Source organism: Adlercreutzia caecimuris B7, assembly GCF_000403355.2.
GTDB lineage: Bacteria > Actinomycetota > Coriobacteriia > Coriobacteriales > Eggerthellaceae > Adlercreutzia > Adlercreutzia caecimuris.
In genome coordinates, this window is the sequence record NZ_KE159646.1 from 438,057 (window position 1) to 494,654 (window position 56,598).

At 65.7% G+C, this 56,598-nt stretch carries 48 protein-coding genes, 2 tRNA genes and 2 rRNA genes (2 of these 52 running past the window's edge); 46 read left to right on the forward strand and 6 right to left on the reverse strand.

What is annotated here, in order from left to right; genetic code table 11:
* The 11 genes from C811_RS05990 to C811_RS06040 form a co-directional block, all read left to right on the forward strand.
* Positions 1-1,513, forward strand: a 23S ribosomal RNA gene (locus C811_RS05990); it begins 1,450 nt to the left of the window's first position.
* A gap of 129 nt (positions 1,514-1,642) precedes the next feature.
* Positions 1,643-1,757: ribosomal RNA gene (gene rrf, locus C811_RS05995) — 5S ribosomal RNA — on the forward strand.
* A gap of 171 nt (positions 1,758-1,928) precedes the next feature.
* The gene (gene mreB / locus C811_RS06000) at positions 1,929-2,984 is read left to right on the forward strand and encodes a rod shape-determining protein (RefSeq protein ID WP_016308611.1); all 1,056 of its coding nucleotides are present in this window, start codon (positions 1,929-1,931) and stop codon (positions 2,982-2,984) included.
* A gap of 16 nt (positions 2,985-3,000) precedes the next feature.
* Positions 3,001-4,035, forward strand: a complete 1,035-nt coding sequence (mreC, locus tag C811_RS06005; RefSeq protein WP_016308612.1) for a rod shape-determining protein MreC — start codon at positions 3,001-3,003, stop codon at positions 4,033-4,035.
* Positions 4,035-4,559, forward strand: coding sequence for a rod shape-determining protein MreD (gene mreD, locus C811_RS06010; protein WP_016308613.1), 525 nt, complete (start codon positions 4,035-4,037; stop codon positions 4,557-4,559). The genes mreC and mreD overlap by 1 nt, the downstream gene beginning before the upstream one ends.
* 16 nt (positions 4,560-4,575) lie before the next feature.
* Entirely contained in the window at positions 4,576-6,750 is a 2,175-nt protein-coding gene (mrdA, locus tag C811_RS06015; protein ID WP_016308614.1) for a penicillin-binding protein 2, read from the forward strand.
* A gap of 13 nt (positions 6,751-6,763) precedes the next feature.
* Entirely contained in the window at positions 6,764-8,005 is a 1,242-nt protein-coding gene (gene rodA / locus C811_RS06020) for a rod shape-determining protein RodA (protein ID WP_016308615.1), read from the forward strand.
* Positions 8,005-9,177 (forward strand): YcjF family protein, encoded by a 1,173-nt coding sequence (locus C811_RS06025; protein ID WP_016308616.1) that lies wholly within the window; start codon positions 8,005-8,007, stop codon positions 9,175-9,177. The genes rodA and C811_RS06025 overlap by 1 nt, the downstream gene beginning before the upstream one ends.
* On the forward strand, positions 9,164-11,149 hold the full coding sequence (locus tag C811_RS06030) for a TIGR03960 family B12-binding radical SAM protein (RefSeq protein ID WP_016308617.1): 1,986 nt from the start codon (positions 9,164-9,166) through the stop codon (positions 11,147-11,149). The genes C811_RS06025 and C811_RS06030 overlap by 14 nt, the downstream gene beginning before the upstream one ends.
* Positions 11,149-11,787, forward strand: a complete 639-nt coding sequence (locus C811_RS06035) for a TIGR03936 family radical SAM-associated protein (RefSeq protein ID WP_016308618.1) — start codon at positions 11,149-11,151, stop codon at positions 11,785-11,787. Before C811_RS06030 ends, C811_RS06035 begins: the two co-directional genes overlap by 1 nt.
* A gap of 40 nt (positions 11,788-11,827) precedes the next feature.
* Positions 11,828-12,187, forward strand: coding sequence for a histidine triad nucleotide-binding protein (locus C811_RS06040; protein ID WP_016308619.1), 360 nt, complete (start codon positions 11,828-11,830; stop codon positions 12,185-12,187).
* Positions 12,188-12,382: 195 nt separating this feature from the next.
* On the opposite strand, the gene C811_RS06045 is transcribed toward C811_RS06040, so the two are convergent.
* Both C811_RS06045 and C811_RS06050 read right to left on the reverse strand, forming a co-directional pair.
* Positions 12,383-13,375 (reverse strand): aminopeptidase, encoded by a 993-nt coding sequence (locus C811_RS06045; protein ID WP_016308620.1) that lies wholly within the window; start codon positions 13,373-13,375, stop codon positions 12,383-12,385.
* On the reverse strand, positions 13,368-14,351 hold the full coding sequence (locus C811_RS06050; protein WP_016308621.1) for a DUF1177 domain-containing protein: 984 nt from the start codon (positions 14,349-14,351) through the stop codon (positions 13,368-13,370). The genes C811_RS06045 and C811_RS06050 overlap by 8 nt, the downstream gene beginning before the upstream one ends.
* 128 nt (positions 14,352-14,479) lie before the next feature.
* On the opposite strand from C811_RS06050, the gene C811_RS06055 reads away from it, so the two are divergent.
* The 3 genes from C811_RS06055 to C811_RS06065 are packed head-to-tail and all read left to right on the forward strand — an operon-like array spanning position 14,480 to position 18,000.
* Positions 14,480-15,577, forward strand: a complete 1,098-nt coding sequence (locus C811_RS06055; protein WP_016308622.1) for an S-methyl thiohydantoin desulfurase family protein — start codon at positions 14,480-14,482, stop codon at positions 15,575-15,577.
* Entirely contained in the window at positions 15,577-17,157 is a 1,581-nt protein-coding gene (locus C811_RS06060; RefSeq protein ID WP_016308623.1) for a hydantoinase/oxoprolinase N-terminal domain-containing protein, read from the forward strand. The genes C811_RS06055 and C811_RS06060 overlap by 1 nt, the downstream gene beginning before the upstream one ends.
* A gap of 9 nt (positions 17,158-17,166) precedes the next feature.
* Positions 17,167-18,000: a nitrilase-related carbon-nitrogen hydrolase gene (locus C811_RS06065; RefSeq protein WP_016308624.1), complete on the forward strand. Its 834-nt coding sequence runs from the start codon at positions 17,167-17,169 to the stop codon at positions 17,998-18,000.
* A gap of 90 nt (positions 18,001-18,090) precedes the next feature.
* Here C811_RS06065 and C811_RS06070 read toward each other — a convergent pair whose 3' ends face one another.
* Positions 18,091-19,494 carry a purine-cytosine permease family protein gene (locus C811_RS06070; protein ID WP_016308625.1) on the reverse strand — a complete coding sequence of 468 codons (1,404 nt, stop codon included), beginning with the start codon at positions 19,492-19,494 and terminating at the stop codon, positions 18,091-18,093.
* Between the two features lie 265 nt (positions 19,495-19,759).
* Between C811_RS06070 and C811_RS06075 the strand changes: the two genes are divergently transcribed.
* From C811_RS06075 to C811_RS06095, 5 genes are all read left to right on the forward strand, one after another.
* Positions 19,760-21,175: a cytosine permease gene (locus C811_RS06075; RefSeq protein WP_016308626.1), complete on the forward strand. Its 1,416-nt coding sequence runs from the start codon at positions 19,760-19,762 to the stop codon at positions 21,173-21,175.
* Positions 21,172-22,275, forward strand: coding sequence for an S-methyl thiohydantoin desulfurase family protein (locus C811_RS06080; RefSeq protein ID WP_016308627.1), 1,104 nt, complete (start codon positions 21,172-21,174; stop codon positions 22,273-22,275). Before C811_RS06075 ends, C811_RS06080 begins: the two co-directional genes overlap by 4 nt.
* Positions 22,276-22,279: 4 nt before the next feature.
* Positions 22,280-23,842 (forward strand): hydantoinase/oxoprolinase N-terminal domain-containing protein, encoded by a 1,563-nt coding sequence (locus tag C811_RS06085; RefSeq protein ID WP_016308628.1) that lies wholly within the window; start codon positions 22,280-22,282, stop codon positions 23,840-23,842.
* A gap of 127 nt (positions 23,843-23,969) precedes the next feature.
* Positions 23,970-24,046, forward strand: a tRNA-Asp gene (locus C811_RS06090).
* Between the two features lie 22 nt (positions 24,047-24,068).
* Positions 24,069-24,145 (forward strand) — tRNA-Asp (locus C811_RS06095).
* Between the two features lie 140 nt (positions 24,146-24,285).
* Here the strand turns inward: C811_RS06095 and C811_RS17015 are convergent.
* Entirely contained in the window at positions 24,286-25,593 is a 1,308-nt protein-coding gene (locus C811_RS17015; protein ID WP_016308629.1) for an isochorismatase family protein, read from the reverse strand.
* Between the two features lie 210 nt (positions 25,594-25,803).
* On the opposite strand from C811_RS17015, the gene C811_RS06100 reads away from it, so the two are divergent.
* The 8 genes from C811_RS06100 to C811_RS06135 all read left to right on the forward strand — a co-directional run bounded on the left by C811_RS06100 (position 25,804) and on the right by C811_RS06135 (position 33,952).
* Positions 25,804-26,742 carry an SPFH domain-containing protein gene (locus C811_RS06100; RefSeq protein ID WP_016308630.1) on the forward strand — a complete coding sequence of 313 codons (939 nt, stop codon included), beginning with the start codon at positions 25,804-25,806 and terminating at the stop codon, positions 26,740-26,742.
* 186 nt (positions 26,743-26,928) lie between these two features.
* Positions 26,929-27,276: a 50S ribosomal protein L19 gene (gene rplS, locus C811_RS06105; RefSeq protein ID WP_016308631.1), complete on the forward strand. Its 348-nt coding sequence runs from the start codon at positions 26,929-26,931 to the stop codon at positions 27,274-27,276.
* 115 nt (positions 27,277-27,391) lie between these two features.
* Complete coding sequence (locus C811_RS06110) at positions 27,392-28,180, forward strand: ribonuclease HII (protein WP_031324791.1); 789 nt, start codon at positions 27,392-27,394, stop codon at positions 28,178-28,180.
* A gap of 278 nt (positions 28,181-28,458) precedes the next feature.
* Entirely contained in the window at positions 28,459-29,022 is a 564-nt protein-coding gene (locus C811_RS06115) for a YraN family protein (protein ID WP_016308633.1), read from the forward strand.
* 4 nt (positions 29,023-29,026) lie between these two features.
* Entirely contained in the window at positions 29,027-30,529 is a 1,503-nt protein-coding gene (locus C811_RS06120) for a YifB family Mg chelatase-like AAA ATPase (protein WP_016308634.1), read from the forward strand.
* Between the two features lies 1 nt (position 30,530).
* Positions 30,531-31,490 carry a DNA-processing protein DprA gene (dprA, locus tag C811_RS06125; RefSeq protein ID WP_016308635.1) on the forward strand — a complete coding sequence of 320 codons (960 nt, stop codon included), beginning with the start codon at positions 30,531-30,533 and terminating at the stop codon, positions 31,488-31,490.
* 81 nt (positions 31,491-31,571) lie between these two features.
* A complete protein-coding gene (gene trmFO / locus C811_RS06130) occupies positions 31,572-32,936 on the forward strand; it encodes a methylenetetrahydrofolate--tRNA-(uracil(54)-C(5))-methyltransferase (FADH(2)-oxidizing) TrmFO (RefSeq protein WP_016308636.1) in 1,365 nt (454 codons plus the stop codon).
* Positions 32,936-33,952: a tyrosine recombinase gene (locus C811_RS06135; protein ID WP_016308637.1), complete on the forward strand. Its 1,017-nt coding sequence runs from the start codon at positions 32,936-32,938 to the stop codon at positions 33,950-33,952. The genes trmFO and C811_RS06135 overlap by 1 nt, the downstream gene beginning before the upstream one ends.
* Before the next feature lie 487 nt (positions 33,953-34,439).
* On the opposite strand, the gene C811_RS17250 is transcribed toward C811_RS06135, so the two are convergent.
* A complete protein-coding gene (locus C811_RS17250) occupies positions 34,440-34,832 on the reverse strand; it encodes a helix-turn-helix domain-containing protein (RefSeq protein ID WP_425304017.1) in 393 nt (130 codons plus the stop codon).
* A 127-nt stretch (positions 34,833-34,959) separates the two neighbouring features.
* On the opposite strand from C811_RS17250, the gene C811_RS06140 reads away from it, so the two are divergent.
* From C811_RS06140 to C811_RS06200, 16 genes are all read left to right on the forward strand, one after another.
* Positions 34,960-35,349 carry a hypothetical protein gene (locus C811_RS06140; RefSeq protein ID WP_016308639.1) on the forward strand — a complete coding sequence of 130 codons (390 nt, stop codon included), beginning with the start codon at positions 34,960-34,962 and terminating at the stop codon, positions 35,347-35,349.
* A 9-nt stretch (positions 35,350-35,358) separates the two neighbouring features.
* Complete coding sequence (locus C811_RS0102840; protein ID WP_016308640.1) at positions 35,359-37,248, forward strand: YARHG domain-containing protein; 1,890 nt, start codon at positions 35,359-35,361, stop codon at positions 37,246-37,248.
* Complete coding sequence (locus tag C811_RS0102845; RefSeq protein ID WP_016308641.1) at positions 37,223-38,140, forward strand: N-acetylmuramoyl-L-alanine amidase; 918 nt, start codon at positions 37,223-37,225, stop codon at positions 38,138-38,140. Before C811_RS0102840 ends, C811_RS0102845 begins: the two co-directional genes overlap by 26 nt.
* A gap of 206 nt (positions 38,141-38,346) precedes the next feature.
* Complete coding sequence (locus tag C811_RS06145) at positions 38,347-39,654, forward strand: MFS transporter (protein ID WP_016308642.1); 1,308 nt, start codon at positions 38,347-38,349, stop codon at positions 39,652-39,654.
* Between the two features lie 214 nt (positions 39,655-39,868).
* Positions 39,869-42,784: an excinuclease ABC subunit UvrA gene (gene uvrA, locus C811_RS06150; RefSeq protein ID WP_016308643.1), complete on the forward strand. Its 2,916-nt coding sequence runs from the start codon at positions 39,869-39,871 to the stop codon at positions 42,782-42,784.
* Between the two features lie 181 nt (positions 42,785-42,965).
* A complete protein-coding gene (locus C811_RS06155; protein ID WP_016308644.1) occupies positions 42,966-43,691 on the forward strand; it encodes a hypothetical protein in 726 nt (241 codons plus the stop codon).
* Between the two features lie 200 nt (positions 43,692-43,891).
* Positions 43,892-45,223 (forward strand): NADP-specific glutamate dehydrogenase, encoded by a 1,332-nt coding sequence (gdhA, locus tag C811_RS06160; protein WP_016308645.1) that lies wholly within the window; start codon positions 43,892-43,894, stop codon positions 45,221-45,223.
* A gap of 138 nt (positions 45,224-45,361) precedes the next feature.
* On the forward strand, positions 45,362-45,790 hold the full coding sequence (locus C811_RS06165; RefSeq protein WP_016308646.1) for a 4Fe-4S binding protein: 429 nt from the start codon (positions 45,362-45,364) through the stop codon (positions 45,788-45,790).
* A gap of 94 nt (positions 45,791-45,884) precedes the next feature.
* Positions 45,885-46,172 (forward strand): nucleotidyltransferase family protein, encoded by a 288-nt coding sequence (locus tag C811_RS06170; protein WP_016308647.1) that lies wholly within the window; start codon positions 45,885-45,887, stop codon positions 46,170-46,172.
* Positions 46,162-46,530 (forward strand): HepT-like ribonuclease domain-containing protein, encoded by a 369-nt coding sequence (locus C811_RS06175; protein ID WP_016308648.1) that lies wholly within the window; start codon positions 46,162-46,164, stop codon positions 46,528-46,530. The genes C811_RS06170 and C811_RS06175 overlap by 11 nt, the downstream gene beginning before the upstream one ends.
* On the forward strand, positions 46,527-47,222 hold the full coding sequence (locus C811_RS06180; protein WP_016308649.1) for a DNA alkylation repair protein: 696 nt from the start codon (positions 46,527-46,529) through the stop codon (positions 47,220-47,222). The genes C811_RS06175 and C811_RS06180 overlap by 4 nt, the downstream gene beginning before the upstream one ends.
* A gap of 81 nt (positions 47,223-47,303) precedes the next feature.
* Positions 47,304-48,635, forward strand: coding sequence for a Y-family DNA polymerase (locus tag C811_RS06185; protein ID WP_016308650.1), 1,332 nt, complete (start codon positions 47,304-47,306; stop codon positions 48,633-48,635).
* Positions 48,628-49,089: a hypothetical protein gene (locus tag C811_RS0102850; protein ID WP_016308651.1), complete on the forward strand. Its 462-nt coding sequence runs from the start codon at positions 48,628-48,630 to the stop codon at positions 49,087-49,089. Before C811_RS06185 ends, C811_RS0102850 begins: the two co-directional genes overlap by 8 nt.
* Positions 49,090-49,099: 10 nt before the next feature.
* Entirely contained in the window at positions 49,100-50,701 is a 1,602-nt protein-coding gene (locus C811_RS06190) for a DUF2130 domain-containing protein (RefSeq protein ID WP_016308652.1), read from the forward strand.
* Between the two features lie 90 nt (positions 50,702-50,791).
* Positions 50,792-51,328, forward strand: coding sequence for a type IV toxin-antitoxin system AbiEi family antitoxin (abiEi, locus tag C811_RS06195; RefSeq protein WP_016308653.1), 537 nt, complete (start codon positions 50,792-50,794; stop codon positions 51,326-51,328).
* The gene (locus C811_RS06200; RefSeq protein WP_016308654.1) at positions 51,318-52,202 is read left to right on the forward strand and encodes a nucleotidyl transferase AbiEii/AbiGii toxin family protein; all 885 of its coding nucleotides are present in this window, start codon (positions 51,318-51,320) and stop codon (positions 52,200-52,202) included. The genes abiEi and C811_RS06200 overlap by 11 nt, the downstream gene beginning before the upstream one ends.
* A 78-nt stretch (positions 52,203-52,280) precedes the next feature.
* Here C811_RS06200 and C811_RS06205 read toward each other — a convergent pair whose 3' ends face one another.
* Complete coding sequence (locus C811_RS06205) at positions 52,281-52,535, reverse strand: hypothetical protein (RefSeq protein WP_016308655.1); 255 nt, start codon at positions 52,533-52,535, stop codon at positions 52,281-52,283.
* A gap of 202 nt (positions 52,536-52,737) precedes the next feature.
* Between C811_RS06205 and C811_RS06210 the strand changes: the two genes are divergently transcribed.
* From C811_RS06210 to C811_RS06215, 3 genes are all read left to right on the forward strand, one after another.
* Positions 52,738-53,064, forward strand: coding sequence for an HIRAN domain-containing protein (locus C811_RS06210; protein ID WP_016308656.1), 327 nt, complete (start codon positions 52,738-52,740; stop codon positions 53,062-53,064).
* On the forward strand, positions 53,057-54,007 hold the full coding sequence (locus C811_RS16825) for a tetratricopeptide repeat protein (RefSeq protein WP_016308657.1): 951 nt from the start codon (positions 53,057-53,059) through the stop codon (positions 54,005-54,007). Before C811_RS06210 ends, C811_RS16825 begins: the two co-directional genes overlap by 8 nt.
* Positions 54,008-54,171: 164 nt before the next feature.
* A protein-coding gene (locus C811_RS06215; protein ID WP_016308658.1) for a PD-(D/E)XK nuclease family protein crosses the window boundary here: on the forward strand, positions 54,172-56,598 show its 5' portion. Its footprint extends 303 nt past the window's final position; the window shows 2,427 of its 2,730 coding nt (coding positions 1-2,427); it begins with the start codon at positions 54,172-54,174; the stop codon falls past the right edge of the window.

Sequence of the window (56,598 nt, forward strand, 5' to 3'; positions counted from 1 at the left end):
TGCGCAGCGGGCAGAGATTCCCGCACCGCCGACGGCGCGGCACTACCGATGGGGCGACGGAGAAGGGTAGCCGGGCGGGGTTCTGGACGTCCCCGTGAAAGCGCGTAGGGCGAGGAGCGTGGAAATCAGCTCCTCACGTAGGCCTGAGACGCGAGACGAAGCGACTTGGCGAAGCCGGTGAGCCCATGCTTCCGAGAAAAACCTCTAGGGAGTGCCGTCGGCGCCCGTACCAAAACCGACACAGGTGGGCGGGTAGAACATACCGAGGCGATCGGGAGAACCACGGTTAAGGAACTCGGCATACTGGCCCCGTAACTTCGGGAGAAGGGGCGCCCCCGCCGGTGAAGGACCTCGCGTCCGGAGCTAGTGGGGGCCGCAGCGAAACGGCCCAAGCGACTGTTTATCAAAAACACAGGACTCTGCAAAGCCGCAAGGCGACGTATAGGGTCTGACGCCTGCCCGGTGCCGGAAGGTTACGCGGATGGGTTAGCGCAAGCGAAGCCCTGAAGCCAAGCCCCGGTAAACGGCGGCCGTAACTATAACGGTCCTAAGGTAGCGAAATTCCTTGTCGGGTAAGTTCCGACCTGCACGAATGGCGTAACGATTTGGGCGCTGTCTCAACCGTGGACCCGGTGAAATTGTACTGTTCGTGAAGATGCGAACTACCCGCGGAAGGACGGAAAGACCCCGTGAACCTTTACTGCAGCTTGGCATTGGCATCTGGTACGGCGCGTAGAGGATAGGCGGGAGCCATCGAAGCGGGGGCGCAAGCCCCCGTGGAGGCGACCTTGGAATACCGCCCTCGTCGTGCCGGCTGCCTAACGCGCGGCCGTGATCCGGCGCGCGGACCGTGCCAGGCGGGTAGTTTGACTGGGGCGGTCGCCTCCCAAAACGTAACGGAGGCGCGCGTAAGGTCCGCTCAGGACGGTCGGCAACCGTCCCGAGAGCGCAAGAGTGCAAGCGGGCTTGACTGCGAGACTGACAAGTCGGGCAGGTGCGAAAGCAGGTTCTAGTGATCCGGCGGCCCAGAGTGGAATGGCCGTCGCTCAACGGATAAAAGGTACTCCGGGGATAACAGGCTGATCTTGCCCAAGAGTCCACATCGACGGCAAGGTTTGGCACCTCGATGTCGGCTCATCGCATCCTGGGGCTGAAGTCGGTCCCAAGGGTACGGCTGTTCGCCGTTTAAAGCGGTACGCGAGCTGGGTTCAGAACGTCGTGAGACAGTTCGGTCCCTATCCTCCGCGGGCGCAAGGGAGTTGAGGAGATCTGCCCCTAGTACGAGAGGACCGGGGTGGACGGACCTCTGGTGACGCGGTTGTCGGCCAACGGCACCGCCGCCTAGCTACGTCCGGCACGGATAACCGCTGAAGGCATCTAAGTGGGAAGCCGCCTCCGAGATGAGCTCCCTTTCCGGTAAGGGCCCTGGTAGAACACCAGGTCGATAGGATGCAGCTGCAAGCGCGGCGACGCGCTCAGGCGAGCATTACTAATAGCCCGAGCTCTTCGCTTACTTACACTCAGAGAGACGTACGTCTCGCGATCGTGACGGCATGGCGCGCGCATGCGGCCGCCAGGGCGCCGGGGACGCACCCGGGCCCCGGACGGGCGACATACAGTTGCCCGCGGGAGCGCCTCCCGCGAGCGGAACCACAGAGCGGGGGATCACCCGATCCCATTCCGAACTCGGCAGTTAAGCCCCGCCTCGCCGAAAGTACTGCGGCGCCAGGCCGCGGGAGGACAGGTCGTTCCGCTCGCAGGGGGCGCTTTTCATTTATAATTAAAGACACCTATAGGGTGTCTTTTTTTGTTGCCCCTCTTGAGCTATCATACCGTCCTCTCCCTATGGAGTTTCTACGCCTTGACGGGGCGTGTGCTAAAATCTAAGGCTGACTGTAACCTATACGTACTACGAAGGGTTTGCCTGTATGTCATTCCTTGATATGTTCTCCAGCCTGACCGGTCAAATGTCGGCGGACATGGCCATTGACCTGGGGACTGCCAATACCCTTGTTGCCATTACCGGCGAGGGGATCGTCATCAACGAGCCCTCGGTTGTCGCCATAGAGAAGTCTACCCATCGCGTGCTGGCCGTCGGTCATGAGGCGAAGAACATGATCAACCACACGCCCGACGCATTTTCGGCTGAGCATCCGCTGAAAGACGGTGTGATCGCCGACTACGATGTGACCGAGGCGATGCTGTCGGCCTTCATCAACAAGGCCTCCGAGCGGAAGTATCCCTGGCAGCCGAAGCCCCGCATCGTCATCTGCATTCCCTGCGGCGCCACCTCGGTGGAGAAACGCGCCGTATTCGAGGCCGCCATCCAGGCCGGCGCCCGCCAGGCCTACCTCATCGAGGAGCCCATGGCCGCGGCCATGGGTGCTGACTTGCCCGTGACCGAGCCCACCGGCTCCATGGTGGTGGACATCGGCGGCGGTACCACGGAGGTGGCCGTCATCTCGCTCGGCGGCATCGTGACCTCCAGCTCGCTGCGTCTGGCCGGCAATCGTCTCGACGAGGCCATTGCCATGCATCTGCGCGACCTTCTGGGCATTAAGATCGGCGAGCGCACGGCCGAGGTCATCAAGATCAAGATCGGCTCCATCCTTCCCTTCGAGGACGGCCGCGAGCGCGACATGATCATCTCCGGCCAGGACGTGTACACCGAGCAGCCCAAGGAAGTGACCATCCAGTCCGAGGATGTGCGTGCGGCGCTGCAGGCGCCCATCGAGGAGATGGTGCTGCACATCAAGGACACCTTCAAGAAGACCAACCCCGACCTGGCCAGCGATATCATCCAGAACGGTATTCTGCTGACGGGCGGCGGCGGCCTCCTGTCGGGCCTCGATCGCTATCTCACTGACAAGCTGGAGATTCCCGTGTGGGTGTCCGAGACGGCGCTTACCAACGTGGTGTCCGGCTGCCTGAAGGTGCTCGAGACGCCGACGGCCCTGAAGCAGACGCTCATGCGCTCCAAGTAGGGCAGACGCGACCTATATGGCTCTCAATTTTCAGAACAACGAGACATCCTCGGGGAGGGTGTCGCTCATCATCGCCCTGGCGGTATCCTTGGCCTGCCTCGGAATCTACGCTGCCGAGGGCGCACAGGGACCGCTTCACAAGGTGCAGAGCCTCTTCGAGGGTGCTGCGGCTCCGCTGCAGCAGGCGAGCGCCCCTTTGGGTGCCGCAGTCGACGAGGCGGAGCAGGGCAACGCCGACAACGGCGCCGACGAGGATACGATGGCGGCCCTGCGCGAGCAGAACGAGCAGTTGACCCAGCAGCTTACCACCGCCGAGGAGCAGCGCTTGGAGAACGAGCGTCTGCGCAGCCTGCTGAACCTGCGGGATACCTACGAGATCGAGGGTGTGGCGGCTCGGGTGATCGGCCGCTCTACCGATGCGTGGAACCAGGACATCACGCTCGATGCGGGCTCGAACCAGGGTGTCGAGTCCGGCCTGACCGTGATGGGTCCCACCGGTGTTATCGGCCAGGTCATCTCGGTATCGGGCAACAGCTGCCGTGTGCGCCTTCTGACCGACCCCCAGTCGGGGGCGGCGGCCATGGTACAGTCAAGCCGTGCCGAAGGCATTGTGCGCGGATCGCTTGACGGGCTTCTGTACCTCGAGAACATCAGCGCCGATGTGAATATCCAGGTCGGCGATGTGGTGCTGACGAGCGGTCTGGGCGGGAGCTATACCCGCGGCCTGCTCATCGGCACCGTGGCCCGCGTGGAAGGCAGCGCCGGCAACGACAGCCGTCGTATCGTGGTGGCCCCCAACGGATCGGTGGATCTGCTGCAGGAGGCCCTCGTCGTGTTCAGCGCCGCATCCGATGCGGCCGATCGCACGGTGCGCTTCTCGTCCGATGACGCCCAGGGGGCTGAGGGCGGAAGCGATCAGGCCGGCGCGGGCGATTCCCCTGACGATGATGGCGGAGAGGATGGCGCCGCACCGGACGCCTCGGGAGACGGCAAGGCGGCTGACGAGGACGGCTCTGCCGATAATGCCGACGGGGGAGAGGAGGGCCGCTGATGGAACTCACTCGCGAGAACGTGGCTGCGCTGATCGGCGCCGTGGTCGCTGTGCTGCTTCAGATTATGGTGGCGCCGGCCATCGCGTTGTTCTCGGCAATTCCGAACTTCATCGTCGCCTTTTGCGTCGTGCGAGCGGTGGCCGCCCCTTATCAGGCGGGATCGCTCATCCCGCTCGCGCTCGGCCTCGTCTTCGACTTGGTAGGCGGTGGCCCGGTGGGCGGTATGGCCTTTGTGCTCGTGCTGGTAACGTTTTTCGCATCGCGGCTCTTTGCGGCCCTGAACAACGATACCCTGTTTATGCCCGTGACCATCATTCTTGTGTCCACCATGCTCGTGGAAGTGCTTTACGGCCTGGTGGTGGTGGCATGCGGTGCGGGTGTTTCCTTTGGAGAGGCGCTCCTGTACCGGGTGCTGCCCTGCATGCTCTATGATTGCGTCATCGGCCTGCTGCTGTATCCGATTGCGATTCGCGTGCTCGTGGAGAAGCCCTTGGGGCAGCCGGGAACTCCGGTCCTGCGCTAGGGAGGAGGTCTGACCGATGCTGGTCGCCATTATCGCCGCCCTTGCCGCGGCCCTTATCGCTGTGGCCGCCGTGGCGGTTGTGCTTGTCGTCCGATCCCGCCGCTCGTCTCCTTCCGTAGGGCAGACTAAAGGCGTGAGCCAGCTCGACACCGTCGGGGTGGGCTCGTCGCCCTTCGAGCGCCGCAGCGCCGCGAAGGGCGCGCGCGAGGGGGACGTGACCGTGTCCTCCTCGGAGGGCGGGAGCGCTTCGGCCAAGCCCTCCGACGGGCTTTCCGGGCGCTTTGCCGCGTTGGGCGTCGTTGCGGCCGGCATCTTCGGGGTGCTGACCTCGAAGTTGTGGACTATGCAGATTCTCGGCAATTCCGAATACGCCGATGCCGCCGAGCAGAACCTGTACACGACGGTGAAGACGCCGGCCCCGCGCGGGTGCATCTACGATGCCACCGGGGTGGCGCTGGTTACGAATCGGCCCGCCCAGGCGGTGCTCGCCGACCCCGAGGTTGCCGACAACCGGGATGTGGTGCGCCGGCTCTCCACGGTGCTCGGGCTGCCGGCCAATGTGGTCGTGCAGCGCATCAACGACACGAAGGCCGGTGCCCAGAGCCTGCGTATGGTGGGGGAGGACGTGCGTCTGCGCGACGTGGCCTTCATCGCCGAGCATGCCGATGCGTTCCCTGGCATCTCGGTGGAGGAGCGCTCTCAGCGCGAGTACCCCTATGGAGCCCTTGCGGCCCACGTGCTCGGCTACACGAGCAACGTGGACGCCGAGAGTTTGGAAAATCAGCCCGAGGGTCGCGAGATCCTCTCCATCGACACCGTGGGAACGACAGGGGTCGAGGCCACCTACGACGCCTATCTGGCCGGCGAACACGGCGAGAGCAAGGTGATGGTAGATGCCAGCGGGCGACGGGTGTCGGTGATGAGCGACATTCAGCCCTCCAAGGGCTCCGACATCTACCTGACCATCAACGCCGAGGCCCAGTACGTCGCCGACAAGGCCCTGGCCGAGCTCATCGCGCCTTCCGGCGGTGTCATCGGCACCGGCAAGGGAAGCAAGGGTGCCGTGGTGGCGCTTGACGTGACCGATGGCTCGGTCGTCGTCATGGCGAGTTTTCCCACGTTCGAGCCCGCGAGTTTCACTGGCACGGTTCCCGGAGACCTGTGGATCAAGTATCAGGAGGACGGCGCCTACGCGCCACTCAACAACAATGTCGTATCGGGGCAGTTCATGGCCGCCTCCACGTTCAAGGCGTTTACCTCGCTCGCCGGTCTGGAATACGGGTTCGCCGGCGAGGGCAGCAGCTGGAACTGCACCGGCGAGTGGGACGGCTTCGACACCGGTGTGCCCCAGAAGTGCTGGAACCACGACGGGCACGGCACGCTCGACCTGCACGGCGGCATCGTGAACTCGTGCGACGTGGTCTTCTACGAGATCGGCAAGGCATTCTACGATCACGGGCCGGCCGGCACCGGCGAGCTCTCGGAAACGGCGCTCCAGGAATACCTGGAGAAGTTCGGCTTCGGCCAGCAGACCGGCATCGATCTGGGCGGCGAGGCCGTCGGACGCATTCCCACCCCTGCGTGGAAGGCCGAGGCGTTCCGCAACCGTCCCGCCGAGGCCACGTGGCGCGGCGGCGACTACACCAACATGATCATCGGCCAGGGCGACGTGCTCGTGACGCCTCTGCAGATCGCCTGCGCCTACGCGGGCGTGGCCACGGGCACCATCTACAAGCCCCATGTGCTGAAGGAAGTGCGCAACAGCGAGGGGGAGACGGTGGTCACCTTCGCTCCGGAAGTCACCCACACGATGGATATGACCGAGTCGCACCTGGCCTACGTGCGCGACTCGCTGCACGACATGGTGCGCGAGTCTCATTCCGTGGGCCCGCTCTTTCGAGAGCTGGGCATTGACGCGGCGGGAAAGTCGGGTACCGGCGAGAAGCAGAACGAGAACGATACGGCGTGGTTTGTGGCCTACGCGCCCTTCGACGCGCCCAAGTACGTGGTGGCCTGCGTCGTGGAGCAGGGCGGTGGCGGTTCGGATACGGCGGCCCCGGTGGTAGCCGAGGTGATGGGCGCCCTGATGGACGTCGAAGCGGGGAAGTCGAAGGTGACGCTCGAGCGCATCGCGGGCTCCCCCGGCGAGTCGGTGGCCATTGCCGTCGAATCCGGCGGCCGCGAGGACTAGAGGCGAGGTGGTTATGGCAGAGCTCCCCCAGATTCACTCCGTGCACGCGAGCCAGGGCAGCGCCCGTTCCCGTGCCTCGCATGCCGCTTCGGGTCGTCCCGCGCGCCCTTCGCTGCTATCGTTTTTCAACTGGCCTTTCCTGCTGGTGATCGCCTTGCTGGTCAGCTACGGCCTGCTCGTGTGCTGGTCGGCGGTTCAGGGGATGGAGAAGTACAGTTTCAACCGGCAGCTGGCCGGCGTGGGCGTCGGGTTGGTGATCATGGCGGTGCTGTGGCGCTTCGATTACCGGCGTTTGGCCAACATGACCACGGCGCTGCTCGTCATCAACGTGGTGCTTATCTTGCTGCCGCACATTCCCGGTCTGGGAACCGATGCCGGCATGGGCGCGAAGTCGTGGATCAAGATCGGCATGCAGGTGCAGCCCGGCGAGTTCGCGAAGGTCACCGTCGTGCTGTTCGCCGCGAGCTTGCTCGCACGCTACCAGGGGACCCTCGACGACTGGCGCGAGTACTGCAAGGTGCTGGGGATGCTGCTTATTCCCTTCGTCTGCATCATGACGCAGCCTGACCTGGGAACGGGACTCGTGTACCTGGCCATCTCGGGAGTGATTCTGGTTATGGGCGGCGCGAGGGGGCGCTATCTGGCTATTACCGCCGTGGCGGGCGTTGCCGCCATCGCGGCGGTGTTCGCCGTCGACGAGCTGCTGAAATACGAGACGTCGCCGGGGGTCTACGAGTACCGCTTGCTGAAGAACTACCAGCGCGGGCGCCTGCTCGTGTTCCTGAACCCCGAGGCCGACTTGTCAGGCGATGGCTACAACCTGGCCCAGGCCAAGATCGCCATCGGCAGCGGCGGCCTGTTCGGAAAGGGTCTTTTGAACGCCACCCAGTCGACCCATGGCTTTTTGCCCGAGGCGCCGACGGACTTTATCTTCTGCGTGCTCGCCGAAGAGCTGGGCTTTGTGGGCGTCGTGGGCCTGCTCGCCCTGTACGCGGCCCTCATTGCCATCTGCCTGTCCATCGCCCGGGGTGCCGACAACCTGTTCGGCATGCTCATCGTGATGGGGGTCGTCGGCATGTGGCTGTTCCAGATTCTCGAGAACATCGGCATGGATTGCGGGCTTATGCCCATTACAGGCATTCCGCTGCCGTTCGTGAGCTACGGCTCCTCGTTCATGATCGTCAACTTCGCGCTCATCGGGCTCATCGGCTCGGTGTGGTCGCATCGCTCGATGCAAGGAAGGAAGGCTGCCTAATGAACCTGCCCCTCGACATCCCCGCGCTTCTCCGCGCGGCTACCGACATCGACGCTGCCCGCAACACGCCGCTGGCGGTGTCGGTCTATCTTGACGAAACGGCCCCGGGAGATATGGTGGGCCATGTGCGCAGCGCCTTCGCGAGTGCCGGGGCGCGTACCCGGGTGACGTTGGGCTATCTGGACGACGGCGCGCTGCCCGAGCCCTATGGTGCTGACGACATGGCCGTCATCGTGGCGGGGGAGTCGCCCCGTATCGGCGAGGCGGCGGCCCATGTGAGGGGTGCCGGCATCCCCGTGATGGTGGCCACTGCCTCCCCCCATGCTGTGATCGCCGCTGCCGAGGCGACCGGTTTCCCCATTCCCGAGGGCGATGTGGTCGCCCCCGATATGACGCGACCGACGCCCTGGGGCGATGCGGCTGCGACGGTCGCCCGGCGCATGACGGCCGGCCGGACCGAGGAGGAGGCCGCCGAGGCGCCCGAGGCGCTGGAGGCCGTCGAGCGGGCCGTGCCCGTGGAGGCAAAGCCCGCTGCCGATGAGCCCATCGAGCTGACGGATGAGGCCGCAGCCGATCTGGACCGCCGCATGGGGGAGTGGATCATCGCGGCCTGCCGCGAGAAGAAGCTCGCCTTCGCCCTGGCCTTCCCCTTCGTGCGCCGTCCGCTATCGCTGGATGCGGTGCGGGCCACAGCCATCCAGAACGCCGGTGTGGGCGTGGTGGTGTTCATCCCCGGGGCCGACATGCCCATCATGACCCTGAACCAGGCGAAGATGCTGCTGCAGATCGCCGCGGCCTACGGCCAGCCCCTGTCGGCCGAGCGCATCAAGGAGCTGGCCGCTGTGGTGGGCGGGGCCTTCCTGTTCCGCAACATCGCGCGTACTGCTGTGGGCGTGGTGCCGGTGCTCGGCTGGGCCATCAAGGGCGCTGTGGGATTTGCCGGCACCGAGGCCATGGGTCGGGCCGCCATCGAGTACTTCGAGGCCGGCGGCGACATCGTGGGTGTGGCCAGCGTAGTGCAGAAGGCCCGCGACGAGGCCGTGGAGGCCACGAGCAGGGCGGCGGCCACCCCGGCCGGCCGCAAGGTGGTCGATACCGCCAAAGAGGCGGGGCGCGCTACGTGGCGCGGCCTGCGCGGCAAGAGCGGAAAGGGAGCCCATGCCAAGTACTAACCTCTGGCCGCGGGTGGAGCCGCTGCTCGCCCGCGTCGAGCGGCCGGCCCGCTATCTGAACCACGAATGGGGCTGCGTCGTGAAGGACGACGCCCCCTTCCAATTCTGCATGATCTATCCGGACACCTACGAGCTCGGCCAGGCCAATCAGGCCGTGCGCATTTTGGTGAACGCGGTGAACGCCACCGAGGGCATGGGGGCCGAGCGGGCCTTCTTGCCCGCCGTGGACATGGCCGACCTCATGCGCGATGCGGGCGTGCCGCTGTTCTCCCTGGAGAGCTGCGCCCCGGTGGCCGAGTTCGATGCGGTGGGCATCACCCTGCCCCACGAGCTGGCCGCCACCAACATCCTGGAGACACTGGATCTGGCTGGCATCCCGCTGCACAGCGCCGAGCGGGCCGAGGACGATCCCATCGTGCTGGCGGGAGGTCCCTGCGCCTACAACCCCGAGCCCTACGCTCCCTTCTTCGACGTGATCTTGGTGGGCGAAGGGGAGGAGCAGCTGCCCGAGGCGCTGTCCCTCATTCGGAGGCTGCGCTCCGAGGCTGCCCCGCGGGCTGACATCCTGCGGGCGCTGGCCCGGGAGGTGGGCGGCGCCTACGTGCCGAGCCTGTACCGCTGGCGCGACGAGGCCGAGGCCCAGGCGGCGGGCAGCTGGGTGGAGCCCCTGTTCGACGACGTGCCGCCCGTGGTGGACAAGCGGGTGTTTGAGGGCTTCGCTGCCTCCGACGCCCACGAGCCCATGGTGGTGCCCTACACGGAGGTGGTGCACGACCGCCTGAACATCGAGGTGCTGCGCGGGTGCGCCCGCGGCTGCCGCTTCTGCCAGGCCGGCATGATGTACCGGCCCGTGCGCGAGCGCTCGGCCGACAACATCGTGAACGCCGTGGTGCGCGGCCTGGCCGAGACCGGCTACGACGAGGTGAGCCTCACCTCGCTGTCCTCCACGGACCACTCCCAGATCGCCGAGATCCTCACCCGGGTGAACGACGCCTGCGCCGGCCGCGGCGTGCGGGTGAGCGTGCCCTCCCAGCGCCTTGACGCCTTCGGTGTGGAGATGGCCGAGCTGGTGGCCGGCCAGAAGAAGGGCGGCCTCACCTTCGCGCCCGAGGCCGGCACCCAGCGGCTGCGCGACGTCATCAACAAGAACGTGACCGAGGATGACCTGTTCAGCGCCATCGATGCGGCCTTCGCCGCCGGATGGCGCCGCTGCAAGCTGTACTTCATGGTGGGGCTGCCCACCGAGACCGACGAGGACATCAAGGGCATCGCGAGTTTGGCCCAGCGGGCCTACGACCGAGCCAAGGCCGCCGTGCCGCCCGAGCAGCGGGGCAGCGTGCGCATGAGCGTGTCGTGCGCCGTGTTCGTGCCGAAGGCCCAGACGCCCTTCCAGTGGGACGGGCAGATCTCGCCCGAGGAGACGCTGCGGCGCGTGGGGCTCTTGAAGCGCTCGGTGAAGTACAAGGCGGTGGACGTGCACTACCACGATCCCGCCACCTCGTTCGTGGAGGCGGTCATGAGCCGCGGCGGCCGCGAGGCGGCGGCCTGGGTAGAGAAGGCGTGGCGCCGCGGCGCCCGCTTCGACGCCTGGACCGAGCACTTCAACGAGGAGGCGTGGACCGGGGCCGCCGAGGCGCTCGGGATAGATCCGGCCCGCATCGCCCAGGCCGATTTCCCCACCGACTACGTGCTGCCCTGGGCGCACATCACCGCTGCCGTGAGCCCGAAGTTCCTGGCGCGGGAGCGCGCACGGGCCCAGGAGGGCGTTACCACTCCCGACTGCACGTTCGAGAACTGCTCCGCCTGCGGGGCCTGTCCCACGCTCGGCGCCGATATCGAGCTGATGGAGGAGCGCGTGGGGAAGACGGGTGCGGGGGCCGCCAACCCCTACCGCAGGGTGATAGGCTCTGCCGCGATGGGAGATGCCGATCACGTTGACGGTGGTTCCGCAGACGAGATGGAGGGAAACTGATGGCCGATCCGCGTCTGTTCCGCCTGCGCGTGACCTTTCGGGAGACGGGGCGTCTTGCTATGCTGTCCCATCTGGAGCTGGCCCGTGCCCTCGAGCGCGCCGTGCGCCGTGCCGGGCTTCCCTATGCCGTGAGCCAGGGTTTCTCGCCCCACATGCGCATCGCCTTCGGGGCGGCGCTGCCTGTGGGCGTAGGCGGCACATCCGAGTTCTTCGACCTGTTCCTCACCGACTACGTGCCCCCGGCCAAGGCGCTGGCGGCCCTGCAGGCGGCAAGTCCCGCCGACCTCATGCCGACCGAGGCGTGCTATGTGGAGCCCAAGGCAGCCGCGGCCAGCGTGGCCTGTCCGGTGAGCACCTACGAGGTGCAGCTGTCGGCGGCACCGGCGGCGCTCATCGTGCCCGAGACCATCACCGTGGTGCGCAAGAAGAAGGAGAAGGCGCTGGCCGTGGCCGACTTCCTGGTAGGACCGGTGGAGCTTGACGGCGATGCCGTGCGCTTCACCCTGGAGGCCAAGCCCACGGGCAGTCTGCGCGCCGATGCGTTCGTGCGCGAGCTTCTGGCGGCCACCGTGGCGGAGGGGTATGCTGCCGAGGGACTGCGTCCCGTCAGCTTCCTGCGTGTGGCTCAGCGAGGGTAAGAGCGCTATGATGGCGCTGTGAGAGAGAAAGGAAGTTCCCATGGACGATTGCCTGTTCTGCAAGATCGTGGCCGGCGATATCCCGTCGGCCAAGGTGTACGAGGACGATATCTGCTACGCCTTCGACGACATCGAGCCCGAGGCGCCGGTGCACACCCTCATTGTGCCGAAGGTGCACTACGACAACTTGGCCGCCGATGTGCCGGCCGAGGTCATCGGCCACATGATGAGCGTCGTGCCCGAAGTCGCGCGCTTGAAAGGCATCGGCGAGAGCGGCTACCGCACCGTGGTGAACACCGGTCCCGACTCCGCCGCCACCGTGGGGCACCTGCACGTGCACGTGCTCGGCGGTACCAAGATGGGCCGCTTCACCTTCGAGGGAAGCCTGCGCGAGGCCTAGAAGGGGAGTGGACGCGCCGCGGGGCGGAAGCGGTCTTTGTGTGGCAGCGATAAGAAAAGCGGGGCGCCTGCGGGCGCCCCGCTTGCGGTTCGGGACAGGTTGCACGGCCTCGGCGCGGGCCGAGGCCGTGCAACCTGCACCCTCGGCGCGGGTCGGTGCCGCAGCTCCGCCCGCAGCCCCCCCAGCCCCGTAGCCTCAGGCCACGAAGGTTCCGCGATCGATGACCAGCTCGTCGTCCAGGTACAGCGTGGGGTTCACGATGATGCCGTCCAGGTGGCAGTCGGCCGTGGTGGCGCCCCCGAAGGAGGCGTTGGTGCCGAAGGCGATGTGCACGGTGCCGTAGATCTTCTCGTCCTCGAGGATGTTGCCCGTCAGCAGGGCGCACTCGTTGGTGCCGATGCCCAGCTCGGCGATGGTGCCGTTCTCGGGGCGCTCGAACAGCACGGCCAGGCGCTCGGCGTAGGGACCGGTCTCATCGCCGCCTTCGATGGCCGTAAGGCGGCCGTTCTCCAGGTGCACGATCATCGGGGCGGCCTCGCTCAAGCGCCCGATGCCCACCATGCTGCCGTCGATGACCATGGTGCCGCTTCCTGCGTCCTCCACAGGCGCGATGTAGGCCTCGCCCGACGGGAAGTTCCCGCTGGCCCCCGGTGTGCGGAACACGCCCGGGCTCGGCACGCCGGGGCGCCCGTCCAGGTTCAAGGCCAGGGTGTGGCCGTCCTTCTCGATACGGGCCGTCCGGGCCGCGTCCAGGCGGGCGGTCATCGCGGCGGTGAGCGCTTCCACGCGCTCGTAGTCGGCGCAGCAGGCCCCGGCCTGGAGCATGGAGAGGGTGATGCCCGGCATGGTGACTACGCGGGTGCCCTCCGCGGCGGCGTTGATGCGGGCCCGGGTGTGGGTGAGCGACTTGGCCGTGGCGCACAGGGCCACATCGGCCGACGCCATGGCCGCGGCCACGGCCGAGGGCGGCTCCTCCCCGGCCACACGGCCCTCGGGCATCACCAGCAGGGCCGTGGTGGCGCCCAGCTCGCAGCCGGCGGCGTAGAACAGCTCGCCCACTTCGCGGGTCGCATCATCGGTGACCACGGTCAGGCTCTCCTTCGCGGTCAGGCTGGCGTTGCGGGTCAAGATGGCTCGGGCCCGCTCCCTCAGCTCGTCGCTCGCCCCGAGCGCGCCAGTCCTAGGCATGTTCGTTCTCCGCGGGGAGGTTGCCCATGGTCTGCAGATGGGCCATGGATCCGTAGCGGGCATGGAAGCGCTTAAGCTCGGCCGGATCGTAGAAGGCGCAGCTGCCCGCGCCGAAGGCCTTGGCCACCTCGATCATGAAGCTGCCGGTCTCGTCCAGGTCGGTCAGGTGCGTGGCCCCCGTGGCGCAGCCGGGCACCGGCACCTCGGTGGTGACCGCCACGCCCACCACGGGCGCGGCGGTGGCGGTGGCGGGCTGCAAGATGGAGTTCAGGTGGTACAGCCCGTTGCCGTAGGGCGTGATGTCGTTCATGGACAGGGGGTAGGTGCGCGCGCGGCGGCCCGAGGCCATCTCGGCCAGGGTCACCAAGTCGTCGCTCACGGGCAGGATGCAGCCCTCCTTCACCGTGGGCGAGATCATGAAGCCGCGCTCGTTCATGATGCGGTTGCCCTTGGTGGTGTCCACCGACAGCACGGCGTCCAGGGGCCATGCGCCCGTCTCGGCGGCGCCGTCGCCCACCTCCTCGCGGTTCACCTCGGCCATGGACACTGGCGAGCCCATGAAGGGCACCGGCTCGTGGGGCGCGGTGGGGGCATGGGGGCAGATGTGGGTGGACACGAACACGTCGCCGGGGAGCATATCCCCGCGAACGCGCATGGACAAGAGCTTCGCCGCGCAGGCCAGGGCCACGAGCGCCCCATCGCCGTCGGACACGAACCCGATGCGCTCCGGGCGCGCGCCCAGGCCGCCCAGGCGGCCCAGAAGACCGATGGTGGGGGCATCGCCGCCGACGGCGCGACCGTTCGTGCCGGGGATGCGGATGCGGATCATATCGGTGGAGCCCTTGGCGCCGGTGAGCGGGTAGGTCTCGGCGTCGCAGTCCAGATCGATGGAGCGTAGATAGGCCAGGGCCGCCTCGCCGCTGGCGGCGGGGGAGTCCAGCAGGTCGTACAGCTCGATCAATTGCTTGAGAATCATGGGAAACCCTTTCTGTTATGACCGTGTGCGTCATTTTAACGCTGCGCGGCCGAGAGGGTAACGTCGGGTCAGCGCTTTTCGACTACAATCTCACTCAAGTATGTAACGACCGAAGGGGACATGCCATTATGAGACGCTTTATCGGAGTCGATGAAATCGAGGATATGGCCCTGGGCGCCACGGTGCTGGGCGCCGGCGGCGGGGGAGACCCGTATGTGGGCAAGCTTATGGCCATCGAGGCCATTCGCAAGTACGGCGACGTGGAACTGATCACGCCGGACGAGGTGCCCGACGATGCCGTCGTGGTGGTGTCCCAGATGATGGGCGCCCCCACCATCATGGTGGAGAAGATCTGCAGCGGCCTGGAGCCCATGGCCACTTACGACGAGATGGTGAAGGAGCTGGGCGTGGAACCCTACGCCATCTACGCCGTGGAGGCCGGCGGTGTGAACTCCACCATCCCGTTCATTCTCGGCGCCACCCGCCGCATCCCCGTGGTGGACTGCGATCTGATGGGCCGCGCCTTCCCCGAGCTGCAGATGACCACGCTGGGCATCAACGGCGTGAAGGGCCAGCCGGCGGTGCTTGCCGATGAGAAGGGCAACACCGTCACTGTGCGCGCCATCGACGATCGCTGGCTCGAGCGCATCGCCCGCCAGGCCACCTCGGTCATGGGCGGTTACACCATTCTGGCCTCCTACATGTGCACCGGCCGCCAGCTGAAGGACTTCGCCATTCCCGGCACGCCCACGCTGTGCGAGAAGATCGGCCGCACCCTGCGCGAGGCCCGTGAGATGCACGCCGACCCCATCGCCGCCGTGCTCGAGGTCACCCGCGGGCACCGCCTGTTCAAGGGCAAGGTGGTCGATGTTGAGCGCAACACCGACGGCATGTTCGTGCGCGGGCGGGCCGTGGTGGCCGGCCTGGATGACGACAAGGGCCGCGAGCTGGTCATCGAGTTCCAGAACGAGAACATCATCGCCCGGGCCGACGGCCGGGCCCTGTGCACCTCGCCGGACCTCATCATGTCACTGGATATGGAATCCGGCACGCCGGTGACCACCGAGGGCCTGAAGTACGGCGCCCGCATCGTGGTGGTGGGCATGCCCTGCGACGATCAGTGGCGCACCCCCGAGGGCCTGGCGGTCGTGGGGCCGCGCGCCTTCGGCTACGACTTGGACTACGTGCCCGTCGAGGAACTAGTGGCGACGGAAGGAGGCCGATAATGGCAGAGGAGAAGCGCACCTGGCGCTTGGGCATCGATGTGGGCGGCACCAACACCGACGCCGTGATCATCGACGGCGACCTGAACCTGGTCGCCTCTACCAAGAGCCCCACCACCGAGGACGTCATGGGCGGCATCAAGGCCGCCATGCACGAGGTGGTTTCCCAGATCGGCCTCGAGGCCGCGGCGAACATCGGATTTGCCATGCTGGGCACCACCCACTGCACCAACGCCATCGTGGAGCGCCGCCGCCTGAACAAGGTGGCCGCCCTGCGAATCGGGGCCCCGGCCACTACGGCCATCAGCTGCATGGCCGACTGGCCCGAGGAGCTGAAGAGCGCCATGCGCGTGCGCGACTTTCTGGTGCACGGCGGCCACGAGTTTGATGGCCGCGAGATCAGCGCGCTTATCGAGGACGAAATCCGCGAGGTGGCCCGCGTGGTGCGCGAGGAGGGCTTCGAGTCCGTGGCGGTCACGAGCGTGTTCTCGCCGGTGTCCGATGCCCACGAGCGCCGTGCCGTGGAGGTGCTGCGCGCCGAGCTCGGCGAGGAGTTCCCCATCTCGGTGTCCTCCGAGATCGGCTCGCTCGGCTTTCTGGAGCGCGAGAACGCCTCCATCCTGAACGCCGCGCTGGTGGACGTGGCCCGCACCACGGCCGACAGCTTCGAGGAGGCGCTGGCCGCCGAGGGTATCGTGGATGTGGCCGTGTACCTCGGCCAGAACGACGGCACCCTCATGTCGGTGGACTACGCCAAGCGCTATCCCATCTTCACCATCGCCTGCGGTCCCACCAACTCCATCCGCGGAGCGTCGTTCCTCACCCAGGAGAAGGACGCCATCGTCGTGGACATCGGCGGCACCACCACGGATGTGGGCGTGCTGTCCCACGGTTTTCCCCGCGAGTCCATGGTGGCCGTGGAGATCGGCGATGTGCGCACGAACTTCCGCATGCCCGACCTGGTGAGCGTCGGGCTCGGCGGCGGCTCCATCGTGCGCCGCGCCGAGGACGGCTCGGTCACCGTGGGCCCCGATTCCGTGGGCTTTCGCGTGACCCGCGCCGCGCTCGTGTTCGGGGGTGATGTGGTCACGGCCACCGATATCGTGGCAGCCCGGGGGTTGGCGCCCGAGGTGGGCGACGCGTCGCTCACATCCTCGCTCGACGCCGATCTGGTGGAGCGCGGCTATGCCGAGATCGTCCGCATCATCGAGGATGCCGTGGACGCTATGAAGACCTCGGCCGGCGACGTGAAGGTGGTGCTCGTGGGCGGCGGTTCCATCCTGGCGCCCGAGGCCCTGGAAGGGGCGAGCGCGGTGCTGCGTCCGCCGCACTTCGGCGTGGCCAACGCCATCGGCAGCGCCATCGCCCAGGTGTCGGGCCAGATCGCCAAGGTGTTCTCGCTGTCCGAGACGCCCCGCGCCCAGGCCATCGAGGAGTCGAAGCGCCGCGCTTGCGACGAGGCTATCGCCGCCGGCGCCGATCCGGCCACGGTGGAAGTGATCGAAGTCGAGGATATCCCCATGGCCTACCTCGGCGATGCCCTGTGCATCCGCGTGAAGGCCGTGGGCGATTTGATGCTGTGAGGAGGTCCCATGACTGAATCTCGTCCGGTGCGACTCGCCCTCATCCAGTTCGAGTCCGAGCTGGGCAACCCCGCCAAGAACACCGAGCGCGCCTGCCAGATGATCGCCGAGGCCGCCGAGGCCGGCGCCGATTTGGTGCTGCTGCCCGAGCTGTTCTCCACGGGCTACCAGCTGAACGCCATCGGGCCCATCCTGGGCGACCTGGTGGAGCCGGTGGACGGCCCCACGGTGCGCGCGCTGCAGGAGGCGGCCCGGGCCGGCGGGTGCTACGTGGCCGCCGGCGTGGCCCTCACCCGCGAGCTGACCGCCGTGCCCTACAACAGCTCGGTGTTCATCGATCGGGAGGGCAACCTGCTGGGAACCTACGACAAGCAGCACCTGTGGGCGCTCGAGCGCTTCTACTTCCGCGGCGGCAACGGCGGCGGCGTGTTCGACACCGACTTCGGACGTGTGGGCGTCATGATCTGCTACGACATGGGTTTCCCGGAGACTGCCCGCATGCTGGCTCTGAAAGGGTGCGATCTGGTGCTGTGCCTGGCCGCTTGGTGCAAGGAGGACATGGACGGCTGGTATCTCAACGGCCCCTCCCGTGCTTTGGAGAACACGGTGTATACGGCTTGCGTGAACCGCTACGGTGTAGAGGACGATCTGGTGATGCCGGGCCATTCCTATGTGAGCAATCCGCGCGGTCACATCATCGCTGAGCTGGAGGGGGAGGCCGAGGGCGTCCTTGTCGCCGACATCGACCTGGCGGATGTGGCTGCGGGCCGCATGGACGGCCGCTACCCGCCCTACCTGCGCGACCGTCGCCCCGAGCTCTACGACGACGTGCTGCTGCCCTAGGCGGGCGGCTCGTTTTTCTGCCCCATCCCATAAAGAAAGGGCGCCGGAAATGCTTCCGGCGCCCTTTTTGCGCGTGCGGTGCGCTGCGGCTTACAGCACCTCGTCGGTCTCCTTGAAGGTGATGTTCTGCACGCCCTTGATGCGGGCGGCCACTACCATGACGACCCAGTACAGCAGGCCCGCCAGGATGAGCGAGTTCAGGCCCGGGATACCGATGGCGTAGATGCTGGACACCTCGCCGATGCCGAAGCCCACGAGCCAGCAGATGATGGTGATGGGGTTCCAGTTCTCCACGCGCCGGGGCAGGATGCCTTCCTTGCGGGTCTCCTCCAGGACGGCGCGGCTGCGGCGCAGGAAGAAGTAGTCCACCACCATGATGCCGGCCACGGGCGGGATGGCCACGCCGAGCAGGGTGAGGAAGCTCGTGAAGTAGTTGATGATGCCCACCACCGACAGCACGGTGCCCACGATGCCGAGGGCCCACACCAGGGCGTTGCGGTTGGACACCTTGTTGAACAGGGCGTTGATCATGGTGGCCAGGCCGAGGCTGGACGAGTACAGGTTGATGTCGTTCAGCTTCACGGTGGAGGCGACCACGATGATCACGCCGATGATGCCGGAGGTGCCCATCATGATGTCGACGACGTTCTCGGTGCCCATGGCGTTGGCCAGAAGCACGGCCAAGAGATTCATGCCCAGCTCGCCCAGGAAGGTGCCGATGAGCGTCATCCAGAACACCTGGTTGCCGTTCTTCAGGAAGCGGGCGTAGTCGGGGGTGCAGATGGCACCGGCGATAAATCCACCGGCGACCATGGTCGTGCCAGCGCCGATCGACAAAGCCGGTCCCGGAGGAGCCGCGGCGATGAGCTCGCCGATGGAGTGGCCCTGCAGCACGATGGCGGCGGCCACGATGACCACGATGACGAACAGCGGCACGAAGATGGTGGCGAAGTTAGCGATGGCCTTGATGCCGAACACCACGAGCAGGGTGATGGACAGGCCCGTGATGATGGCCCACAGGATGTACTCGCCGGTCACGCCGGGAATGATCTCCTCGGTGCCGAGGAAGTCGGTGAAGGGCACGATGGAGGCCATGCCCTGGCCGAACACCGAGTTCTGCACGCCGAACCAGCCGACCATGGAGATGGCGACCACGCCGCCGAACAGGGCCGAGCCGCCCTTGCCCAGACCGCACCAGCGGGAAAGAAGGCTGGTGGACAGGCCCTCGTGAGCCGCGGCGGTACCGAGCGCCCAGCTGACGACCTGCAGCAGCACCGAGCCGAGCATAGTGCAGACGAAGGCGTCGAAGAACGTCATGCCGTAGCCGAGGGCGGCGCCCAGCATCAGCTGGGACACGCAGCAGATGGCGCCGATACGGATGAAGAGGATGCGCCAGAACGGCTGCTTGGCGCTGGCGGGAACGCGCGACAGCGAGTAATCGATGTCGCGGTTCTCGGCCTCGGCGGCCTCTTCGAATTGCTTTTCAGTTGTCATAGGCAATCCTTCTCTCTCAAAAGCGGCGGCGCGGCGTCTTTCCCCATCGGACCGGCGCTGCCGATACATGTGCTTCTGCTGAATGCAGAATGGAGAAATAATATCTTGCTTGCTTTTCATTTGTGTTTCCAATGGGAAAGGAATCCGTCTGCCTGGTTCCACCCGTCGCTAAACGGCGGTTTCCGCGCCGCGATGGTATGCTGGCAGAGTTTGATTCGCGCCGTGGGGACGGTGCGCGAGAGATTGGAAAGGGGATGCGCCCGCCATGGAATCGAAGGGACTCGGCGCCGATCTGTATGTCGACGAGGCGGACCGCAAGGATTGGAAGTCCATCGCCGTCATCCGCGCCGGGGGCATGTTCAGCGCCCCGACGCTGATGGTGGGAGCGGCTTTGGGGCTGGGCCTGGGCCTGGGCGGCTCGGCTTTGGTCACCTTGGCGGGCTTCGGCTTCATCGTCATATATATGTGCTTCGTCTCGATGCAGGCGTCGGATACCGGCGCGCCGACGGCGCTGCTGGCGGCCCCGGCCCTCGGTGTTGGCGGGGCGCGCTGGGTCGTGTCGCTCATCGTGGGCGTGGTGACCGTGGGTTGGTTCGGTGTGCAGACGGCCGTGTGCGGCGCGTCGCTGTCGCTTATGCTGGCGGCCACCTTCACTGTCGCGGCTCCCGAATGGGCCTGCGCTTTGGGACTGGGGCTGCTCATGCTGGTCACGGCGGTGATTGGCTTCTCGGGGCTGCGCTGGCTGTCCACCGTGGCGGCGCCCTTCCTCATGACAGTCTGCCTCTACGGGGTGGCCGCATCTTTGGCTGGTGAGGGCGGGGTGGGGCCCCTGGTTGCTTTTGCCCCTGCGCCCGCCGACGCCATCGGCTTTCTGACCGGGGTGAACCTGGCCATCGGGCTGTTCGCCTTCGCGGGGTTCACCGCCGGCGACATCGCGCGCTTCGCGCGCACGCGCCGCGACGCGGTGCTGTCCTGCGTGGTGGGAGTGCTGCCCGCAGCCCTGGTGGCGCTCGCCTGCGCAGCGGCTTTGGCCATCGTGACCGGCGAGGGGGACGTGGCGGTGCTCATGAACTCCATCGGCCTTCCTGCGGTGGGACTTCTGGCCCTGGTACTGTCGGCCTGGACGGTGAACGCGAGCAACGTGTACTCCGCCGGTCTCGGCTTTGCCGTCATGCTCGGCCGCGACGAGAGCGGCAGCAAGGTGACGACGCTCGTGGCGGGCATCGCCGGCATCGCGCTGGCCTTGGGGGGCATCTTGGGGCAGTTCGAGATGTTCCTGTCGTTTCTGTCGGCAACGGCCCCGGCCCTGGCCGGCGCGGTGGTGGCCGACTACTGGATCGTGCGCCGCGCGCGGCCCGAGAACGTGGAGCTCGTCGAAGGCTTCTCGGTGCCCGGTGCGGCGGCCCTCGGGGCGGGTGTGATCGTGGGTCTGGTCACGGGCGGTGCCTTCGCCGAAGTGCCGGGGCTGGCCTTTCTCAGCTTGCCCTTCTTCCTGGGGCCGGTAAACGCGCTTGCAGCCTCGATACTTTCCTATACCCTGGTCTACTACGCCACGGGCCGGCGCCGCTTCACGGGGCCGGTGCGCTGGCGCACCCCCGATACCTCTACGGCCCACGGCGCCGAGCGTGCCGCGGCCTGCGATACCGTTGCGAACTTCGAACCTGAGAGAGGGGCTTTATGAGAGAGATCGGCCTGAACGACATCGAGGACATCGCCCTGGGCGCCACGCTGCTGGGCGCCGGCGGGGGCGGCGACCCCTACATCGGCAAGCTGACGGCCATGGCCGCCGTGCGCGAGTGCGGACCGGTGCGGCTTATCGGCGCCGACGAGCTGCCCGACGACGCCTTCGTGGTGCCGAGCGCGTCCATGGGCGCGCCCACCATCCTCACCGAGAAGGGCGTGGGGGCCCACGAGTTCCATCGTCTCTTCGACATGGTGGGCATGTTCTTCAACCGCCCGGTCTACGCCACCATGCCCGCCGAGGCCGGCGGCGTGAACTCCATGCTGCCCATCGCCTGCGCCGCGCGCCTCGGCATCCCCATGGTGGACGCCGACGGCATGGGCCGCGCCTTCCCCGAGCTGCAGATGGCCACCTTCGCCATCGGCGGGGCCAGCGCGAGCCCCATGGCCTTCATCGACGAGAAGGGCAACGCCGGGGTGCTGTCCACGGTGACGAACAAGTGGACTGAGGACATCGCACGGGCCGCCACCACCACCTGCGGCGGCACGCTGACCATCGCCCTGTACTGCATGGATGCCCCCACGGTGAAGGCCTACGGCGTCCACGGTATCGTGACGCGGTCCCAGAAGCTGGGGCATGCCATCCGCACCGCCAAAGAGGGCGCCGCGGCGGCCGGCATGACCCCCGAGGAGTACTTCCTGCACTTCACCGGCGGGTTCAAGCTGTTCAAGGGCAAGATCGCCGATGTGCTGCGCGAGACGCGGGGGGCCTTCAACTTCGGCCGAGCCGTGCTCGAGGGCATCGGCGAGTACCGCGGCAGCCGCGCCTTCGTCGACTTCCAGAACGAGAACTTGCAGTGCGTGGTGGACGGCGAGGTGCGCGCCACGGTGCCCGACCTCATCTGCCTGGTGGACCCGGAGACGTTCATTCCCGTGCCCACTGATGCGCTCAAGTACGGCAAGCGGGTGCTGGCCGTGGGGCTTACCTGCTTCGATATGTGGCGCACTCCGCGCGGGCTCGATCTGGTGGGGCCGCGCTATTTCGGCATCGACGTGGATTACGTGCCCGTGGAAGAGCTCTGCGGGCAGAAGGGGGAATAGGGCCATGTACAAACTCGGCATCGACGTGGGCGGCACCAACACCGACGCCGTGCTCATCGACGAGCAGGATGCGGTGGTGGCCGCGGTGAAGCGGCCCACATCCGACGATATCTACACGGGCATCATGGATGCGGTGGATGCGGTGCTGGAGGCCAGCGGGGCCGACCGCGCCCTCATCGGCCGGGCCATGCTCGGTACCACCCAGTGCACCAACGCCATCGTGGAGCGCCGCAACCTGGCGAGCGTGGCCGTGCTGCGCGTGGGCGCGCCGGCCTCGGTGGGCATCCCGCCCATGGTGGACTGGGCCGACGACCTGGCCGCGGTGAGCCGGGGGTCGGCCATCATCGAGGGCGGCTTCGAGTACGACGGCCGTCGCCTGGCCGTCTTCGACGAGGGGGCCTGCCGGGCCTTCTTCGAGGGAGTGCGCGGCAAGGTGGACGCCGTGGCCCTGTCCTGTGTGTTCTCCACGGTGCGCGATGATGACGAGCGTCGCGCCGCCGAGGTGGCCCGCGAGGTGCTGGGCGATAAGGTGCACCTTTCGGTGTCCAGCGAGATCGGTTCCATGGGCCTGGTGGAGCGCGAGAACGCGACGATTCTGAACGCGGCGTTGAACGAGGTGTCGCGTCGGTTTACCGAGGGCTTCGCCGAGAGCCTGGCCGCCAAGGGCATCACCGAGGCCGAGGTGTACCTGTCCCAGAACGACGGCACCCTCATGACCATGGAGCACGCGCGGCGCTATCCCATCCTCACCATCGCCTGCGGGCCCACCAACTCCATCCGCGGGGCGAGCTACCTGACCGGGGTGGACGACGCCATCGTCATCGACGTGGGCGGCACCACCACCGATTTGGGCATCCTGTCGAACGGTTTTCCGCGCGAGAGCGGGGTGGCGGTGAACATCGGCGGCGTGCGCACGAACTTCCGCATGCCCGACGTGCTGTCCATCGGGCTCGGCGGCGGTTCGGTGGTGCGCGTGAGCGAGAGCGCCGACGGCACCGTGAGCGCCACGGTGGGCCCCGATTCGGTGGGTTATCGGATCGCCGAGCGGGCGCTCGTGTTCGGCGGTGACACGTGTACGGCCACCGACGTAGCCGTGCGCCTGGGGATGGCCGAGGTGGGTGATGCGTCGCTTGTGGCCGGGCTGCCCCTGGCTCATGCCGAGGCCGCCATGGAGACCATCCGCGCCATGGTGGAGGATGCCATCGACGTGATGAAGGTATCGAGCGATCCCATCGACGTGGTACTCGTGGGCGGCGGCGCCATCGTGCTGCCCCAGGATCTGGCCGGCACCCGCCAGGTGCTCGCTCCCGAGCACGCCGGCTGCGCCAATGCCATCGGCTCGGCCCTGTCGAAGGTGAGCGGTACCTACGAGGAGCTGGTGGACTACGATGCCGTGCCCCGCGACGAGGCTCTCGCCGCCGCCCGCGCTGCCGCCATCGAGGCCGCCGTGGCCGCCGGAGCGGTGCCCGAGACCGTGGTCGTGGTGGACGTGGAGGATGTGCCCCTGGCCTATTACCCGGGTCACACCAATCGCGTCAAGGCTCGTGCTGCGGGCGATTTGGCCTAAGGAAGGTAAAGTGGGGCGGGGCGCTCGGCGCCCTCGTTCCGCCCGAGTTCGGGTTCGGGAAAAATTTCTTGAATTTTGACTTGCGCACAATGATCGTTGCGCGTATACTATACAGGCTGCTTGAGACGGGGTGTTAGCTCAGTTGGTTAGAGCGCCGGCCTGTCACGTCGGAGGTCGCGAGTTCGAGTCTCGTACATCCCGCCATTTTTCTCAAGCGTGACACCACGGGGTGTTAGCTCAGTTGGTTAGAGCGCCGGCCTGTCACGTCGGAGGTCGCGAGTTCGAGTCTCGTACATCCCGCCATTCTAAATGAAGAATCGCCGCCCCTCGGGGCGGCGATTTTGCTCTGGACCGGAAAGCGGCTGCCTGATACGCAAAAGTGGCGCAAAAGGCGGGTTTGGTTCCCAAGGGCGAAGTTGCTCTCGGGGCGGTGGCGCGGCACGCTACTTCTCTGCCAGCATTTCCAAGATGAGTTGGCAGCGGGTGCCGATGGGGGTGGTGTTGGCGTCCAGGAAGGCTCGGATCTGGTGGCGGGGAAGCACGAAGGGCTCGATGATCTCGGCAGCTTCGGGGGCCGCCGCGCCACCCGGCTCCACGTGGGCGAACACGACGTGCACGTTCTCCTCGGCGAGGCCGGTGGACGAGAATCCCGGTTGGGGAAGCGGGCGCACGGGCGCGTCCACGTCATCGCGCAGGCGGTAGCCCGTCTCCTCGTACAGCTCGCGGGCCACGGCCTCTTCCAGCGACTCGCCGGCATCCACGAGGCCGGCGGGAAGCGAGATGCACCAGCTGTTCAGCGGATAGCGGAATTCCCGTTCCAGAAGCACCGAGCCGTCGGGCAGGATCGGCACGATGCACACGGCATCGGGCGTGGGAGGCTCGCCGGCGCCGAGCGCGTCAAGCGCCGCGCGATAGGCCTCGGGCCCCTTGCGCGAGACGCCCTCGTAGGCGTAGGGGCGCCCGTCGGGCATCGTGTAGTGCAGGTGATACTTGTTGATCCAGCCCGTGGAGACGGTCTCGATGGAGGCGAGGCGGGGAGTGGGGGCGGCGTCGAAGGAGGGAAGGGCCTCGCGGGGCTCGGTCGCGTCTTTGGACGTGGCGCTGGCCGCCGCCGCGGTCTGCCGGGCGGGGGAGGTAGCCGCTGCGGCGCCCTCGACATCTGAGAGACTCGCCGTTCCCGTTGCCGCCAGCTCGTCAGCGGTCAGAATCTGCACCCCGACGTGTGCCATATCCGCCAGGTTCGCCCGCTGCACTTCCGGCGTGCGCGACGAGGTGGCGTCGGCGAGCACGGCCACGTTGTAGCCGAGCGCCATCCCGTCGTAGGCCGTCGAGCGCACGCAGTTCGGTGTCGTGGTGCCCGCGAGCACGATGGTGCCGATGCCGCGTGCCTGCAGACGCTCGTGCAGATCGGTGCCGAAGAAGGCCGACCAGCTCGGCTTCGCGATGACAGGTTCGCCCTCGCGTGGCTCCAGTTCGGGTGGGCAGGCGAGGCTCTCGGGCCATGCGGCGGACAGCGGCCGGCCGCCTTCCGCCCACGTCCCGTGGCGCACCGCTTCCACGTCGCTTCCGTCGGCGGCGTATTCCCGGCGCACGTGGTAGACGGCCAGCCTGTGGTCTCGCGCTGCGGCAAGCGCGCGCTCGCAGGCGGGGATTGTGGCGGCGGCGCCGGCGATGCATAGGGGCGAGGTGGTATCGATGAAGCCCCTCTGCATGTCGATGAGGATCAGCGCGGTGCGGGCGGCGTCGGTCATGGGAACTCCTTCTTTCAACGGCGTCAACGCGTAGAGGAAGTGCGGGGCGCCCTGACCGAGCGAGTTCCGCAGCCGGAACATGCACAGCATGTTCCGGGCGAGGACTGTCTGAGCGAATCAGGGCGCCCCGCACTTCCGACCGGCGACAAGTACGGGAGTGTTATACTGCCACCAATATTCTCACCGCGCAACTGAGAGAAAGGGAACCCCATGATCCTCCTCGGCATCCTCATCGTGCTGCTGGTGCTGCTCGCACCGCAGATCTTCTTCATCGTGCCTCAGCAGAACGTCTACATCATCGAGCGGCTCGGCAAGTTCAACCGCACCGTGGGCGCGGGCCTGAACATCAAGATCCCGTTCTTCGAGACCGTCGCCGCCAAGGTTGACATGCGCACGCGCCAGGAGCAGTTCACCATCGACGCGAAGACCCGCGACAACGTGACCGTCACCATGGCCATCGCCGCCCAGTACCGCGTGAGCGCCCAGCCGGCCGCCCAGGGGCAGCCCTCGGGCGTGTGGCGCAGCTACTACATGCTGGCCAATCCCACGGCCCAGATGCGCTCCTACCTCATCGACGCGCTGCGCTCCAGCGTGCCCCAGTACACGCTGGACGAGGTGTTCGACAAGAAGGACGCCATCGCCTCGGATGTGAACCAGACGGTATCGGGCCTCATGGTGGCCTACGGCTACGATGTGGTGAGCACGCTCATCACGGCCATCGACCTGCCGGCCGACGTGGAGCAGTCCATGAACCGCATCAACTCCGCCCAGCGCGAGAAGGAGGCGGCCCAGTCGCTCGCCGAGGCCGAGCGCATCAAGGTGGTCACCGAGGCCCGCGCCCGCGCCGAGGCCATGGAGCAGGCCGGCCGCGGCATCGCCGCCCAGCGCAAGGCCATCGCCGACGGCATCTCCGAATCGCTTGCGGTCATCAAGAGTTCGGGCGTGTCGGCGGCCGAGGCCAACCAGCTGTTCATCTTCACCCAGTGGACCGACATGATGAGCGAGTTCGCCCGCAACGGCCGCCAGTCCACGGTGGTGCTGCCGAGCGACTTCTCCCAGACGGCGTCCATGTTCGAGCAGATGCTCGTGGCCCAGGAGACGGAAGGCGAAGACGAGTTCGTCATCGTGGAGGAGGAGTCGCGCGCCTAGGTCGGCGCCGTCGTTTTCCGCCGACGCGGACCGTCTTGCCGTGGGCCCGTGCCGTTCGCGTGAATTTTCGCCAGGGAAAGGGAAAAAGGCTCTTGCACGGGACGGGGTGTGGCGATATACTGTCAAATCGCGTCTTTACCAAGATGATTCATAAGACCGAATGTGAGTATAGAGTAGGAAAAGGCAATGGATATCATTCGCGCTATCGAGCAGCAGCAGATCAAGCAGGACCTCCCCGAGTTCAACGTGGGCGACAACGTTAAGGTCCACTACCGCATCAAGGAGGGCAACCGCGAGCGTATCCAGGTGTTCCAGGGCGACGTGATCCGCCGCCAGGGCGCCTCGGTCCGCGAGACCTTCACCGTGCGCAAGATCAGCTTCGCCGTGGGCGTGGAGCGTACCTTCCCGGTGCATTCTCCCAAGATCGAGAAGATCGAGGTCACCCGCAAGGGCGATGTGCGTCGCGCCAAGCTGTACTACCTGCGCAACAAGGTGGGCAAGGCTGCCAAGATCAAGGAGAAGGCGTTCCGCTAGGCCTTACTTCGTTGTATTGCAAAGGGCTCCTTCGGGGGCCCTTTTTCGTGGATGAGCCCCGACGACGTGCTTGAAAGCGCAGCGGGGAAGAGGAGCAGGGAGAGGAGCCGGCGTGATCGATCTGACGGTCCCCGAGATTCGGCGTAAGCTGCAGACGGCTTCGGCTGAAGAGTTCGCGGTGCTCGAGCGCTCGCTCGTGGCCGATACGCGCAAAGGCGTGCGCCAGGCAGTGGAGGTGGCTCGGCGTCGTTTGGAGGCCGAGGCCGCCGAGGCGGCCCGGCTGGCGGGGATGTACGCCTTCGAGCGCGAGCTGGCCGCCGAGCGGGGCGGCAGCGTGGTGCTGGGGCTCGACGAGGTGGGCCGCGGTCCTTTGGCCGGGCCGCTGGCCGTGGGCGGCGTGGTGCTCGACCATGCCGACGTCATTGCGGGTCTGAACGACTCCAAGCAGGTGGCACCTGATGATCGCGCGGCCGTGGCCGCGGCGGTGCGCGAGCGGGCGCGGGCCTGGACGGTGCAGTACGTGGAGCCTGCGGATATCGATCGCATGGGCATGACGGCGGCCCTGCGCGAGGCCTTCGGGCGAGCTATTGCCGCCGTGGAGGAGGCGGGCGTGGCTGTGGACGTGGTCCTCCTGGACGGCAACCCGCTCCATGTGGACGAGCGGGAGGTGAACGTGGTGAAGGGGGACGCGAAGTGCGCCTCTATCGCCGCGGCGTCGCTCGTGGCCAAGGTGGCCCGCGATGCGCTCATGGAGGAGTACGACGCGCAGTACCCCGGTTACGGCTTCGCGAGCAACAAGGGCTACGGATCGGAGGGGCACATGGAGGCCATTCGCCAGAAGGGGCTCACGCCGCTTCACCGACGCAGCTTCTGCACCGCTTTCACCCAGGAGTCCCTGTTCTGATTTGGCCGCGATGAGCGCGCCGCTGGGACATTGTTTGCTCTGCAGATTGAAACCGCAGGTCATCGCGATCTGCGGTTTCTTCTTTTAAGGCCTGTTGCCGGAAAGGTGTCGGTGCGATGCGATTGCGGTGCGGTTCGGGGACGGCGCGCCGACGTGTCCCGGACGGCTCGTCGACGGTTCGGGGGCGGTGCCCGGACGGCTCGTTTCGGGACATTCCCGATATCGTTTGACGGTTTTGCGGCAGTAGGCTTGCTCCATCGTTGAAAGGAGCAGCTGATATGGCGAAGAAGAGCAAGAAGCTAAAGAACGAGAAGCGCGCGTCGCGCGGCGGGGTGCTCGTCGAGAAGGCTCGGGCGCAGGACAAGCGCCGGAAGAAGCAGAAGAGAGAAGGAGGAGGAAAGGGAAAGAAGAAGGAGCGGGTGAAAAAGGGGAAGGGGGCCGGCGTGGGTGCAACCGAGAGCGTGTCGATGCCGCGGGGCAAGAGGAACAAGGCTCTGGGCGCGCGAGGGGAGGAAGCTGCCGAGCGCTTTCTCCGCCGCCACGGCTACGAGATACTCGAGCGCAACTGGGTGTGCTTCGCGGGCGAGGCCGATATCATTGCGGCGGATGATCGCGCGCTCGTGTTCGCCGAGGTGAAGACGAGGCGCGGTATCGGCCACGGTTTTCCTGGGGAGGCGGTCAACCAGGCGAAGCGCGAGCGATACGAGCGCATTGCCCTGGCCTATGTCCAGGATCACTGCGTGGGCGAGGTGACGGTGCGCTTCGATGTGATCTCCATCGTGGTGATCGCCCCCGATCGCGCCCTCGTGCGCCATCATCTGGGTGCCTTCTCGGCGGCGTAGCGCCATGCAGTTCGGACAGTGCGCTGTGACGAGCGCGACGGTGCGCGGGGTCGAGGTGATTCCCGTCACCGTGGAGGTAGTGGTCTCGGGAGGCTTGCCGGGTATGGCCATTGTGGGCATGCCCGATGCCGCCATCCAGGAGGCCCGCGAGCGAGTGAAGGCGGCCATACGCGCCGCGGGGTTCACCGTGCCCAACGAGAAGATCGTGGTGAACTTGGCCCCGAGCGGCCTTAAGAAGGCCGGGTCGGGGTTCGACCTCCCCATTGCCCTGGGTATCTTGGCGGCAACCCAGCAGATAGATCCGGCTTGGACCAAAGGCGCGCTGTTCGTGGGCGAGCTTTCCCTCGACGGGCGCGTGAGGCCGGTGGCGGGCGCGCTCGCGTGCGCCATCTGCGCGCGCTCCCTCGGCCTCGATTTTGTATGCGCCTCCGAGAGCGATCCGGTGCCCTTAGATGACGTGCGTATCTTCGCCATAGGACATTTGGGGAGCGCAGCGCATGAGGGCGGGGCGGCTGCATGTCTCTCGCGGCATCGTCGTGCGCGCGATGTCGCGAAAGCGGCCGCGCCGCTCGATTATCGAGAGGTGGCCGGCCATGAGGTGGCGAAGCGCGCTTTCCAGATTGCCGCCGCCGGCGGTCATGGGTTGCTCATGATGGGGCCTCCCGGCTCGGGCAAGACGATGCTCGCCTCGCGCATGGCATCGATCTTGCCGCCTCTGGCGCCCGACGAAATGCTGGAAGCGGCGGTGGTGCACTCGGTGGCGGGGGAGCCTATCGAATCGCTGATAGGAGGCGCGCGCCCATTTCGCCGTCCCCACCACAGCGCCTCTCTGGCGGGGTTGGTGGGAGGAGGTAGCCCCATTCGGCCGGGCGAGATATCGCTCGCCCATCACGGGGTCCTGTTCCTCGACGAGCTGGCAGAGTTCAAATCGTCGGTTCTCCAGGGTATTCGGCAGCCGTTGGAAGCGGGTACGGTTACCCTCACCCGAGCCGACGGCAACGTGGTGTTCCCGGCGCGGTTCATGCTGGTGGCAGCCAGCAATCCGTGCCCGTGCGGCTACTACGGCGACGACGATCACGCGTGCACGTGCACGGTGCCCCAGATTCGCACGTACCAGAACCGCATCGGCGGTCCGCTTATGGACCGTATCGATTTGCATCTGGATGTACGGCGCATACCGCCGGCCCAGGTGCTTGCCTCGGGGACGGGCACGAGCTCTGAGGAGCTGCGTGCAGGTGTCTTGCGGGGTCGGGCGTTCGCTTCGCGGCGTCGTGCCGCGGAAGGAGATGCTTCGGGTCGCGGATCGGCGCGCTGTCGCATGACCGATGCCGCCCAATCGTTTCTGGTGTCGGTAGCAGAGCTGCACTCGATGAGCGGGAGGGCGATCGTGCGCACGTTGTCGGTAGCCCGCACGATCGCCGATATGGCCGAATCGGAAACGGTAGGCGAGGAGCATGTGGCCGAGGCGGTGGGCTACCGCGTCCGGGATGGAATAGGAGGATGTTGAGATGCCGGTGAGATCGATGAAGTTGGCTGGCGAGCGGTTCGAGCTTACCGCCCGCGATGCAGCGTTTCCCGAGTTGCTGCACACCATTCCGAAACCGCCTGCTCGCTTGTACGGCGTGGGCGATCCGGCGGCGCTCAAGGCGGGGCTGGCGGTTGTGGGCGCCCGTCGGGCGACACCCTACGGGCGCGGCGCGGCGAAGCGTTTCGCATCCATGGCGGCGGCGCGGGGCATTGTCGTTGTGTCCGGCGGCGCTCGCGGGTGCGATGCGGTGGCCCATGAGGCAGCCCTGGCCGAGGGTGCGCCGACGGTGGCGTTTCTCGGGGGAGGGTGCGACCAGGTGTATCCGGCCGAGAACGTCGGTCTGTTCCAGCGCATCGTCGATGGAGGAGGGGCGGTCGTGTCGGAGCGGCCCTGGGATTTCCCGCCCCAGCCCTATACTTTCCGCGAGCGCAACCGGCTCATCGCCGGCATGTCTCGCGCGACGCTCATTGTGGAGGCGGGGCTGCCGTCCGGCACCTTCTCCACTGCTGACGAGGCTCTCGCGGCCGGGCGCGAGGTGTGGGTCGTGCCCGGCTCCATCACCTCGGAGAACTCGCGGGGCGCGAACCGGCTGCTGTACCAGGGCGCGCTGCCCATCGTGGACGACGACGCTTTTGCAGATGCGCTGTTCACCACGTACGGCTGCCTGAAGGAGCCTGTCGTTGGCGCAGGGGAGCCGGGGAGAGAATCGGGAGGGGCGGCGCTTACGCCCGAGGAGGAGCTGCTGGCGGCTTTGAGCGCCGAGCCTCTCGGCATGGAGGCGCTCCGCGGTCTCGCGAGAGCGCATGGGCCTGCGGAGGGAGACAGTCTTACTTGGCTTATGGTATGGCTCACCAAGGCGCAGCGCGATGGGCTCATCGCGCAGTACCCCGATGGCCGCTACGGGCCTCGGGTCGCTGTGGCGGCAAGGAGGGAGCGATGAATCGTGCGGTTTCCGCGTCGTGGGGCCCTCAGGCCCGATTGACGGGCGTGGCGGTGCCGTTGTTTGGTATCCTTCTGGGCTATGACTTACCATGTGACCATAGTCGGCGGGGGACTCGCCGGCAGCGAGGCAGCGCTCGATCTTGCGAACCGCGGGATAGCGGTGCGTCTGCTGGAGATGAGGCCGCAGCGCCAAACTCCCGTGCACCATACCGACGGCCTCGCGGAGCTCGTGTGCTCCAACTCGCTCAAGAGCACCAAGCCCGACAGCGCAGCGGGTCTGCTGAAACAAGAGCTCACGGCCCTGGGATCGCCTCTCATGAAGGCGGCGCAGGAGTGCGCTGTGGCAGCGGGCGGGGCGCTCGCGGTGGATCGGTTACTGTTCTCCCGTGCGATTACGGCCCAGATCGAGGGGCATCCCTTGATCGAGCTGGTGAGGGAGGAGGCGCGCGATGTGGGGTCGCTGGCGAGCGGCACCGACGCCCTCGTGCTCGCGAGCGGCCCGCTCACCTCCGACGCCTTGTCGTCCTCGCTTATGGGCCTGACCGGGAGGCATGCCCTGGCTTTCTACGACGCCGCGGCTCCGGTGGTGATGGCGGATTCCATCGATTTCGAGAAAGTGTTTCGCCAAAGCCGCTACGAAGAAGCGGCCTCGGGCGGCGACTACCTGAACGCTCCTTTCACGAAAGAGGAGTACGAGCGCTTCGTCGACGAGCTGCTCGGCGCCGAGCGCGTCATCGCGAAGGACTTCGAGACCCGCGAGCTGTTCCAGGCGTGCCAGCCGATAGAGGAGATAGCCCGATCCGGCCGGGACGCGCCGCGCTTCGGCAGCCTGAAGCCGGTGGGACTGACCGATCCGCGCACGGGACGCCGTCCCTGGGCTGCCCTGCAGCTGCGTGCGGAGGATGCGTGCGGTCAGAGCTACAATCTGGTGGGCTTTCAGACCAACCTCACCTTTCCCGAGCAACGGCGCGTGTTCCGGATGATTCCCGGTTTGGAGCAAGCGGAGTTCGCGCGTTACGGCGTCATGCACCGCAACACGTTCATCGATGCGCCGCGATTGCTCGACGCGCGGGGTCGCCTGCGAACTCCCCAGGCCGCCGCGCTCGGAGTGCCGGTGTACGTGGCCGGTCAGCTTGCCGGCACCGAGGGCTATTGCGAGGCCATTCGCTCGGGCCTGCACGTCGCCGTCGCCGTGACGGCCGATTTGCAGGGCGTCGAGCTTCCCGCGTTGCCTCCTGAGACGGTGTACGGGGCGCTCATGGCCTACGCGACCGATGAGGCAACTGCCGACTACCAGCCCATGCACGTGAACTTTGGCATCATGCGTCCGCTCGATCCGCCGGTGCGCAACAAGCGCGAGCGCTACGGCGCCTATGCTGTGCGGGCCGATGCGGCGCTCGTGGGCTATCGCCGAGCCCTCGAGGCTGCGGGGCTGATGGCCTGATGGATCGCAAAGACGTCGCATCGGCGCCGGCGGGCGCCCATGCGGCTCGCGCCGATGCCGATTCGCCCGCACAGGAGGAGCTCGTGACCGATGCGGCGATCCCGGGAGCTTGCGATGTCGAGGACTTTTGCGAGTCGCTGACCGTGGAGCGAGGGGCGTCTCCCCATACGGTGCGGGCCTATCGCGACGACATCTTCGCCTACCTGCGGTGGGCGCAGCGATGCGGGCACGAGCCCTATACGGTGACTTATCGCCAGATGAGGCGCTATCTGGCCGAGCTCGATCAGGCGCGGTACGCGCGCACGACCATCAAGCGGCATCTGTCGGCTCTGCGATCCTTCTTCCGATGGCTTAACAAAACGGGTCGGGCGAACACCGACCCGGTGAGCGTGGTGCAGGCTCCCAAGGGGGAGCGCCATCTTCCGAAGACCATCTCGGGAGCCGATATGGTGACGCTGCTCGGCGTGTTCGGCGAGGAGGATGCCTTTGGCGAGCCGCGCGAGCAATCGGCGGCTGATATGCGGGATCAGGCCATTTTGGAGTTCCTGTTCTCGTGCGGTGCCCGCGTATCCGAGGCATCGGGCCTCTTGGTCAAGTGGGTCGACTTCCCCTCCTTGGAGGTGAAGGTGTTCGGCAAAAGGTCCAAGGAGCGTATTGTGCCGTTATCGCGCACCGGTGCGGCCGTTATGGAGCGCTACCTGAGCGAGGCGCGTCCGCAGCTTCTGGGTAGCAAGGAGAGCGAGTTTTTCTTCGTGTCGAATCGGGGCAACCAGATGAGCGCCGACTCTATGCGCAAGATGTTCAAGCGGGCTCTGCGCGAGGCAGGCCTCGACGAGAGCCTGTCGCCCCATGCGATGCGGCACACCTTCGCCACCGATATGCTCGAAGGGGGAGCGGACCTTCGCAGCGTCCAGGAGATGCTGGGCCACGCAAGTCTTTCCACCACCCAAATCTACACCCATGTGAGCCCGGATCGCCTGAAGCAGGTGCACGGCCTGGCCCATCCTCGGGCCTAGGAACGCCTGCGCTCGCGTCAGATAGGATTGCGCGGCTCGGGCCGTCCTCGGGCCTAGGAATGGCAAGGCTTTCAGGGCGGTTGCGGCCGTGCCGCGGCTGTCTTCTTGCTTGCCGCCTTGGGCGCGTGCGGCTAATTTACGTCGTGCCAACGGGGATGTTCCGCCTTGCTTTCAACCTTGTGGCGCCCTTGCTACAGTTGACGTTCACGCCCAACGTTGACGGAAATCCCATGGGAAAATCTCCCTGTAGGTTCTTACCGGGGGCCGACCAGTGCGGCGGCCGCCCTTACCGAAGGGAGGAGCCATGAGTCGCAAGAAGGCAAAGATGCTGTTCTGGGCAGCGCTCGTCGTGCTCGCCTACATCCCTTACCTCATGCAGTCGGCCGGCCACGTCATTATGTGATCCTTCTTTGTGGCCGACGATTTCGCTTGAAGGGCATTTAACAGAGCATTTCTCATTTGCCTTGCGTTGTAATGCGCGAGCTGATTACGTGAGAGCTGAAGCAATTTCGCAGACAAGGTTCTCGGCGGATACGCCGAGTGCTTCAGCGTACTCAAACACTTCGCTAAAATGTAGGGATTGCTCGCCGGATTCGATCTTCGAGACAAATGATTGCGGGCGTCCCAGTGAAGCTGCAAGCTGGCCCTGTGTACGCCCCTGCCGAACCCGCACATCTCGCAGGCACTGCCCGATTACTCTGTTAGCCTCGACATTCATTGCCGAGAACGATACGGTAACCTTGATAATATCCCAATTTAGGATATTATTTCCGTGGGAGGTTGCTGCGAGATAAATGCTCAACGACGATGCAACTGCTTCGTGTCGCCGGAAAAGCAGTCTCGGATGGTGCTGGCATTTATGCTTGACGACACCTGGCATCAATCGCAATGTCTCGCGCTTTGCCAACGGGATGTAGAAGCGTGATGAGGCATGCCAAAGCACTTGTGGGGGTTGAGGCTAAACGTGAGAGTTGTTCGGGAAACGAGATGAAAGGGAGATGAGGGTTATGAAGGAAAGTCTGGAGAAACGCATTGAAAACGAAGGCCGGCTCCTTCTCGGGATTGTGGGGATTGTTCTGGTTTTTTTGGTATTACTGGCCCTTGTTCCTGTTGCTCGCATGCCAGTCGCTCCGATTGCCGCCCTATTGGTTTTTTTCACGGAAGGACCGGGGTTTATCGCACTGCTCCTTCTTTGCCTTACTGCGTGGTTGCTGTCCACCTATGTGTTCCTCGAGATAATTCGCAGCAAGGGATATTTTCGCAAAAAGGGCGGTGGCTGGCTATGGTTCATTGGGGTATTTGCGACGCCCATCGTCCCTGGAATTATTGCGATAGCTTTGCCCGAGAAGACGAGTGATGAAGGTCCTGTTGTGTCTGATGACCTTCCGGACTTTTAGGAGGAGACAATGACTTCCGATTTCAAAGTAGTCCTTAGGGATTACTTCAACTCCGATAGTACTTGTTTGCGGTGGGAAGAGGGTTGCCCCGTTGTTCCTGCAGCCGTTCAAGTGTCACGAAACCGGGGAACAAGCGAAGAGCATTTACAGCTGCGGTTTCGCAACATCTCTTCCAAGATAGTGAATGAGTTCACCTGGGAAGCGTCTATCTCCTTTGCCGACGGAACGGTTCAGGAGCTGCGTGAGACCCATCTTGATGCCGATATTCGTCCTGGAGCGGTTTTCGACGTTAACCCAATAGTTCTTGAGAACGTGAAGACAACGTCGGTCGAGGTGCGAATTGTCGCCGTAGAGTCGGGACGCAAACATTGGACCGCTGAAGGTCAGCTTACATCACTGCTTCCTCGTGCGACTCTCGGGTGGGATGAGGAATTGCTTGCGCAACGATATGCTTATCTGTGCAAGGGAAAAGGCCTCGACGCCAAGGGCTCGCAGGTGCGTTGGACATGCTCGTGCGGCGGCTCTGGCGTGGGTATGCAGTCTTGTTGCGCGTGCGGCAAGCAGTCACCCTTGGCTGCCGCTCTTTTGGATGGCAAGGTGCAGGAACGTGAGTGCTACTGGTTGTGCGCTTGCGGCGAGCCGAATGTTGAGAGGGATCGATGCTGGTCATGTGAATACCTCAAAGATGATCTTGTCGAATCGGAGTCGATTGATCGCGTCCGAACATTTGCGGCGCAGCGGGTGGCTGAGACGCAACATCGCCGAAAAAAAGCCGTTACGATCGGGGTGTCGGTGGTTACTGCACTCGCTATCGTCGGAGTGGTGTTTTTCGCCATTGTGAATCCGATCATTCAGAAGAACGACGCCTATCAGGCGGCTCGTCGCCACATGGCCCAGTCGAATTATGCGACCGCTGCTGCGTTGCTAGAGGGATTGGAGTGGCAGGACTCTGAGGAGCTCTATCGGATGTGTTCGTATGAGGTGGGCATCAGGGATGAGGCCAGTGATCGTCCTGAGTCGGCTTTGGATGCCTTTCGCGCTGCTATTCCCTATAAAGACGCCGAGGCTCGTGCTGAGCAGTTGGAGATCGCCCTGGCTCAGACGGGGGAAGATGCTGCCGACGATACTGGCAAGGGGGATGGATCGGCTGAGAGCACAGTTGAAAACGAAACTTCTGGAACTGCGGAGGACTCGAAGGAACCGAAGGCGAAGAGTGCGCAAGGCGATGCAATAGAGACCCCGTATTACTCTGTCGACTTGAGCAAGATATTTTCTGAAAGCGAAATGAGCGATGTGACCTACGAATATGCAAGTGGCTATGCGTTCCAAGAGCCTGGCGTTATGGGCATGGGATATGGGCTCAGAGTATGGGATGGCGACCGGACGCTCTTTTATGTGGGCTGTTTCAGCGAGGATTGGGGGCCGCAGGGCGAGTACGAGTCGATGGTCGTGGGCCGCGTCGAGTCTCCTGACTACGGTGCTATGCAGGTGTATTTGTACGTTCCCTATGATATTAATGCAGTTGAGGGCACCGATCTTGCCCGGCGGGCGGCGGACGAGCTGCGCGCATACATGGACGGCGTGAGTGTCAAGGGAGGGGTTTCCTCGGAGGTCGACTACATCCTTCCCGAAAGCGATTCGCGAAAGTATGCGCGTTCGGAGCTTTCGTCGTTGTCGACGTGGGAGTTGTATATCGCCCGCAATGAGATATTCGCCCGATACGGCCGAAGATTCAACAATGCCGATCTCGCGGAGCACTTCAACTCGAAGAGTTGGTATAGTGAGACGTGGAGCGCCGAAGAGTTCGATGAATGGTTCTCTCCGAATGAGTACGAGAAGGCAAATGCCGATTTGATTATGGAGTTGGAGCGCGATGCAGGTTCGCCGTACCTATCCTAAAGACTACGGGAAGTGGTTGAACGTCGCCTTTGCGGCGGTGCTCGCATTCGGACTTGCCGGCTGTCAGGCGGGCGGTGCGGGTCATGGGGATGCGTCCTCGAAGGAACAGGTGCTCGCCGAGCCTGTGAGCGAGGAGACGATGGAATCGTTGCGGGAGATCTCGGGGGAGGGCGCTGCCTCGGATGTTCCCGTAGCCCCTGCTCCCGACATCGAGGTCGCTCCTGATGTCACGTCCGCCGCGGATGACGAGGCGGAGAAGGGCGTTGCGGAGTCGGGCGAGTCCGACGAAGCCGTCTCTAGCGACGAGGGAAAGGGCGGGCTTCCATCTGCTGCTGACCTGTCCATTGTCGAAGACTACCGAGCCGGGTTCGACCATGGCCCGAAGCCGGCCGCCTTCCAGAAGTATATCGTGCTGCACGATACGGAGAGCGATTCCGATGCAGCCGCCATCATCGATTGGTGGGATGGCAACGGCAACCAGGTGGCTGCGCATTTCATCGTGAACCGCGACGGCACCATCTGGCAGTGCGTGCCGCTCGATCGCATCGCGCACCACGCAGGCTATGGCGATACGGGCCATAACGACCGCTACGGCATCGACGAGGACGGCCGCGACGACATGGCCGGCTCGACACCCATCGGCGGTGATTTCGCCGATTACGCCATGAACGCCTGGTCGGTGGGTATCGAAATGGTGCACGTGGGCGGCGAGGGCGACTATCCCGAGGAGCAGCTTCGGGCGGTGGATGATCTGATCGCCTATATCGACGCCTCTTTCGGCTTCGAGAGCGAGATCATCGATCACAAGGCGTGGCGCTCGGGCAATTCCGACACCTCTGCCGAGTTCGCCGATTATTTGGAGAGCTATCGCGCCACGCGAAAGCACGCGTAGGCTTTGGGGCACGGACGGTTTCCGCAGTCGGTCGGCGGCGGTGAATCGCCTGCGTGCCGACGGTTTGCGGGGCTGTTTCATCGCTGAGCGGCAAACTTCTCATTCCCTCTTGAATTCCCTGGGCGCGGGGTTCATACTGCTCGCACCATCTCGGGTACGACCCGTGGAAGGCGACAGGCTGGCTCGTCGATTCATGGAGGAAGAGGATGCACAAGGCTCAGCTCACCAATGCGCAGTCGCTGCGCGGTTTTCTGCTCGCGACCTTCGCGTTTCTGGCTATTTTCGCCTCGACGGCGGTGCCCATTCCGCTGTACGCCGACTACCAGGCGACCATCGGGCTCACCACGGCCGATATCTCCAATACCATGTTCACCTACCTTACCGGCGTGACCCTCACCCTGCTTCTGGCCGGGCGCATCTCGGACTCCTTCGGGCGGGTGCCGGTGACGAGCCTCACCATCATGCTCGCCATCTTCGGCTGCATCCTGTTCCTGCGCGCGGAAAGCGGCGTCGATGTGCTCGCTGCCCGCTTCGTGCAGGGCCTCGCGGCCGGCTTCGGCATGAGCGCCGTCTCCTCCCTCGTCATCGACTGCGTGGGGGAGCGCCACCTCAGCTGGGGTTCCACTGTGGCCAGCTGCGGCGCCATGTTCGGCATCATGATCGGCTCAGTGGGCGTGGGCGTGCTCTACGGCATGGTTCCCGACCTGACCGTTGTCTACGGCACGATGATCCTCGTCTTGGCCGTGTGCCTGTTCCTCGTGAACTTCGTCCACGAGCCGCTGGACCGCACCGCCTCGCTGCGCGCCACCATTCGCCCGCGCGTGTTCGTGCCCCGGGACTGTCGGCGCCTGTTCGCGGCGGTGGCCGTGGTGTACCTGTCCACCTGGATGGTGAGCTGCTTCTTCCAGTCCTTCGCATCGCCCATCGCCTATACCTGCTTCGGGGAGACCTCGCCTCTGGCCGGCTCCGTCATCCTGGCCCTCGTCATGGCACCGAGCGTGCTCGGCGGCCCCCTTGTGCAGAGGCTCGATCCGCGCCGTGCGCTCGCGGCGGCCATGATGATCTCGCTCGGCTGCACGGCCGCCCTCGCGCTGGCAGTGGGCGCACGGGCGGAGCTCGCCTTCATGGGGGTCTGCGCGGTGTTCAGCGTGGCTTCCGGCGCGGCGCTCGCCACGGCGCTGCGCATGCTGCTCTTGGAAGTGAACGTGCTGCAGCTGTCGGCCATCCTGTCCTCGGTGAACCTCGTGGCCTATGCCGGCTCGGCGGTGACGGGGCTCGTGTGCGGCGCGCTTCTGGGCGCGACGTCCTACGCGGCGGTGTTCGCCGTCATGGCCTTCGTGCTGGCGGCGGCCTGCGTCTTCGTGTTCTCCGCGGCGCGCACCGCGCCTGCGCGCCGGAAGTCGAAGCGGCTCACCTTGGCCCATTTCCACCGGAAGCGCGGCACGGCGATGCCGGCGTCCGAGGATACCTCTGCTGGCGCCTCTGAAGACCTCCCGGTGCCGATGCTCTCCTGATAGGCTTTCGCTTGCAGGCAGCTCTGGCGGCTTCGGCTCTGCCGGAGGGCGAACAGACTGCGAAGATTCCATGAAGGCGAACAGAAGTTCCCTTTAGGGCTGGCGTTTCTGTGCGCGGCCCCCTAAAATAACCTGCGAAAACAAGAATCAATGCAGCGGGTGGCCCCTCGGGGGCGCCCGCTGTGTTACGTCCGCGAAGGAAACGAAGCGATCCATGGCCAACGAAATCGTCATCAAGGGCGCCCGCGAGCATAACCTCAAGGACGTCGACCTCACTATCCCCCGTGATGAGCTGGTGGTCATCACGGGCCTTTCCGGCTCGGGCAAGTCGAGCCTGGCCTTCGACACCATGTACGCCGAGGGCCAGCGCCGTTACGTGGAGAGCCTCTCCAGCTACGCCCGTATGTTCTTGGGGCAAATGTCCAAGCCCGACGTGGACTCCATCGACGGGCTTTCCCCAGCCGTGTCCATCGACCAGAAGACCACCTCGAAAAACCCTCGCTCTACCGTGGGCACCACCACCGAGATCTACGACTACCTGCGCCTGCTGTTCGCACGGGTGGGCGTGCCCCATTGCCCGGAGTGCGGACGGGAGATCAAGAAGCAGACCACCGACCAGGTGACCGATGAGATTCTGCGCCTGGGCGAAGGCGCCCAGGGCGAGGCCACGAAGGCCATCCTCATGGCACCGGTAGTGGCCGGCCGCAAGGGCGAGTTCACCAAGCTCTTCGCCGACCTGCAGAAGGAGGGCTTCTCCCGCGTGCGCATCGACGGCGAGATCGTGAAGATGACCGGCGAGCCCATCACGCTGAACAAGAAGATCAAGCACTTCATCGATGTCGTCGTGGACCGCGTTACGCTGAAGGAGTCGGCCACGAGCCGCATCGCCGAGGGCGTGGAGCTGGCCTGCAAGCTGGCGAGCGGACGCGTGCTCGTGCAGGTGCTCGGGCCCGACGGCGCACCGCTCGGCGAGGCCGGCGGCACCTCCTCGGGGGCCACGGGCGGGCTTGGGGAAGGGGAGCACCTGTTCTCGCTGGCGCTGGCGTGCCCGGAGCACGGCCACTCCATGGACGAGCTGCAGCCCCGCGACTTCTCCTTCAACGCCCCCTACGGTGCCTGTCCCGATTGCCTCGGCATCGGCAGCCGCGACGAGGTGGACGCGTCGCTTGTGGTGCCCGACCCGTCCCTTACCCTGAACGAGGGAGTCATCGCTCCCTTCAAGAGCGGCAACTACTACCCCCAGGTGTTGCGCGCCGTGGCCGAGCACGTGGGCACCGATGCCGACACCCCCTGGGAGGATATGCCGAAGAAGGCGCAGAAGGCCATTATGAACGGCCTGGGGAATGAGAAGGTGCGGGTGGACTACCGCACCGTGGACGGCCGCGACACCTATTGGTACATCGAGTGGGAGGGCGTGCTGGCCGCGGTGAAGCGCCGCTACACCGAGGCCCAGTCCGATGCCCAGCGCGAGAAGCTGGCGGCCTACTTCGCCACGGTGCCCTGCGAGACCTGCGGGGGCAAGCGCTTGAAGCCGGAGATCCTCGCCGTTACCGTGGACGGCAAATCCATCCACGATGTCACCGAGATGTCGGCGGCCGAGTCGCTGGCCTTTTTCGAGGGGCTATGCTTCACCGGCCAGGCGGCTGTCATCGCCCTGCCCATCGTGAAGGAGATTCGCGAGCGTCTGCGCTTCCTCGTGGACGTGGGGCTCGACTACCTCACGCTGGAGCGGGCCACGGCCACGCTCTCGGGCGGCGAGGCCCAGCGCATCCGGCTCGCCACCCAGATCGGCGCCGGGCTCATGGGCGTGCTCTACATCCTGGACGAGCCCTCCATCGGATTGCACCAGCGCGACAACGAGCGGCTCATCGCCACCTTGGAGCGTCTGCGCGACCTGGGGAACACCGTGGTCGTCGTGGAGCACGACGAGGACACCATCCGCGCGGCCGACTTCGTGGTGGACATGGGGCCGGGCGCCGGCGAGCACGGTGGTGTGGTTATCGCCGCGGGCACCCCGGCCGAGGTCATGGCCGCGGAGGGCTCCATCACCGCCGACTACCTGGCGCGTCGCCGCCGCATCGAGGTTCCTGCCTGTCGTCGCCGCCCGGGCCGCGGCTCGGTGAAGATGACCGGGGCCTCCGAGAACAATCTGAACAACGTCACGCTGGAGGTGCCCATCGGCACGCTCACGGTCATCACGGGCGTGTCCGGCTCGGGCAAGAGCTCGCTTATCACCGATACGCTGGCGCCGGCGCTTGCCAACCGCCTGAACCACGCCCATCGCCGCACGGGACCCTATCGCAAGATTACGGGCCTGGAGAAGCTCGACAAGGTCATCAACATCGACCAGAGCCCCATCGGGCGCACCCCGCGCTCGAACCCGGCCACCTACATCGGGCTGTGGGACGACATCCGCGCCCTGTTCGCCAGCACGCAGGAGGCCAAGGCCCGCGGCTACGCGCCGGGGCGCTTCTCCTTCAACGTGAGCGGCGGCCGCTGCGAGGCCTGCAAGGGCGACGGCCAGATCAAGATCGAGATGCACTTTTTGCCCGATGTGTACGTGCCCTGCGAGGTGTGCAACGGCGAGCGCTACAACCGCGAGACGCTGCAGGTGACCTACCGCGGCAAGAACATCTCGGAAGTGCTCGATATGACCGTGGAGGATGCCCTGCACTTCTTCGAGAATATCCCTGGCATCAAGCGCAAGCTGCAGACGCTCTTCGACGTGGGCCTCGGATATATCCGCCTCGGCCAGCCGGCCACCACGCTCTCGGGCGGCGAGGCCCAGCGCGTGAAGCTCGCGAGCGAGCTGCAGAAGCGCCAGAGCGGCAAAACCTTCTACATCTTGGACGAGCCCACCACGGGCCTGCACTTCGAGGACGTGCGCCAGCTGCTCGAAGTGCTCCAGCGTCTGGTAGATGCCGGCAACACCGTGCTCGTCATCGAGCACAACCTGGACGTCATCAAGTGCGCCGACCACATCGTGGACCTGGGCCCGGAGGGCGGCGACCGCGGCGGCACCATCATCGCCACGGGCACGCCCGAGGAGGTGGCGAAGGTGGAGGGCTCCTATACCGGCCACTTCGTCGCCCGCATGCTTGAGGAAGCAAAGCTGCCGCCGGTGGCCTAGGGCCGGGGTTCTCTCCGGCCCGTGTGGGGCAACCGGGGATGCCGGTATCGGGAAATGCGGGACAGTTCTACCGGGTAGGGCTGCCTCGCTTTGCGTGGGGCGGAAGGTCGCTCCTGTTCAGATATGGAGCCTTGGGCCCCGTCGCGAATGCCGCGGCGGGGCTTCGCTATAATGGTGCGCTATGAAGAAGCGTACCCGGGAAAAAGTGGCCCTGCTGGTATTCGCGCTGCTCGTCGTGTTGGGGGGCAGCGTGCTCTTGCGCTATTTCGAGACCGGGCGCACCTTCAACGTGGCCGCCACCGGGGTGGACGATGTGTTCGGCCAGATGCAGGGCTATACCGCCATCGTCTTCGACGGCACCTACGATCCCATGGACGCCCTAAGGCCCGCGGTTGATGTTACGAGCGAAGGGGAGGAGGCGCCCGCGAGCGTGGGGGCCATGGTGCTCTCGGAGCTCTCGCGCCTGCCGCTGGCCCTGCGGGAGCGGCCGGTGTACGCCTCCGATGTGCGCAGCCTGTACCTGGACAAGGGCGCCGGCGTCGTCACGCTGGACATCGCCGATCCCTCCCGGTACGAAAAGCCGGTGATTCTCATGGCGGGCGACCGCAAGGTGGGCGTGGTGTACGTGGATTACTACGCGTCAAAGAAGCGTCTTGCCGCCCTGCAGAAGGAGATGACCGACGCCGGCGCCCAGTCGCTTATCTGTCTGGTGCCCCGCCTGTCGTGTCTGGCCACGCCCGACGGCTTCCAGACGGTCATCGTGACCGACGACTCGCAAGCCGAGCCCGGCTCGGGCGAAGGGAGCGAGGGCGTGCACATCATGTACGCCCCCGAGCGCGAGCAGGTGGGCGTGGTGCTGCTCACAGCTCTGAACGTGTCCTCCTCGAAGGTGTACTCGGCGTTGTAGGGAAGCGCTTCGCGCTCCGATCCCCCTCTGACTGCTTGTCATCCGGCGCCGTCTGCTGGTTGATCGCGGCGTCTCGCTCGGGTCTTTGTTTCGGCTCAGTTAATAACTCATCGTTTTGGAAAAGCCGCGTCCTATAATGCGGCCAGAAGCCAGCGGGCGTGCGCGCGCCGCGGCACCCCGACACGTCAAGGAGGTCCGCATTGAGTTACGTCGAGAACGTCATCGAACAGGTGAAGGCGAAGAACGCCGAGCAGTCCGAGTTCATCCAGGCCGTCACCGAGGTGCTCCAGTCCCTGGAGCCGGTTATCGAGGCCCATCCGGAATACGAGCAGGCCTCCCTCCTCGAGCGCATCGTGGAGCCTGAGCGCGTGGTCATGTTCCGCGTGCCCTGGGTGGACGATAGCGGCAAGGTGCAGGTCAACCGCGGCTTCCGTGTGCAGTTCAACAGCGCCATTGGCCCCTACAAGGGAGGCCTGCGCCTGCATCCGTCGGTGAACCTGGGCATCATCAAGTTCCTCGGCTTCGAGCAGATCTTCAAGAACAGCCTGACCACCCTGCCCATGGGCGGCGGCAAGGGCGGCTGCGACTTCGACCCGAAGGGCAAGTCCGACATGGAGGTCATGCGCTTCTGCCAGTCCTTCATGACCGAGCTGGCCCGCCACATCGGCGCCGACACCGACGTGCCGGCCGGCGACATCGGCACGGGCGCCCGCGAGATCGGTTACATGTTCGGCCAGTACAAGAAGATCAAGAACGTCTTCGAGGGCGTGCTCACCGGTAAGGGCCTCTCCTTCGGCGGCTCGCTCGCCCGCACTGAGGCCACCGGCTACGGCCTGGTGTACCTGGTGCAGGAGCACTTGAAGTGCACCGGCGACAGCTTCGAGGGCAAGACCGTCTGCATCTCCGGCTCCGGCAACGTGGCCATCTACGCGACGCAGAAGGCCCAGCAGCTCGGCGCCACGGTGGTCACCCTGTCCGATTCCACCGGCTGGATCTACGACCCGGCGGGCATCGATGTGGAGCTGGTCAAGCAGATCAAGGAAGTGGAGCGCGGCCGCATCTCCGAGTACGCCGCCCGCCGCGAGGGCGTCACCTACCACGAGGGCCGCGGCGTGTGGGTCACCCCCTGCGACATCGCGCTGCCCTGCGCCACCCAAAACGAGGTGCTCATCGATGATGTGAAGGCGCTCGTGGCCAACGGTTGCAAGATCCTCGCCGAGGGCGCGAACATGCCCACCACCCTGGATGCCACCGAGTACCTTCAGGAAAACGGCGTCGTGTTCTTCCCCGGCAAGGCCGCCAACGCCGGCGGCGTGGCCACCTCGGGTCTGGAGATGTCCCAGAACTCCGAGCGCCTGTCCTGGACCTTCGAGGAAGTGGACGCGAAGCTCAACGGCATCATGGTGAGCATCTACCACGCCATCGATGACGCCGCCCGCCGTTACGGCCACGAGGGCAACTACGTCATGGGCGCCAACATCGCCGGCTTCGAGAAGGTCGCCGACGCCATGATGGCCCAGGGCATCGTGTAAGGGTTCTGCCCGAGCGGCTCCGTTGATAGCATGCATGAGAAAAGCCCTGTTGATCGGGGCTTTTCCTGCGTTTCGGCTCGTTTTGGAACGCGAGGGCGTCAGGCGGCTGCGTCGGCCGCTGTGGCCGAGCATTCCAGCATGCACCAGTACGCCGCTGGTCGGTCCGATGCGCTTGACGACGCCCGCATCGCCGAGCTTATCGGCGCGGTGCGTTCTGCACTCGACGAGGGCTGCGCCGCAGAGGCGCCTTCGGTGCCCGGGAAGCGGCCCTACGTGAAGGAGGGCGCGGTGCCGCTCGCGCCCAAGTACGCGGAATCGTGCCGCCGCTGCGGGCGCTGCGTGGAGGCGTGTCCCGTTGAGGCAGTGGACGCGACGACCCTCAAGACCGACAAGGGTACCTGCATCGCCTGCATGGGCTGCGTGGCGGTATGCCCTGATCGCGCCCGCACGGTGAACGGCCTTCAAGGCGGCGGCGCTGGCCATCAAGAAGCAGGAAGGGGGCCGCAAGGAGGCCGAGCTGTTCTCGGTTGCGTGAGCCTAGCTCCCTGCACGCCTGTGATGCAATGACGCGTTCAATAGGGCCGGCTCTCTCTGTCGTTGCGAATGGTAAAATGTTCCTTAAGGAAAGTGCTCGCGCGGATAATGAGACGAGGAGGCAGCTATGCTTGCAGTCGCCGAAATCGCTGATGGAGTGAAGGAAGTTGCCGCAGATTACCCCGTCGAGCGCATCGAGCTTTTCGGTTCATATGCGCAGAATCGCGCTACCGACAACAGCGATGTCGACCTGCTGGTCGAGTTTACTTCGCTGGCGGTCTCTCTGCTGACGCTTTCGTCCCTTCGGCGAAATCTGGAGAACAGACTCGGTGTCTCGGTCGATCTTGTTCATCTTCCCTTGCCCGAGGGGTCTTTTCTCGATGTGGGCGAGACGGTGATGCTCTATGAGCGATGAGAATCTCGTTGTTCTTAAGAAGATCCTCGAAGAAATGAGCATCGCGCACTCGCTTCTCGGTATGCACGACGTTGACTCTTTCATGGAAGACGAGATGGCAAAGCGAGCTGTGTGCATGACGGTTATCAATGTCGGCGAGCTTATCAAGAATCTCGACATGGATTTTCGAGCCGACAATCCCGAAGTGCCGTGGAGGGACATGGCGGGCTTCCGCGATATCGCTGCCCACAAATACCAGACGTTGAGAATGGACGATGTGTATGTGACCGTGGCCGACGAGTTCCCCTCCATTGCGGAAGATATTCGGATGATTTGCGAAAGAGCCGAGGGGGAGGACGAGGCGAGGGACGATCGATGACGATTCAGGAGGATATCGAGGCGTTCCTCGCCTTACATGCCGATGAGGGCTACCGCGCGTTTCAGGCGAAGCTCATACCGAATATCGACCCTGGTTCTATCATAGGCGTGCGCACGCCCGATCTGCGGAAGTTCGCGAAGAGGCTCGCCCGGCGCTCCGACGTGGACGAGTTTCTGGCGATGTTGCCCCATCGCATTTTCGAGAAGGCGCAGCTGCACTCGTTCGTCATCGTGCAGGAGCGCGACTTCGGTCGGCTGGTTGCGCAGATGGAGCGCTTCCTGCCCTTTGTGGACAACTGGGCCACGTGCGACCAGCTGTCCTGCCGCGGGCTTGCCGTCGACCCCGATGCCGCGCTGGCGAAGGTTCGCTCGTGGCTGGAAAGCGACCGCGAGTACACGGTGCGCTTCGCCATCGGGGTGCTCATGCAGCTGTTCCTCGACGAGCGGTTTCGGCCAGAGCACTTCGCATGGGTCGTCGGAGTTTCTCGCCCGGAGTACTACGTGAACATGATGCGGGCGTGGTACTTCGCCGAGGCGCTGGCGAAGCAACCTGCCGCCGCCGAGGAGGTTATCGTCTCGGGAGTTCTCGACGTATGGACGCACAACAAGGCCATCCAGAAGGCCGTGGAGAGCCGCCGCATTTCCCCCGAGCAGAAGGAGCGTCTGCGCGCCCTGAGGCGGCGGCTCTCTTGAGCGGACGGGCTTCCGCGTGCGCCGCGCCGAAATACCCGAGAATATGAGAAGCGAACCGATGTTCCATGGTATACTGCGGTCATGGAACAAGAGCGCACATACGTTTGCATCGATCTGAAGAGCTTCTACGCCTCGGTGGAGTGCGTCGCGCGCGGGCTCGACCCCATGACGACCAAGCTCGTGGTGGCCGATCCCACGCGCTCGGAGATGACCATCTGTTTGGCGGTAAGCCCCGCTATGAAGGCGGCCGGCGTGCGTAATCGCTGCCGGCTCCACGAGATTCCGAAGGGGATGGAGTTCATCACCGCGCGCCCGCGGATGCGCGCCTACATGGCCGCCTCGGCCGACATCTACGGGGTGTATTTGCGCTACGTGAGCCCCGATGACATCCACCCGTACTCCATCGACGAGTGCTTCATCGACGCGACGCCCTATCTGGAGCTCTACGCCGTGGACGCCCGCGGCTTCGCGAACACGCTGCGGGACGCCGTGCGCGCCGAGACGGGCATCCCCGCCACCGTGGGCATCGGGCCGAACCTGTTCCTTGCGAAGGTGGCCCTCGATATCGCGGCGAAGCACGCGCCCGACGGCATCGGCGAGCTGGACGCGCGCTCCTTCCGCGAGCAGATCTGGCCGCACCGGCCCATCACCGACATCTGGAACATCGGGCCGGGCATCGCGCGGAGGCTGGCAAAGTACCGCGTGTTCGACCTGCGCGGCGTGACCGAGGTGGATCCCGATGTGCTCTACGGCGAGTTCGGGGTGAACGCCGAGTACCTCATCGACCATGCCTGGGGCCTGGAGCCCTGCACCATTGCCGAGATAAAGGCCTACGAGCCCGAGACGAGCTCGCTCATGAACGGGCAGATTCTGCCCTGCGGCTACAGCTTCGACGACACCCTCGTGGTCCTGCGCGAGATGGTGGACGACACGGTACTCGATCTGGTGGACAAGCACCTGGTGACCGATCATATCTCGCTGCATGTTAGCTATAAGCGCGACGCCCAGCGCGATGGCGAGGCCGCAGGCGAGCTTTTCGAGGGGGGCCACGGCCTGCGGAGGGCCGACGGTCGCAGCGGGCCGCACGGGGGAGGGTCGCGCAAGATTCCCGAGCGCACGAACTCCTTCGCGAAGCTGTTCGGGTGCGTGGAAGCACTCTTCCGCGAGACGGTGGACCCGGCGCGTACCATGCGCAAGATCAGCGTCGGGTTCGGCAACCTGGTGGACGAGGACCTGGCCACGGTGGATTTGTTCACCGACGTGGAGGCCGCTGCCCGCGAGCGGCGGCGCCAGGAGGCGGTGCTGGCTGTGAAGGGGAAGTTCGGGAAGAACGCCCTTATCAAGGGCACGAGTTTGAGGGAGCACGCCCTTGGCCGCGAGCGCAACGAGATGGTCGGAGGACACCATGGCTAGGGAAGAGGCCGCTGCGGCGAGGGGGGAAGCGGCCTTCGCGGGGCTCGTGTGGGAGGAGGTGGACGGCGATGCGGCGGACGGAGGCGCCGTGGGAGAAGGCTCGCCGCAGGGCCTCGACCGACCCGTCCCCGCGGGCTTGGGCCGTCCGCATCCCGACCGCGCCCGGCAGTTCTCGCCCTTCGCTGCCTTGCGGGGCTACTACGACCTCGTGCACGAGCGGGAGCGGGTGATCGAGCCCCGCCGCCCTCTTTCCGAGGAGGAGGCCCGCGCGCTGGATGCGACCATCGCGAACCTGCAACGCGGCGTCATGGTGCGGGCGGTCTTCTACGAAAAAGACGCTTGCCGAACCATTGTCGGGACAGTGAGTCAGGTTGATATGATCTATCATGACCTATGGATTGTACGGACGCGCATTCCGTTTGCGAGCTTGTGCGCCTTGGAGGCGCTCTCCTGAAAGGACGACGATGAACGAGATTAAATGCCCCCATTGCGGCGAGGTCTTCACGGTAGACGAGAGCGGGTACGCCGCTATCCTCAGCCAAGTGCGCGACCAGGAGTTCCGGCGCGAGGTGGATGCCCGCGTTTCCCTGGCCGAAAAGTCCCGCGAGCAGGAGGTGGCCCTCGCGGTGACCAAGGCCGAGGAGGCCCTGCGCGCCCAAATTGCCGAGCGCGATGGACAGCTGGCCGCCCAGACCGAGCGCTTCAAAGCCCAGGCGAAGGACTTCCAGATAACGGCACAAACCGAGAAGGCTGAGCTGGAGAAGCAGGTAGAGGCCCTGCGCGCCCAGCTGGCGGCGCAGGAGGAAACGCTTCGCCTGACCGCCGCGGCCGACCAAACGGCGCTGGTCAAGGAGCGCGACGAGCTCCGGGCGAAGCTGTCCGCCCAGGCGAGTGAGGCGGAGATCGCCCGCAAGCTGGCGGTGAGCGAGGCCGAGGCCGCCGGCGCCGAGCAGCTGCGGGCCGCCGAGCGCGAGCGCGATGAGCTGGCCCAGAGGCTGGAGAGCCAGCGGCAGCAGGCTTCTATGGAGACCCAGCTGGCGGTGCAGCAGGCCAACGCCGCCGCCAAAGACGCTCGCGTGGAGGTGGAGCGCGAGCGCGACGAGCTGCGCGCCCAAGTGGAGCGCGAGCGCGAGGCGCTCTCCCGGGCCGAGGCGGAGCACAAGGTGGAGCTCGCCGAGAAGCTGAAGATGAAGGACGAGCAGATCGCCGACCGCGAGCGGGAGATCGAGCGCATCCAGGACATGAAGGCGCGCCTGTCCACGAAGATGCTCGGCGAGACGCTGGAGCAGCACTGCGAGATCGAGTTCAACCGCCTGCGCCCCACAGCCTTCCCGCGCGCCTATTTCGAGAAGGACAACGAGGTGGTGGAGGGCACCAAGGGCGATTTCGTCTTCCGCGACTTCGACGAGGAGGGCAACGAGATCGTCTCCATCATGTTCGAGATGAAGAACGAGGCCGACGACTCCACGCACCGGAAGACCAACGAGTCGCACTTCAAGAAGCTCGACGGCGATCGCACGAAGAAGGGCTGCGAGTACGCGGTGCTCGTGTCGCTGCTCGAGCCGGACAACGAGCTGTACAACGCCGGCATCACCGACGTGTCCTACCGCTACGATAAGATGTACGTCATCCGCCCGCAGTTCTTCATTCCGCTCATCACGCTTCTGCGCAACGCGGCGCTCTCGTCGCTGCAGTACCGCCGCGAGCTCGCGCTCGTGCGCCAGCAGAACATCGACGTGACCAACTTCGAGGATCAGCTGGCCGACTTCAAGGACAAGTTCGGTCGCAACTACCGCATCGCCTCCGATAAGTTCCGCAAGGCCATCGAGGAGATCGACAAGTCCATCGATCATTTGCAGAAGATCAAGGACAACCTCATCGGCAGCGAGAACCAGCTGCGCCTTGCCAACGACAAGGCCGAGGACCTCACGGTGAAGAAGCTCACCCGCAAGAACCCCACCATGAAGGCCCTGTTAGATGAGGCCCGCGATGCGAAGGCGGCTGACCGCGCCGACGAGGCGCCCGATGGCGAGATCGTAGACGCCCAGCCCCTGGACGAGGATTAGAACTGGAGCAGGTCTCACCTGGAGCAGTATGTCTTGCATTGATCTACAGAAACAGGTTAAAATTAGCCGATTACTGTAGATCGGAGTGACATGAAACTGTTGGAGGCAGAAAAGCGGCTGCGTGCTTTCGCGGGTAAAAAACGCGCCTTCAGATCGCGGGAACTTGGGCGTGTTTTCGACGAGGACGGGGAGGCGCTGAGAAGCACCATAAGAAGATTGGTGGATTCGGGGCTTTTGATGCGGATGGCGAGAGATCTCTACTGGATCGACTCGCTGTCGAATAAGGGAATCCCCGCCATCGAGGAACTGGCGGCAGCGTTAAGGGCAGGAGAGTTCAACTACATCGGGCTGGAGAGTGCCGCTTCGCTTTGGAGTGTCATTTCGCAAATTCCCGTTGATCGTATCACGGTTGTCACAACGGGAAGAGAAGGGGAGTTCAAGACGCCTTTTGGGGTTATCGAATTTACCCACACCGCGGTAAGCCCGAACGAGATTTTGGCCAACACCGTTGACTACCCTGGACATGGGCTGCGATTGGCCACCAAGGAGTATACCGTGCGAGGGCTTCTGCGCGCCCGACGCTCGACACATCTTATCGACTGGGAGGAAGTGGAAGATGACGATTAGTTTCAAGGAGTTCGCCCGAAGCGTTGCGCGAGATAACGGTGTCGAGTCGTTGCTGCCCGTTGTGGAGAAGGAACTGATTCACTACGACATTGTCAGAGCGCTCGACGAGTCGAAATGGCTCGATCGGCTCACGTTTCAGGGCGGCACCTGCTTGCGTCTATGCTATGGGGCGCCCCGATATAGCGAGGATCTCGATTTTACTATTGCCGAGGATTTGACCGAAACGGACCTCGCGGGATTTCGCGAGGTTGTTAGCAGGGAGCTGGAAAAGAAGTACGATGTGCATGTTCGGGTGAAAGAACCCAAAAAGATCAAGGCGTTTGAGGGGGGCGCCACCATGAAGCGGTGGCAAGTGGTGGTTGACACTGCTCCGGCTCGCCCTGACCTGCCGTCGCAGAAGATCAAAATCGAGATTGCGCACGTGCCTTCCTACACTTGCGATCTGCGTATCTTGCAGGAGAACTATCCTGAAATTGAGGGAATAAACTCTCAGCCAATTGCTCGATGCCAGTCGCTTGACGAGATTCTTGCGGATAAGATCGTGTCGTTCTCGCAGCAAACACTCGCTCCGCGTTATCGCGATATTTGGGATATTCCCTGGATTGCCTCGCAGCCAAAGCGAGATATGGGCAGTGTGGCCGGAATGGTTTCAAGAAAACTCGTTGACTACCGTGCTCAAGGTTCTGAGAAGGATATTCTGGGTTCTGGGTTGTCGCGCGCGGTCGAGTTGCTGGAGGGAGATGTTTTTGCTGGCGAGATGAAGCGCTTCCTTCCCGAAAGAATTCTTTCTCGTACGGTGGAACGTCCTGAGTATCGTGAGGCTATGGCGCACAAAATTGAAGACGTGTTCGAGTTCGTCGCGGATCGTTTTTGATATCGCCTTCGGTCGTCGCCCTGCGGTAACTACGTGATAGGGGATCGTTGATGTAGAGTGACCCGCTTTGCAAGGCCTCTATCCCCGCAGCTTGAGGGCGGCGGCGAGGCGGCGGCCCTTGCCGCATTTGGGCTTCGCGAGCGGGCAGTGCTTCTTGCAGCAGGTGCAGCACTCGATCTTCAAGGCCGTCTTCGCCTTCTCGCAGCCCTTGCAGCCCGCGGCGCCCTTCTCGCCCTTGCAGCCGGCGTGCTTCTTCTTGCGCTTGAGCGTGGCGGCCTTCTTGTCGCTCTCGGCCTTGCGGTGCTTCTTGTCTTTCTTCTTGGAATCCTTCATGGGGGGCTTCTCCTCGTCATCGGGCGCGGTTGCCTGTTTGAGTGGCGGGCAGTGTACCATGGGTTCCGCCTGACAATCAACTGTGGCTAACAATATGATGCCGTCTTGGCATAAGGATTCGTATCTGTACCAGAAAAGGGACACGCTAGACGAGGCTGCGGCGTAAGATGCCCTCAACGCATTCGACGAAACGGAGGACGCCATGGCAAACACAGCATCATCGATCTGCGTCGTGGAAGAGACGACGGTGGCGGGTACGAGGCACGTGCCCGGAGTGGCCGAGATGGCCGAGGGCTATGCGAAAGGCGAGCGCTTCTCGCTTGTGCGCGACGCCGCGAACCGGTTCGACCCCTGGGCCGTGGAGGTGCGCGACGGGCAGGACCGGCGCATCGGGTATGTGTCCTGTGAGTGCAACGAGTTCGTGGGGCGCCTGTTGGACGGCGGCAAGTCGGTGGAAGGGCGCCTCACATCCCGCGAGCAGGTGGGCGCCTGGTGCCGCCTGGTAATGGAGGTGCATCTCAATGACTAGCGCTGTCGCTACCTTGGAGCGCCGGGACGGCGCCATCACGCTCGCCCAGCGCACCGCCCGCGCCGTGTTCGGCTCGCCGAGCGTCCGCCGGGCCAACGGCGGGGCGAAGACGAGCTTCGTGCCCCAGGTGCTGCGCGGTCCCCGCTGGCGCCGGCGCCAGGCGGATGCGGGTGTGTTCGCGATCGACCGGCAGGGCGCGGAGGTCGCCGAGCGCCTGCCGCGCATCTGGGTGAGCGAGCCCGCCCAGGAAGGCCCCGGCCGGGTGTTCACAGCGTCTTATCCCGCCGGTCCCGACCGGGGCGGCTGGCGCGCCATGGAACTGGCCGAGGCGTGCTTCGCCGAGGCGCTGGGGCTGGTGGGGCAGGAGCACCGCCGCCGTCGCGTCGACTGCTACCGGGCGGCGGAGATCCTGCTTCTGCACGCGGCGGCCCGGGGCAGCGTGGGGGCCCACTGCCGGCTCGGCATCATCTACGCCGACAACCTGTGCGAGGGCGAGTACTGGCGCGGGCTGCTGGAGTGCCGGGCCCTCCACGCCGCCGACACGCCCCTGGACGAGCGGGCCTACCGCCACTTCACCTTCGGCGCCCTGCACGGCCACGGCGAGTGCGCGTGGCGCCTCGGCGAGTTGGTGGCGGCCGGGCGCGGGTGCGCGGCCGACGAGGCCCGGGCGCTTTCGCTGTACCGCCAAGCTTTCGATATGGAGAACGGGCGCATCGACGAGGACCGCGCCCAGACGGGCAACGCCGCCTTGCGCCTGGCCCGGGCCTTCGAGCGCGGGCTCGGCTGCGAGCAGAGCTTCCGCCGCGCGCGCACATGGTACCGGGTGGCGGCCGTGGCCCTCGGGGCTGCCTTCGACGCGGGGCAGTGGCACTTCAAGCGCGAGCGCCTGGAAGCCCGTCGGGGCGTCGCCCGCATGGCCCAGGAGCTGGCCGGCTGCTACTGAGCGCGCGAGGGCCGCCGCGGGAAAGCGACGGTCGGGAAGACGCGCCGCGCGCATCGCCGCGCCCTCACGTCGGCTGCGCGGGTTCGCGGGAGGAGGGGAGTGCCGAGACGGCTCGCGGTTGGGGTACAATGGGCGGTCGGAACACCTACGAGGAAGGAACGGGCGTGCGCGAATCCGTTACGGAGCTCTATGCGACCATCGAGAAGGCCCATGGGGCCGCCAAGCGCGCCGCAGCTGTCGGCGAGGCGGCATCGCTCGGCACCGCCCGGGCGACGCCGACCACGCTCGTGGCCGAGCTGTGGGAGCTGTGGGGCGACGGGCGCGCGCTCGTCGGCCGTGCGCAGCGGGAGCTGCTCGTGGGTACCGCGCTGCGGCGCCAGGAAGCCTTGGTAGCCTCGGCGGGAACCTCCGAGCTGCTCGCGCGGTTCTTCGCCCGGTACGGAAGCGCCCTGGCCCGCTGCGGCGAGGGCGCCTCCCTGACCGAGCGGGAGTGCGCCGTGCTGCGGGTTGGCGCCGACTACCGCGCCGTCCTGGGGGAGGCCGCCCTCGTCGAAGCCGACGAGGCGGCGTTCCTGCTCGCGGAGGCAGCCCGCACAGGCGAGGTGCGCCTGCCCTCCGTCGTCGCTGCCGATCCGGTGGATGCGGGGCCGGGCATGGCGGCGCTTTTGCGTCAATGCGGCTGCGCGGACGCGGCCGGCGGCGAGCCCTTTGCCGTCGGCGGCCTGCCTGCGGAAACCGAGCTTTCGGTGCTTCTGGCCGCCGGTTCGGCGGCTGCGCCGGCGCTCGTGCTGGACGAGCTGCGCCGGGCGCGGGGGGAGGGCGCGGCGACGGCCCTCGTGTGCGGCCCGGATGCCCGCTCGCTCTACGATCTGCTGGCGCCGTCCCTGGTCGCTGACGGCGCGGGCTGCGACCTCCGCTGCGCCGTGCCGTGGGGGGAGACGCTAGTTGGGCGGGCGTGGACCGCCGTGGGCCGCCTCGGTTCCTCGGCGCGCCCCGCCGCAGCGGCCACCGATTTCGCCTACAACGCGCTCTCTGGCATGGACGGCGCGGGCGCCCGCCGCCTGAACGGCGCGCTGCGCGGCGATCGTCTTGCCGACGGAGCGGCCGCCGCCGCGCTTCTGCGTGCGGCCTCTCCGACTTTCGCCGTCTTCGAGCGCCTGCAACGCGCCTTCTCCGCCAGCGGCGACGCTGCCGGACGCACGGCCATCGCCGCCGACCTCCAGGTGCTCGCGCAGGCGGTGCGCGAGGCGCGGGGGCTCGCGCCCGTCGAGCGCTCGCGGGAGCTCGCTTCTGCCGCCGCCGTTGCCGAACTGGCCGAGGCTGCCTGGTCCCTCGGCGTTCCGCTCGCCGATGCCGGCGCCCTCCTCGCCTCTCGCCAGGTTTCCGTGAACGCTCGCGCTGCGGGGCGCGACGGCGTGCGCGTGGAGTTCGCCGAGCTCGATCGTCTGGCGTCGCTTCTGCCGAAAAGCTACGACGCGGTGATTCTGGCCGATACGACCGACGCCGCCTTTCCCGCCGCCCAGACGCGGACGGCGCTGGACGGCCTGGCCCGCAAGCTGGGGTTGCCCACGCCGGCCGATGCCCTGGAACGGCAGCGCCGCCGTTTCCGCGCCGGGAAGGACGCCGCGTGCCATCACCTCGCCCTCGTCGTGACCCAGCGCACGGCGGAGGGGGAGGAGGCCTATCCCGCCTTCCTTCTGAAGGAGTTCGCCGAGGCGGTGGCCGACGATGCCCGCGCGGCCGCCCGGGCTGCGGGGAATGTCGACGAGGCGGCCGCCTGGGACGAGTGCGACGAGGACGCCTTCGGCCTTCCCGTTCTCCTTCTGCGTGGCGCGCGCCGTCTCGGCGAGGACGATCTGCCGGTCTCGGTCGGCGCCGCCTTCGCACCTGTTGCAGGGCGCGTGTCCCTGCGGGCGGTGCGCCGCGGCCGCCTCGACAGGCTCGATCTGGCGCGCTTCCTGCGCACGGCCGACGAGGAGGGGCGCGCCGTCATCGTGCTGTCCCCCTCGGCGCTCGAGCTGTACGTGGGCTGCCCCTACGCGTGGTTCCTGGAGCGGCGCGTCGGCGCGGATGCCCCCGACGAGGAGTTCGGCCCCTTGGAGAAGGGCAGCTTCGCCCACAGCGTGCTGGCGCGTTTCTACGACGAGGCTGCCCGGCGCGGCATCGCCCGCCTTGACGACGCCTGCGCCGCGACATGGGAGCCGCTGTTCGAGGCGACCTTCGACGGGGTAGCGGCCGAGCAGGACACCCTCGAGCCGGGAAGCGGGCGCTTGGTGGCGCTTACCGAGGCCGAGGGACTGGAGCTTGCGCGTTTGCGGTCGCAGCTGCGCGAGAGCCTGCACCGCCAGGCCCGTTTCGCGCCGTCGTTCGCGGTGCGGGCCCACGAGCACGTCATCGCCGCGGAAGACGGCGTGGACTATGCCGGCGTGCGCGTGAACGGCCGCGTGGACCGCATCGACGTGGACGAGGCCGCCGGCCGTTTCGCCGTCATCGACTACAAGGGATCGGCGGGTGCCGAATACGCCGCGGCCATGGGCGACGATGCCGAGGCGCCCCCGTTGCCCAAGCGCATCCAGGGGCTCGTCTACGCC

Excerpts from the sequence above, each read along its gene's own strand:
- C811_RS06185 (WP_016308650.1), top strand. The coding sequence starts at position 47,304 with ATGGAACAAGAGCGCACATACGTTTGCATCGATCTGAAGAGCTTCTAC.
- C811_RS06050 (WP_016308621.1), bottom strand. The coding sequence starts at position 14,351 with ATGATTCTCAAGCAATTGATCGAGCTGTACGACCTGCTGGACTCCCCC.
- C811_RS06040 (WP_016308619.1), top strand. The coding sequence starts at position 11,828 with ATGGACGATTGCCTGTTCTGCAAGATCGTGGCCGGCGATATCCCGTCG.
- C811_RS06165 (WP_016308646.1), top strand. The coding sequence starts at position 45,362 with ATGCACCAGTACGCCGCTGGTCGGTCCGATGCGCTTGACGACGCCCGC.
- mreB (WP_016308611.1), top strand. The coding sequence starts at position 1,929 with ATGTCATTCCTTGATATGTTCTCCAGCCTGACCGGTCAAATGTCGGCG.
- uvrA (WP_016308643.1), top strand. The coding sequence starts at position 39,869 with ATGGCCAACGAAATCGTCATCAAGGGCGCCCGCGAGCATAACCTCAAG.
- C811_RS06200 (WP_016308654.1), top strand. The coding sequence starts at position 51,318 with ATGACGATTAGTTTCAAGGAGTTCGCCCGAAGCGTTGCGCGAGATAAC.
- C811_RS06100 (WP_016308630.1), top strand. The coding sequence starts at position 25,804 with ATGATCCTCCTCGGCATCCTCATCGTGCTGCTGGTGCTGCTCGCACCG.
- abiEi (WP_016308653.1), top strand. The coding sequence starts at position 50,792 with ATGAAACTGTTGGAGGCAGAAAAGCGGCTGCGTGCTTTCGCGGGTAAA.
- C811_RS06205 (WP_016308655.1), bottom strand. The coding sequence starts at position 52,535 with ATGAAGGATTCCAAGAAGAAAGACAAGAAGCACCGCAAGGCCGAGAGC.
- dprA (WP_016308635.1), top strand. The coding sequence starts at position 30,531 with ATGCCGGTGAGATCGATGAAGTTGGCTGGCGAGCGGTTCGAGCTTACC.
- mreC (WP_016308612.1), top strand. The coding sequence starts at position 3,001 with ATGGCTCTCAATTTTCAGAACAACGAGACATCCTCGGGGAGGGTGTCG.
- C811_RS06080 (WP_016308627.1), top strand. The coding sequence starts at position 21,172 with ATGAGAGAGATCGGCCTGAACGACATCGAGGACATCGCCCTGGGCGCC.
- C811_RS06140 (WP_016308639.1), top strand. The coding sequence starts at position 34,960 with ATGAAGGAAAGTCTGGAGAAACGCATTGAAAACGAAGGCCGGCTCCTT.
- C811_RS06070 (WP_016308625.1), bottom strand. The coding sequence starts at position 19,494 with ATGACAACTGAAAAGCAATTCGAAGAGGCCGCCGAGGCCGAGAACCGC.
- mrdA (WP_016308614.1), top strand. The coding sequence starts at position 4,576 with ATGCTGGTCGCCATTATCGCCGCCCTTGCCGCGGCCCTTATCGCTGTG.
- C811_RS0102840 (WP_016308640.1), top strand. The coding sequence starts at position 35,359 with ATGACTTCCGATTTCAAAGTAGTCCTTAGGGATTACTTCAACTCCGAT.
- C811_RS06055 (WP_016308622.1), top strand. The coding sequence starts at position 14,480 with ATGAGACGCTTTATCGGAGTCGATGAAATCGAGGATATGGCCCTGGGC.
- C811_RS06175 (WP_016308648.1), top strand. The coding sequence starts at position 46,162 with ATGAGCGATGAGAATCTCGTTGTTCTTAAGAAGATCCTCGAAGAAATG.
- C811_RS06115 (WP_016308633.1), top strand. The coding sequence starts at position 28,459 with ATGGCGAAGAAGAGCAAGAAGCTAAAGAACGAGAAGCGCGCGTCGCGC.
- C811_RS06120 (WP_016308634.1), top strand. The coding sequence starts at position 29,027 with ATGCAGTTCGGACAGTGCGCTGTGACGAGCGCGACGGTGCGCGGGGTC.
- C811_RS17250 (WP_425304017.1), bottom strand. The coding sequence starts at position 34,832 with ATGCCAGGTGTCGTCAAGCATAAATGCCAGCACCATCCGAGACTGCTT.
- C811_RS06210 (WP_016308656.1), top strand. The coding sequence starts at position 52,738 with ATGGCAAACACAGCATCATCGATCTGCGTCGTGGAAGAGACGACGGTG.
- C811_RS06030 (WP_016308617.1), top strand. The coding sequence starts at position 9,164 with ATGCCAAGTACTAACCTCTGGCCGCGGGTGGAGCCGCTGCTCGCCCGC.
- C811_RS06180 (WP_016308649.1), top strand. The coding sequence starts at position 46,527 with ATGACGATTCAGGAGGATATCGAGGCGTTCCTCGCCTTACATGCCGAT.
- mreD (WP_016308613.1), top strand. The coding sequence starts at position 4,035 with ATGGAACTCACTCGCGAGAACGTGGCTGCGCTGATCGGCGCCGTGGTC.
- C811_RS0102850 (WP_016308651.1), top strand. The coding sequence starts at position 48,628 with ATGGCTAGGGAAGAGGCCGCTGCGGCGAGGGGGGAAGCGGCCTTCGCG.
- C811_RS17015 (WP_016308629.1), bottom strand. The coding sequence starts at position 25,593 with ATGACCGACGCCGCCCGCACCGCGCTGATCCTCATCGACATGCAGAGG.
- C811_RS06170 (WP_016308647.1), top strand. The coding sequence starts at position 45,885 with ATGCTTGCAGTCGCCGAAATCGCTGATGGAGTGAAGGAAGTTGCCGCA.
- C811_RS06065 (WP_016308624.1), top strand. The coding sequence starts at position 17,167 with ATGACTGAATCTCGTCCGGTGCGACTCGCCCTCATCCAGTTCGAGTCC.
- C811_RS06035 (WP_016308618.1), top strand. The coding sequence starts at position 11,149 with ATGGCCGATCCGCGTCTGTTCCGCCTGCGCGTGACCTTTCGGGAGACG.
- rodA (WP_016308615.1), top strand. The coding sequence starts at position 6,764 with ATGGCAGAGCTCCCCCAGATTCACTCCGTGCACGCGAGCCAGGGCAGC.
- C811_RS06025 (WP_016308616.1), top strand. The coding sequence starts at position 8,005 with ATGAACCTGCCCCTCGACATCCCCGCGCTTCTCCGCGCGGCTACCGAC.
- rplS (WP_016308631.1), top strand. The coding sequence starts at position 26,929 with ATGGATATCATTCGCGCTATCGAGCAGCAGCAGATCAAGCAGGACCTC.
- C811_RS06060 (WP_016308623.1), top strand. The coding sequence starts at position 15,577 with ATGGCAGAGGAGAAGCGCACCTGGCGCTTGGGCATCGATGTGGGCGGC.
- trmFO (WP_016308636.1), top strand. The coding sequence starts at position 31,572 with ATGACTTACCATGTGACCATAGTCGGCGGGGGACTCGCCGGCAGCGAG.
- C811_RS06085 (WP_016308628.1), top strand. The coding sequence starts at position 22,280 with ATGTACAAACTCGGCATCGACGTGGGCGGCACCAACACCGACGCCGTG.
- C811_RS06155 (WP_016308644.1), top strand. The coding sequence starts at position 42,966 with ATGAAGAAGCGTACCCGGGAAAAAGTGGCCCTGCTGGTATTCGCGCTG.
- C811_RS06075 (WP_016308626.1), top strand. The coding sequence starts at position 19,760 with ATGGAATCGAAGGGACTCGGCGCCGATCTGTATGTCGACGAGGCGGAC.
- C811_RS16825 (WP_016308657.1), top strand. The coding sequence starts at position 53,057 with ATGACTAGCGCTGTCGCTACCTTGGAGCGCCGGGACGGCGCCATCACG.
- C811_RS0102845 (WP_016308641.1), top strand. The coding sequence starts at position 37,223 with ATGCAGGTTCGCCGTACCTATCCTAAAGACTACGGGAAGTGGTTGAAC.
- C811_RS06045 (WP_016308620.1), bottom strand. The coding sequence starts at position 13,375 with ATGCCTAGGACTGGCGCGCTCGGGGCGAGCGACGAGCTGAGGGAGCGG.
- C811_RS06135 (WP_016308637.1), top strand. The coding sequence starts at position 32,936 with ATGGATCGCAAAGACGTCGCATCGGCGCCGGCGGGCGCCCATGCGGCT.
- C811_RS06190 (WP_016308652.1), top strand. The coding sequence starts at position 49,100 with ATGAACGAGATTAAATGCCCCCATTGCGGCGAGGTCTTCACGGTAGAC.
- C811_RS06145 (WP_016308642.1), top strand. The coding sequence starts at position 38,347 with ATGCACAAGGCTCAGCTCACCAATGCGCAGTCGCTGCGCGGTTTTCTG.